The organism is Tindallia texcoconensis, from assembly GCF_055383815.1.
On the sequence record NZ_AP042431.1, the window covers coordinates 345,740 to 403,410 of the forward strand.

The 57,671-nt window shown below is 39.6% G+C and carries 43 protein-coding genes, 1 pseudogene and 2 other annotated features (2 of these 46 running past the window's edge); of the genes and pseudogenes, 8 read left to right on the plus strand and 36 right to left on the minus strand.

The window, feature by feature from the left end:
* Nucleotides 1–1,518: the 5' portion of a sensor domain-containing protein gene (locus ACZ47N_RS01725; protein WP_464887419.1), read on the minus strand. The gene continues 939 nt to the left of window position 1, outside the view; 1,518 of the gene's 2,457 nt are visible here — the first part of the coding sequence; it begins with the start codon at nucleotides 1,516–1,518; its stop codon lies beyond the left edge, outside the window.
* Nucleotides 1,519–1,638: 120 nt separating this feature from the next.
* A complete protein-coding gene (locus ACZ47N_RS01730; protein ID WP_464887420.1) occupies nucleotides 1,639–2,151 on the minus strand; it encodes a signal peptidase I in 513 nt (170 codons plus the stop codon).
* 348 nt (nucleotides 2,152–2,499) lie between these two features.
* Here ACZ47N_RS01730 and ACZ47N_RS01735 point away from each other — a divergent pair, with 348 nt between their 5' ends.
* The gene (locus tag ACZ47N_RS01735) at nucleotides 2,500–3,861 is read left to right on the plus strand and encodes an alanine/glycine:cation symporter family protein (protein ID WP_464887421.1); all 1,362 of its coding nucleotides are present in this window, start codon (nucleotides 2,500–2,502) and stop codon (nucleotides 3,859–3,861) included.
* Nucleotides 3,862–3,914: 53 nt separating this feature from the next.
* Here ACZ47N_RS01735 and ileS read toward each other — a convergent pair whose 3' ends face one another.
* The 9 genes from ileS to ACZ47N_RS01780 all read right to left on the minus strand — a co-directional run bounded on the left by ileS (nucleotide 3,915) and on the right by ACZ47N_RS01780 (nucleotide 15,891).
* Nucleotides 3,915–7,016, minus strand: coding sequence for an isoleucine--tRNA ligase (gene ileS, locus ACZ47N_RS01740; RefSeq protein WP_464887422.1), 3,102 nt, complete (start codon nucleotides 7,014–7,016; stop codon nucleotides 3,915–3,917).
* A gap of 65 nt (nucleotides 7,017–7,081) precedes the next feature.
* Nucleotides 7,082–7,293: a binding site (T-box leader), on the minus strand.
* Nucleotides 7,294–7,372: 79 nt separating this feature from the next.
* Nucleotides 7,373–8,518 carry a sensor histidine kinase gene (locus ACZ47N_RS01745; RefSeq protein ID WP_464887423.1) on the minus strand — a complete coding sequence of 382 codons (1,146 nt, stop codon included), beginning with the start codon at nucleotides 8,516–8,518 and terminating at the stop codon, nucleotides 7,373–7,375.
* A gap of 13 nt (nucleotides 8,519–8,531) precedes the next feature.
* The gene (locus ACZ47N_RS01750) at nucleotides 8,532–9,626 is read right to left on the minus strand and encodes an HD-GYP domain-containing protein (protein WP_464887424.1); all 1,095 of its coding nucleotides are present in this window, start codon (nucleotides 9,624–9,626) and stop codon (nucleotides 8,532–8,534) included.
* A gap of 36 nt (nucleotides 9,627–9,662) precedes the next feature.
* Nucleotides 9,663–10,361: a purine-nucleoside phosphorylase gene (gene deoD / locus ACZ47N_RS01755; protein WP_464887425.1), complete on the minus strand. Its 699-nt coding sequence runs from the start codon at nucleotides 10,359–10,361 to the stop codon at nucleotides 9,663–9,665.
* Nucleotides 10,362–10,597: 236 nt separating this feature from the next.
* Nucleotides 10,598–11,365 carry a hypothetical protein gene (locus ACZ47N_RS01760; RefSeq protein WP_464887426.1) on the minus strand — a complete coding sequence of 256 codons (768 nt, stop codon included), beginning with the start codon at nucleotides 11,363–11,365 and terminating at the stop codon, nucleotides 10,598–10,600.
* A gap of 209 nt (nucleotides 11,366–11,574) precedes the next feature.
* Nucleotides 11,575–11,796: a hypothetical protein gene (locus ACZ47N_RS01765; protein WP_464887427.1), complete on the minus strand. Its 222-nt coding sequence runs from the start codon at nucleotides 11,794–11,796 to the stop codon at nucleotides 11,575–11,577.
* Between the two features lie 58 nt (nucleotides 11,797–11,854).
* Nucleotides 11,855–13,213, minus strand: coding sequence for a magnesium transporter (mgtE, locus tag ACZ47N_RS01770; protein WP_464887428.1), 1,359 nt, complete (start codon nucleotides 13,211–13,213; stop codon nucleotides 11,855–11,857).
* Nucleotides 13,214–13,268: 55 nt separating this feature from the next.
* A complete protein-coding gene (locus ACZ47N_RS01775) occupies nucleotides 13,269–15,215 on the minus strand; it encodes a PAS domain-containing hybrid sensor histidine kinase/response regulator (RefSeq protein ID WP_464887429.1) in 1,947 nt (648 codons plus the stop codon).
* Between the two features lie 52 nt (nucleotides 15,216–15,267).
* A complete protein-coding gene (locus ACZ47N_RS01780; protein WP_464887430.1) occupies nucleotides 15,268–15,891 on the minus strand; it encodes a Maf family protein in 624 nt (207 codons plus the stop codon).
* Between the two features lie 122 nt (nucleotides 15,892–16,013).
* Here ACZ47N_RS01780 and ACZ47N_RS01785 point away from each other — a divergent pair, with 122 nt between their 5' ends.
* From ACZ47N_RS01785 to ACZ47N_RS01795, 3 genes are read left to right on the plus strand one after another with little or no spacing between them, the layout of a single operon-like run.
* A complete protein-coding gene (locus tag ACZ47N_RS01785; protein ID WP_464887431.1) occupies nucleotides 16,014–19,817 on the plus strand; it encodes a phosphoribosylformylglycinamidine synthase in 3,804 nt (1,267 codons plus the stop codon).
* Nucleotides 19,818–19,846: 29 nt separating this feature from the next.
* On the plus strand, nucleotides 19,847–20,686 hold the full coding sequence (gene speE, locus ACZ47N_RS01790; protein WP_464887432.1) for a polyamine aminopropyltransferase: 840 nt from the start codon (nucleotides 19,847–19,849) through the stop codon (nucleotides 20,684–20,686).
* A gap of 19 nt (nucleotides 20,687–20,705) precedes the next feature.
* Nucleotides 20,706–21,461, plus strand: a complete 756-nt coding sequence (locus ACZ47N_RS01795) for an NYN domain-containing protein (protein WP_464887433.1) — start codon at nucleotides 20,706–20,708, stop codon at nucleotides 21,459–21,461.
* 60 nt (nucleotides 21,462–21,521) lie between these two features.
* On the opposite strand, the gene trpA is transcribed toward ACZ47N_RS01795, so the two are convergent.
* The 10 genes from trpA to ACZ47N_RS01845 all read right to left on the minus strand — a co-directional run bounded on the left by trpA (nucleotide 21,522) and on the right by ACZ47N_RS01845 (nucleotide 32,114).
* Complete coding sequence (gene trpA / locus ACZ47N_RS01800; protein WP_464887434.1) at nucleotides 21,522–22,316, minus strand: tryptophan synthase subunit alpha; 795 nt, start codon at nucleotides 22,314–22,316, stop codon at nucleotides 21,522–21,524.
* Nucleotides 22,313–23,524, minus strand: a complete 1,212-nt coding sequence (trpB, locus tag ACZ47N_RS01805) for a tryptophan synthase subunit beta (RefSeq protein WP_464887435.1) — start codon at nucleotides 23,522–23,524, stop codon at nucleotides 22,313–22,315. The genes trpA and trpB overlap by 4 nt, the downstream gene beginning before the upstream one ends.
* Nucleotides 23,521–24,144: a phosphoribosylanthranilate isomerase gene (locus ACZ47N_RS01810; protein WP_464887436.1), complete on the minus strand. Its 624-nt coding sequence runs from the start codon at nucleotides 24,142–24,144 to the stop codon at nucleotides 23,521–23,523. Before ACZ47N_RS01810 ends, trpB begins: the two co-directional genes overlap by 4 nt.
* Complete coding sequence (gene trpC, locus ACZ47N_RS01815) at nucleotides 24,141–24,956, minus strand: indole-3-glycerol phosphate synthase TrpC (RefSeq protein ID WP_464887437.1); 816 nt, start codon at nucleotides 24,954–24,956, stop codon at nucleotides 24,141–24,143. Before trpC ends, ACZ47N_RS01810 begins: the two co-directional genes overlap by 4 nt.
* Nucleotides 24,950–25,984, minus strand: coding sequence for an anthranilate phosphoribosyltransferase (trpD, locus tag ACZ47N_RS01820; protein WP_464887438.1), 1,035 nt, complete (start codon nucleotides 25,982–25,984; stop codon nucleotides 24,950–24,952). The genes trpC and trpD overlap by 7 nt, the downstream gene beginning before the upstream one ends.
* Nucleotides 25,981–26,556: an anthranilate synthase component II gene (locus tag ACZ47N_RS01825; RefSeq protein ID WP_464887439.1), complete on the minus strand. Its 576-nt coding sequence runs from the start codon at nucleotides 26,554–26,556 to the stop codon at nucleotides 25,981–25,983. The genes trpD and ACZ47N_RS01825 overlap by 4 nt, the downstream gene beginning before the upstream one ends.
* A complete protein-coding gene (gene trpE / locus ACZ47N_RS01830; protein ID WP_464887440.1) occupies nucleotides 26,553–28,037 on the minus strand; it encodes an anthranilate synthase component I in 1,485 nt (494 codons plus the stop codon). The genes ACZ47N_RS01825 and trpE overlap by 4 nt, the downstream gene beginning before the upstream one ends.
* Before the next feature lie 152 nt (nucleotides 28,038–28,189).
* Nucleotides 28,190–28,446 (minus strand) — a binding site (T-box leader).
* Between the two features lie 78 nt (nucleotides 28,447–28,524).
* A complete protein-coding gene (locus ACZ47N_RS01835) occupies nucleotides 28,525–29,310 on the minus strand; it encodes a DUF1295 domain-containing protein (RefSeq protein ID WP_464887441.1) in 786 nt (261 codons plus the stop codon).
* Between the two features lie 3 nt (nucleotides 29,311–29,313).
* Nucleotides 29,314–31,113 carry a DAK2 domain-containing protein gene (locus ACZ47N_RS01840; RefSeq protein ID WP_464887442.1) on the minus strand — a complete coding sequence of 600 codons (1,800 nt, stop codon included), beginning with the start codon at nucleotides 31,111–31,113 and terminating at the stop codon, nucleotides 29,314–29,316.
* Nucleotides 31,114–31,244: 131 nt separating this feature from the next.
* Complete coding sequence (locus ACZ47N_RS01845; RefSeq protein ID WP_464887443.1) at nucleotides 31,245–32,114, minus strand: EamA family transporter; 870 nt, start codon at nucleotides 32,112–32,114, stop codon at nucleotides 31,245–31,247.
* 183 nt (nucleotides 32,115–32,297) lie between these two features.
* Here ACZ47N_RS01845 and ACZ47N_RS01850 point away from each other — a divergent pair, with 183 nt between their 5' ends.
* A complete protein-coding gene (locus ACZ47N_RS01850) occupies nucleotides 32,298–33,527 on the plus strand; it encodes an aminopeptidase (RefSeq protein ID WP_464887444.1) in 1,230 nt (409 codons plus the stop codon).
* A 24-nt stretch (nucleotides 33,528–33,551) separates the two neighbouring features.
* On the opposite strand, the gene ACZ47N_RS01855 is transcribed toward ACZ47N_RS01850, so the two are convergent.
* A complete protein-coding gene (locus tag ACZ47N_RS01855) occupies nucleotides 33,552–34,223 on the minus strand; it encodes a cyclase family protein (RefSeq protein ID WP_464887445.1) in 672 nt (223 codons plus the stop codon).
* A 25-nt stretch (nucleotides 34,224–34,248) separates the two neighbouring features.
* The gene (gene panD / locus ACZ47N_RS01860; protein ID WP_464887446.1) at nucleotides 34,249–34,629 is read right to left on the minus strand and encodes an aspartate 1-decarboxylase; all 381 of its coding nucleotides are present in this window, start codon (nucleotides 34,627–34,629) and stop codon (nucleotides 34,249–34,251) included.
* Nucleotides 34,630–34,886: 257 nt separating this feature from the next.
* Here panD and ACZ47N_RS01865 point away from each other — a divergent pair, with 257 nt between their 5' ends.
* Nucleotides 34,887–36,887, plus strand: a complete 2,001-nt coding sequence (locus ACZ47N_RS01865; protein ID WP_464887447.1) for a methyl-accepting chemotaxis protein — start codon at nucleotides 34,887–34,889, stop codon at nucleotides 36,885–36,887.
* 62 nt (nucleotides 36,888–36,949) lie between these two features.
* Here the strand turns inward: ACZ47N_RS01865 and ACZ47N_RS01870 are convergent, their stop codons facing one another.
* A complete protein-coding gene (locus ACZ47N_RS01870) occupies nucleotides 36,950–38,179 on the minus strand; it encodes a BaiN/RdsA family NAD(P)/FAD-dependent oxidoreductase (RefSeq protein WP_464887448.1) in 1,230 nt (409 codons plus the stop codon).
* Between the two features lie 153 nt (nucleotides 38,180–38,332).
* Nucleotides 38,333–39,736 (minus strand): annotated as a pseudogene (locus ACZ47N_RS01875) (DNA translocase FtsK); the annotation flags it as partial.
* A gap of 802 nt (nucleotides 39,737–40,538) precedes the next feature.
* On the opposite strand from ACZ47N_RS01875, the gene ACZ47N_RS01880 reads away from it, so the two are divergent.
* On the plus strand, nucleotides 40,539–43,562 hold the full coding sequence (locus ACZ47N_RS01880) for a ligand-binding sensor domain-containing protein (RefSeq protein WP_464887449.1): 3,024 nt from the start codon (nucleotides 40,539–40,541) through the stop codon (nucleotides 43,560–43,562).
* 59 nt (nucleotides 43,563–43,621) lie between these two features.
* Here ACZ47N_RS01880 and deoC read toward each other — a convergent pair whose 3' ends face one another.
* From deoC to ACZ47N_RS01900, 4 genes are all read right to left on the minus strand, one after another.
* Nucleotides 43,622–44,401, minus strand: coding sequence for a deoxyribose-phosphate aldolase (gene deoC / locus ACZ47N_RS01885; protein WP_464887450.1), 780 nt, complete (start codon nucleotides 44,399–44,401; stop codon nucleotides 43,622–43,624).
* 71 nt (nucleotides 44,402–44,472) lie between these two features.
* A complete protein-coding gene (locus tag ACZ47N_RS01890) occupies nucleotides 44,473–45,759 on the minus strand; it encodes a cysteine desulfurase-like protein (RefSeq protein WP_464887451.1) in 1,287 nt (428 codons plus the stop codon).
* Nucleotides 45,760–45,859: 100 nt separating this feature from the next.
* Entirely contained in the window at nucleotides 45,860–46,834 is a 975-nt protein-coding gene (locus ACZ47N_RS01895; RefSeq protein WP_464887452.1) for a YeiH family protein, read from the minus strand.
* Between the two features lie 21 nt (nucleotides 46,835–46,855).
* A complete protein-coding gene (locus ACZ47N_RS01900) occupies nucleotides 46,856–47,146 on the minus strand; it encodes a CC/Se motif family (seleno)protein (protein WP_464887453.1) in 291 nt (96 codons plus the stop codon).
* Between the two features lie 255 nt (nucleotides 47,147–47,401).
* Between ACZ47N_RS01900 and ACZ47N_RS01905 the strand changes: the two genes are divergently transcribed.
* Nucleotides 47,402–47,854, plus strand: a complete 453-nt coding sequence (locus ACZ47N_RS01905; RefSeq protein ID WP_464887454.1) for a PPC domain-containing DNA-binding protein — start codon at nucleotides 47,402–47,404, stop codon at nucleotides 47,852–47,854.
* Nucleotide 47,855: 1 nt separating this feature from the next.
* Here ACZ47N_RS01905 and ACZ47N_RS01910 read toward each other — a convergent pair whose 3' ends face one another.
* The 7 genes from ACZ47N_RS01910 to ACZ47N_RS01940 form a co-directional block, all read right to left on the minus strand.
* Nucleotides 47,856–48,290: a universal stress protein gene (locus tag ACZ47N_RS01910; RefSeq protein WP_464887455.1), complete on the minus strand. Its 435-nt coding sequence runs from the start codon at nucleotides 48,288–48,290 to the stop codon at nucleotides 47,856–47,858.
* Nucleotides 48,291–48,383: 93 nt separating this feature from the next.
* Nucleotides 48,384–49,871: a threonine synthase gene (gene thrC, locus ACZ47N_RS01915; RefSeq protein ID WP_464887456.1), complete on the minus strand. Its 1,488-nt coding sequence runs from the start codon at nucleotides 49,869–49,871 to the stop codon at nucleotides 48,384–48,386.
* Between the two features lie 42 nt (nucleotides 49,872–49,913).
* Nucleotides 49,914–51,596 carry a BCCT family transporter gene (locus ACZ47N_RS01920; RefSeq protein ID WP_464887457.1) on the minus strand — a complete coding sequence of 561 codons (1,683 nt, stop codon included), beginning with the start codon at nucleotides 51,594–51,596 and terminating at the stop codon, nucleotides 49,914–49,916.
* Between the two features lie 35 nt (nucleotides 51,597–51,631).
* Nucleotides 51,632–53,608, minus strand: coding sequence for a serine/threonine protein kinase (locus tag ACZ47N_RS01925; protein ID WP_464887458.1), 1,977 nt, complete (start codon nucleotides 53,606–53,608; stop codon nucleotides 51,632–51,634).
* Between the two features lie 345 nt (nucleotides 53,609–53,953).
* Nucleotides 53,954–56,089 (minus strand): glycogen debranching protein GlgX, encoded by a 2,136-nt coding sequence (gene glgX, locus ACZ47N_RS01930; protein ID WP_464887459.1) that lies wholly within the window; start codon nucleotides 56,087–56,089, stop codon nucleotides 53,954–53,956.
* A gap of 108 nt (nucleotides 56,090–56,197) precedes the next feature.
* Nucleotides 56,198–56,563, minus strand: coding sequence for a cytochrome b5 domain-containing protein (locus tag ACZ47N_RS01935; RefSeq protein ID WP_464887460.1), 366 nt, complete (start codon nucleotides 56,561–56,563; stop codon nucleotides 56,198–56,200).
* Between the two features lie 162 nt (nucleotides 56,564–56,725).
* Nucleotides 56,726–57,671, minus strand: the 3' portion of a protein-coding gene (locus tag ACZ47N_RS01940; protein ID WP_464887461.1) for an MFS transporter. The gene runs 200 nt beyond the window's last position; 946 of the gene's 1,146 nt are visible here — the last part of the coding sequence; its start codon lies off the right edge, out of view — the gene reads right to left on this strand; the stop codon is at nucleotides 56,726–56,728.

The window sequence follows — 57,671 nt, forward strand, 5'->3', positions numbered from 1 at the left end:
CCCGATACTCACCGTCATATAAATTTCTTGATTATTTATAAAAAAAGGCTCCTCTAGAGATTTTAGAATCTTTTCAGCAATAACCACAGCTGTATTAACATGATTAACAGGGTTCACCAAAATGGCAAACTCATCTCCTACCAAGCGAGAAATGGTATCTTCCTCACGCATGACATTTTGAAGGCGAGTTGCAAACATTCCAATCACACGATCTCCAGCCAAATGACCCAAGGTATCATTTATTCTACGAAATCGATCCACATCAATGAAAAATAGCGCAAAAGATATTCTATGAGATTGTGCCCCTGCCATGGCTACAGATATCCGGTCAGTAAGCAGAAATCGATTTGGTAAGGCAGTCAATGCATCATGGTATTTTTGATGCTCTAGTTTTTCTTCCGTTTTCACTCGCTCTGTCATATCATTAAAGATGGATACATAATGCACTGTTTCTTCATCCTGATTACGAATCGCCGCTATGGTAAGTAGTTCTGGATACACTTCTCCATTTTTCCTTCGATTCCAAATCTCGCCTTTCCAAAACCCATCTATTTGAATGCTTTTCCACATGTCCTCATAGAATTCACGGGAATGTCTATTGGACTTTAATATTCGTGGGTTCTTTCCAATGGCATCCCCTTCTGCATATCCGGTAATTTCAGTAAAAGCTGGATTTACCCATTCAATAATGCCTCTGTTATCTGTTACAACAACCCCTTCAATGGTGTTCTCTAAAATAGCTTCAGACATTTTGAGACGTCGTAACACATCCTCCGATCCAAGCAGATCTATGACCGTTCCAATAATGGCCTGTTGACCTTGAAAAGTCATTAAGCTAGCCATCATCTGTACATCTAATTGATACCCTTTTCTATGGAGACCTTTGAACAAATAAGGATCTAGTTTTTGGCCTTTAGTGGATTTCCTTAAGTATTCCAAAACTTTTTTCCGTTCTTGAGGTGCCGCTATTTTTTCCGCTGGCTCCCCCATTAATTGTTCTGGTGTATATCCAAACACGCTTGCAAACTGGTGGTTAACATACGCATACGCTTCCTCTACTACGATATAACTCCCTGCTAAACTGCTTCCAATTAACTCTTTAAAACTCTTCTCCCATTCCGCAGCTTTCAATTGCATAGATGCATCGTCAGTACGATCTATCAGGTACCCTTTTATCTGACTAGGTTTTCCCTTAGAATAAATAATACTCCCGTATTCTACTATATCTCTCTCAAACCCTTTTGGGGTTCTTAATTGATAGGCAACCGTATATCCATTTAAACCCTTGTGGATCCCTTCCTGAATTGTTGCTTCTACTCTATTGTGTTCTTCAATTTTTAAAAACGTATCCCCACCATGATTGTAATGAGTTAACTCATGAGAAGAGAATCCCAGTTGTTGTATGTTTTCTGAAACAAACAAAAAATGGTACTTTTTTTCAGTGGATCGCACAAAAAATATAATTGGACCATGCATCTCAGGACCAAATTGTAGATCTTTTCTCGTTACAGGCACCATGATCACTCCTCTTGCGTGCCAATATTCGTTTTAAAATGTATCTGAATTGTATCATAGACACAAGACGGCTGCAATCAAGGGTATACGCTCCTAGAAAAGAAACTTATTCTTCTTAAGAACCTAGTTTAATCTTTTGGTATATTCTCGGCGATCAATCCAGCGAAGGTATGCAATCAATAGGATAAGCCCCACTATTATCAACACTCTTTTTACCTCTATAAAAATATCAACTATAGAAGGAGTAAAAACATATTTTACTACTCCAACAACCTGCTTAGCCGGAACAGGAATCGGATCCTTTACCAAATTTCCATCTCCTTTGGTGATAAATTGGAGTTCTCCCTTTTTCAATTCTAGTATTCCAACAACCCGATGAGTGGTGCATGATTTGGGACCTCGATAACACCTATACGTAATAATATCATTTTTTTTAATCAATTCTGGATCTTTTTGCTTCACCAGCAGAATAGATCCGTTCAGAAGGGTCGGCTCCATACTGATCCCAGATACCCTAAAGAAGCGATATCCCACAAAACCAGGAGGGATATTTGTTTGAAAAACTACACTGGTCGCCATAATCAAAGTAATGAAAAGGATTAAACCCATACACTTTTGGTATATATTATTTTTCACTTTGACCCCTTCTTTCCAAAGCGTAACCATTTTGAAACATTTCATTTTATATTTCAGAATATTCTATCTATATATATATATTTATTTTCTCATAAATAGTACTCTTTTGCAACGGCAGATACTTTTCTTTGTTTTTATTTGCCATTTGTTTTAGGAATGACTTGAAAATTTTTGTGTATTTGATATGATAACAGTTGAAGATTGACTCAATCTTCTGAAATGGATCAAGATTCTCTTTATTAGTCTTTATTCTTAGCGAGGTGATGCTTATTCAATAATGTTTAGATTCTAAGAATTTGTATTTGTTCGTAAGCACTTTAGAAGGATACTTCAAAAGGAGGGAACAAAGTGGATTCAATCGTTCAACTAAGTGATTTTATCGGTGGTATTGTATGGGGACCTCCATTCCTCGTTTTACTTATTGGGACAGGACTTTATTTAACGATACGTTTAGGATTTTTTCAGTTTACTCATTTAGGCCATGCATGGAAGAATACTTTCGGTGGTATGTTCAGTAAGGATAAAGAAGAAGAGGAAGGCGGTGCCATCACCTCTTTTCAGTCTGTTAGTTCAGCTATGGCAGCCACCATCGGTGTTGGGAATATCGCCGGAGTCGCAACCGCTATTTATCTCGGTGGACCAGGAGCTGTTTTCTGGATGTGGCTCTCTGCTCTAGTAGGCATGGCCACTAAATTCGGAGAAGCTTCCCTAGGCGTTAAATTTCGAAATACAAATTCAGACGGCACCTACTCCGGAGGCGTAATGCAGTACATTGAAAATGGGTTAGGCTCCAAATGGAAATGGCTTGCTGTCTTATATGCCATCTTTGCTGGCCTAGCTGCCTTAGGAATTGGAAACATGGTTCAATCTAACACCGTAGCTACCGCCATGGTAGAGTTTGGTATTCCTCCTTGGATGAGCGGCATTGTCATTGTTATTCTTGTTGGACTTGTAACCCTTGGCGGGATCGAGCGAATTGCTCAAACTGCTGAAAAAGTAGTGCCCACTATGGCTGTTATTTACATCGTTGGATCCCTCATTATCCTGGTATTAAACATCACAGAAATCCCTGCTGCTCTGAGAGATATTTTTTATTATGCTTTTAATCCCTACGCTGCCGGTGCTGGTGGTGCTGGCGTTGCGGTCGCCTCCACTATTCGATTCGGAATCGCTCGTGGCGTATTTTCAAATGAAGCTGGCCTTGGTGGTGCTTCTATTGTTCATGCACAGGCAAAAAATTCTCCAAGCCGTCAGGGAATGTGGGGGATTTGGGAAGTATTCATCGATACTATTCTTGTATGTAGTATGACTGCTTTAGTTATCTTAACCACTGGTGCTTTAGGAACAGGCGAAACTGGTGCAGATCTTACGACGGCAGCTTTTAACAAAGGTCTCCCTGGACCAGGTGGATATATTATTCTGATCTCCATAGTATTCTTTGCCTATACAACTATGTTGACCTGGTGCTTCTATGGTGAAAAAAGTTGGGAATATATTCTTGGTCCAAAAGTAGTCGTTCCTTACCGAATTCTATTCCTTGCATTTCTTTTTGTAGGCGCGGTTGGTGGCTTAGAAGTAATTTGGGGCATTGCCGATACATTAAACGGATTGATGATCGCTCCTAACCTGATTGCATTGATCCTACTGGCTACAGTTTTAGCAAAAGAGAAAGATAAATATATGGATGAATATGATCTTAAAAATAAATAACCTTTCATCCTAACATTGAAAAATCCCGCTGATCTATTCAGCGGGATTTTTTATTAAAGCTTCACAAGCTTAATTCCAGTTTCGTAACCATTCAAATTCTGTATCTCCATGCCATCTTCTTCCACATATTCAATGGTTTGTGCTAAGGTCTCATCCATAATGTAGGTTTCCCATAGATGGACTGCTTTTTGAACCTTCTCTTCTCCCTGATAGCAAACGTGAATCTGATCCATCACTTCATAGCCATTATTCTTTCTCATCTGCTGTACTTTAGATACAAACTCTCTTGCTAACCCTTCATTTACCAATTCATCTGTGAGAGTTGTGTCTAAAATAACAAACCGATTGCTTTCCATTTCTACTGTGAAGCCTTCCTTTGCGGAAATACCAATCATAACATACTCTTTTGTGATTTCCTGCACGTCTCCATCCAAATCAATTTTTATACTTTCTCCCGCCTCTAGTTTTGGTGCTTCTAGGTTTGCATCTAATTTGCCTAGTGCTTGCCCCAAGGCTTTAATGCGTTTTCCAAAAACTGGTCCCGCTGCTTTAAAGTCAGGTTTTAAGCTGAAATCCATATATTCATTTAAGTCTTTTTCAAAAATAACTTCTTTTATATTAAGTTCTTCTTTTAATAGTGGCACCAGATGAGAAATATCTTGCTCATACTTCCCATCAATATGAATCTTTTGCAACGGTTGCCGTACTTTTAAACGTGTTTTTTCCCTTGCAGCCCTTCCTAATCTTACTAAATCTCGAACTAAATCCATTCGTTCTTCTATCTCTTTATTCATCCGTTCTTTGCTGGATACAGGAAAGTAAGAGGTATGGACAGATTCTTCTCCAGTCAGCTTTTGATAGATTTCATCTGTGATAAAGGGAGCAAAAGAAGCTGCTAGTTGTACAACGCCAACTAAAATTTCATAGGTTGTCTTATATACCGCTTTTTTATCGGCGGAAAGATCTGCAGCCCAAAATCTTCTTCTGGCTCTTCTAATATACCAATTTGATAAATCTTCATTGACAAAATCCTGAATCTTACGTACTGCTCTCGTCAAGTCATAAACATCCATTTCCTTACGAACATTTTCAATCAGGTGATGGTACTTGGAAGTAATCCATTGATCTAATTCTGGCCTCTGGCTTACAGGAATGTGGAAGCTTCGCGGATCAATTTCATCTGTATTGGCGTAAAGGGTAAAAAAGCTGTATACATTCTCCAAAGTAGAGAAAAATTTACTTTTCACTTCTTTTAAACCTTCAATATCAAATTTTGTAGGCGTCCAGGCTGGAGAAACATAAAGGAGATACCAACGAAGAACATCTGCTCCAAATTTATCAAACAACTCAAATGGATCAACTGTATTTCCTTTAGACTTGGACATCTTTTGTCCATCTTTATCTAGAATCAGATCGTTCACTAAAACATTCTTATATGGTGCAATGCCTTTCACAAAGCTAGAAATAGCTAAAAGGGAATAGAACCACCCTCGTGTCTGATCAATTCCTTCGCAAATAAAATCTGCAGGAAATAGTTCCTTATCAAAAATGTCACTGTTTTCAAAAGGATAATGTTGCTGGGCAAACGGCATAGATCCACTATCAAACCAGCAATCAATAACCTCAGGTACTCTTTTCATCGTGCTACTGCAAGCTGAACAACGTAGATAAATGTCGTCCACATGCGGGCGATGCAGTTCAATCGATTCATCAATTTGTTTAGTAGCTCTTTCTGCTAATTCTTTTCTGGACCCAATAGATGTTTTTTCGCCGCATTCACATACCCAAATATTTAAAGGGGTTCCCCAGTAACGATTTCTGGAAATTGCCCAGTCGTTAAGGTTCTCAAGCCAGTTTCCAAATCGTTTTTCACCCACAAAATCCGGATACCAATTCACCTTATTATTGTTTTGAATAAGTCTTTCTTTAATCTTTGTCATTTCAATGTACCAACTTGGCTTTCCGTAATAAAGGAGTGGCGTAGAGCATCGCCAACAGTGTGGATAATTATGTGCCAACTTTTCTTTCTGGAACAATTTCCCTTCTGCTCGCAACCACTTCACAATGTCTGGGTCCGCATCGATGACAAACTGACCTTTCCATGGTGTATCAGTGTATTTTCCTTCTTCATCCACTGGCTGCAAAACTGGTAATCCATATGCTCGCCCTGTATTATAATCATCTTCGCCAAAAGCTGGTGCCATATGAACAATACCCGTACCATCTTCCGTGGTAACGAAATCTCCTAAGGTGACAAAAAAAGCTTTTTTATCTGGCTGTACAAAAGGCATTAATTGTTCATATTCAACATATTCCAATTCTTTCCCTTTTAATTCTTCCAACACTTCAAACTCATCGCCAATAACCTTTTCTGCCAATTCCTTGGCTACATAATAAACCGTATCCTTTGCTTTTACTTTCAGGTAGTTCAACTCTGGATTTACACATAGGGCAATATTAGATGCAAGGGTCCACGGTGTCGTAGTCCATACCAAAAAATACTCTTCTTTGTCCTTTCGTTTAAAGGCCACCGTAACAGTTTCACTTTTTATCTCTTTGTATCCTAAAGATACCTCATGAGAAGCCAAACCAGTACCACATCTAGGACAATAGGGTAAAATTTTATGCCCATCGTAGATAAATCCTTCTTCGAAAAACTTGTTTAAAATCCACCATACAGATTCAATATAATTGTTATCTAGGGTAATGTATGGATTATCCATATCAATAGCATACCCCATCCTACGGGTCATTTCTCTCCATTGTTTTTCATAGGAAAATACCGACTCGCGGCATTTTTCATTAAATTCTTCGATTCCATACTCTTCTATTTCCTGCTTACTGCTAAGATTCAACTGTTTTTCAACTTCGATTTCAACAGGGAGACCATGGGTATCCCAACCTGCTTTTCTTCGCACCTGCTTCCCTAGCATCGTCTGATATCGACAAACAGAATCTTTAAGGGTTCTAGAAATAACATGGTGAATCCCTGGTTTTCCATTGGCCGTAGGAGGTCCTTCATAAAAAACATAGGAGGGTTTTCCTTCACGGCTTTCAATGCTCTTTTCCAAAATTTCCTTTTCAGCCCAATACTGATTCATCTGATTTTCTCTTTCAGCAACTGGCTTCTGAGAAAGGCCTTTAAATGCTTCCATTGATTTCATCCTTTCTTTAAATGCATAGGTTCAACTTTTACAACAAAAAATCCCTGAGCATTACGCTCAGGGACGATTCTAATCTCGCGGTACCACCCTGATTACAGTCAAACCAACTGTCTCTCCATGCCTATAACGCAGGCCTACGTAAGTTCCTACTTTCTTCAGAACTTCTGCTCCGAGATGATTCTTGCAAGGGTTTTGTATGAATCTTTCAGCCTTGGACTCATTCTCTGGTGACAAAATATCATTGCAACGCTCTCATCATAACATTTTCATGTATCTGACTTTTGTTGTTCAATTATACCCATATCTTGATCGTTCGTCAAGGGAAGAGCAGTAAAATAATGTTCTCTTTATTTTTTAGGCAAGCAAAAATAAAATTCCGATCCTTTTCCTGCTTTGCTATGAACCCCTATAGACCCCTGATGCCCTTCTACTATTCGTTTTGCAATGGCTAAACCCAACCCAGTGCTTTTTTCGTCACCTGTCGGCTTAGTGCTCAGCTTGCTAAATTCAGAAAATACCTGATGCACTTCATTTTCTGGAATCCCCTGCCCTTCATCAATAACCGACGTAAGGACATGATCTTTCTCATCTCTGACACGTATCATAATTTCCGTTTTAGAATGAGAAAATTTAATGGCATTGCTAATAAGATTATTAATTACCTGCGTCATCTTATTCCTATCAAAAGTTAACATTATTATATCCTCTGGCAATTCCATTTTCAGTTCAATTCCTTTTTTTACTGCCAAAGGCTTATTAATCGTTATGCTCTCTCGTAGCGTATGAATATAATCACTAAACCGAAGGTTCAGCTCTAGATTTCCGCTCTCAATTCGACTAAGATCCAAAAGGTCATCTACCAAACGACTCATATAATCACTTACTTCGTAGATATCCTTCAGAAACAACCGATGCTCTTCCGTCATATTTTCAGATTCGTCCATCAAAAACCAAGATACATTCTGGATGGCATTAATAGGGTTTCGTAAATCATGGGTCACAGTTCCAAGGAGTTTGTTTTTCAATACGATCACTTTTTCTAGTTCTTGTTTTTGTTCCTCAATTTCTGTAACATCATCTACGGCCACCATAATCATATTCTCATTTTGATAGATAATGTGTTGTGTCGTAAACACAAAGGTCTTGTCTACTTTTTGGTTTCCAACATATAAACTTCTGTGAACTGTTTGTTTAATAGTCGGTACTTTTTGGTTAATCACTTTGCCTAATCCTTCGCTAAAGGCACATAGACTACAGTGGGAAGTATGCTGGCATCGTTTTCTTTCTTCTACTGCATAACTACAGTTAATGGCATTCCCGAAAATTTGATTGGTAAGGTCTTTCACTTCCTTATCAAAAAATTTCTCCACCGCTCCATTAATACATTGGACTTGGAAATTTTTATCCAATATAAAAATAAGAGACGTAATATGATCTAAAAGTAGGTTTAGAAATTCATTTGACTCTTTGAGATGATCCAGCTCTATTTTCATCTGCTTCTCCCTTTTACATGGATTCAGGCTTTTGTTCTTGATGAATGATATCCTCTACCAGCAGCGTGTTCTCCTTTAAAAGGTCTCTTACCATACTTTTTTCAAGTATTTTCACTACCGGCCTTGTTGGATATCCATGGTGTAGTTTTATCACGATCCCTATTTCTCCGTTGTTCAACTTCACTTTCGTCCCCATAGGATACACGGCAATATTCCGAATAAATTGAGTAGTCAAGTCCTTGTCCAAATGACCATTCACAAGAGTCATCAAGTACTCCACTGCATCATGAGGCAACATAGCTTTTTTATAAACCCGCTCACCAGTAATAGCATCATAAATATCGCATATTGCAGCCATACGGGAGTACAGATGAACTTGGGTCCAATCCTTGTTTTCTGGATAACCTTGACAATCCTTCCGTTCATGATGTTCTCTGGCGACCCTTGCAATATCTTCTGGATAATGCATCTGATGCTTAAGAATTTCATACCCCTTAATGGTATGGTTTTTCATTGTCTTCATTTCAGTGTCTGTAAGTTTCGATGGTTTCAAAAGAATAGCATCATCGATTTCTGTTTTTCCAATATCATGCAACAATCCGGCTAAAGCAGCTTCTTCTAAGGTTTTCCGTTCCATTTTCAGGGATTTCCCCATAACAATCATAAAAATAGCTACATCCACAGAGTGTATATACGTATAAAAGTCTTTTCGTCGAATTCCTTCTAACCCCAAATAAACATGCTGATACTTCTCTATGCTAGCCACTAACTCCTTCGCCGTTTCTCGCATTACTTTTTTATCTAGATTACGATTACGCTTAAACCCTTCGAATTCACTGCTCAGCGTTGTAAAAGAATCATTATATACTTTTTTTACGGCTTCAATTTGTTGAATAACCGATTCTTCGAAATGTTCGTAATAATCTTCAATTCTTTCATAACCAGTAACCTCAACCAAAAAATACTCAATGCTATTTCGTAAGAGTTGCTGTCTTAATTTTGGTGTCATCACTCTTCCCTTTGGGACCAAAACAGCACCATGGGCGTTAAACAAATCCATTTGGATCGGAGAGCCATTTTCTATTTGAGCTAGATATACTTTTTTCATAAAGGCTCTCCTCCATCGTCTGCGAAGAACGAATTGTTATGCCAGCGATAAAGCAATTTCCATCATTTGGCGGAATGTCGTCTGTCTTTCCTCAGAAGTTGTTTGTTCACCCGTAACGATGTGATCGCTGACCGTTAGAATAGATAAAGCATTCACCCCATATTTTGATGCTAAGGAGTATAACTCAGAGGTCTCCATCTCCACTGCTAACACTCCATAAGCTGCCCACATTTTCCACTCATTTGTATCCTCATGGTAAAAGCTGTCTGATGTCAAAACAGACCCAATTTTTGGATCGATTCCTTTTTCACGGGCAGTTTGAACTGCTTTTTCTAACAAAGAATAGCTGGCCGTCGGCGCAAAAGATCGCTGAGGAAACCTTATATTATTTACATTAGAATCTGTACTGGCGCTCATGGCAATAATAATATCCCTAATAGCAGCCTCTTTTTGCAAGGAACCACAACTTCCGATTCGAATTAAATTTTTCACTTCGTACTCTCGAATCAATTCGTTTACATAAATCGAAATAGAAGGAATTCCCATTCCTGTACCACTAACAGAAACCCGCTTTCCCTGATAAGTTCCAGTAAACCCATACATTCCTCGAACTTCATTAAAACAAACTGGGTTTTCCAAGTAGTTTTCTGCAATAAACTTAGCCCTCAATGGATCTCCTGGCAATAGAATTGTTTCGGCTATTTCTCCTTTTTGTGCGGCAATATGAACACTCATTATCAACACGCTCCTATCAAATTATGTATGGTATTTTAAACAATACTAACAGCTGTTATCAATGCGGCAAAGGTGGAAAATATCATCATTACCGCAACGACAATAGCAATCATTTTCCTAGTTCTCTCAGTCAAAAGGCCTCACTCCTATTTAGCTTTTTACGATTAACCACCCTATCAACTCCTCATTTTATCACAATTTCCAACTATTTCAACCACCACTATGCATATATTTTATTAGGTTGAAATATGGTTTGAAGGCCTTCTATTCTGACATTTAATTCTTGTACACTCTTTATAATGCCTTGCAACAATCCCTTGTTGGGGTGTTTCTATTAATACCTTTATATTAGCTTGTTCAGGAAAATACATTATGGGCTCATTCTTTTTTCTTCCCATAGGAAGTACATGCTCAGCTTGATAGGCCACCATTAATCCAATCTTTTTTTCACTACGAAGGCGATAGTAGGATGCAAACTGATGCAAGGAAGAAGATTCATAAATCATGGTAGACCGATGTTCCATGGCTTTACTTCCATAAAGATAATTCAATAAATCCACAAAATAATAGACGTTATCCTGCTTGACATAATTAAATACATGACCTCCATTTTCATCGCTGTAGGCAACAAACCCAACTTCATGGTATTTCCCTTTTAAAAGATAATTAAACAAACTAGATACAGCGCCACAGTTGCCATGGTTCGAAATAATCGCTTCAGGTCCACTTAGGTTATAATGCCATGTTATTGGAGGTTGATGAATTCGAATATCTCCCATTTTAGGACGGAAAAAGGATGCTCGCACATACATAATAACTTCTCCAAGGGTGTGAATTTGTTGACGAAGCAGCTCCGGCTCTCTCTGAAACCGACGCATTTCCTCTATTTTGAATCGACTCTTACCCAAACAATCAGGAGAAACATAATAGACGCCTGGTGCTACTTTTGACAGCCACCGCACAAATTTTGCAGAAATACGTTTCTTTTGCTTGTCCACTTTCATCCTTGTTCACCCTCACAGACTTGGTTTGTTATTGCTTAATACAATCTATTGTATTTTTTAAAAATACCCATTTCACCTTCTATTATTCTTATGTTTCAAAAGCGATCTTTTTCCTTCTGTATTTCAGTTCAGTACCTCTAATTACTTCCTCTAACATCAAAAAATCAAAAGCTGCCTAAAGGCAGCTAGAAGACGGAAGCAAATATAATTTAATGAATCGTTTTATCTTTTTGTTCATGTTCACCAGGAAACTCTTCTTCCAACCATTCATCTAACATATACTGAACTTCTAAACTATAGATTGCTTGATGAGAAGCTTTTTTTACTTCTTCTTCCATAAGGTCTACAATTTTTTGAACATCCTGCTCCGACATATTTTCATTAATACCAAACACTTTCTCTTTCAGTTTATCTTTATAGTTTCGATCCATAACAAAGCCTCCTCTCTTCCTTCTCTCCAAATAACGATCTCCTCTGATTTTAAACCCATTATACCAAATGATGCATAAATCGAGTGGCTACTGTAAAATAAATGGTCAGGCCAACAATATCATTAACAGTAGTAATAAAAGGACCCGAAGCTACTGCTGGGTCTATTTTCATTTTTGTCATAATAAGCGGTACAATGGTTCCTGCTAAAGTAGCGACAAAAAGTGTAATGGAAAGCGAAAGTCCAATGACAAAACCTAGCATAAGGCTTCGCTGCCACAATGCAGCTATAATACTAATAAGCACTCCATTTACCAGTCCAATAATAAGTCCGACTACCGCTTCCCGTCGTAAGAGTTTCCAAACATTTTTACCAGTAAACTGCCCCATTGTCAAACCTCTAACCACAACTGCTAAAGATTGTGTCCCTGTGTTTCCTGCCATATCAGCAATCATAGGAATGAAGACAGCCAGTACCACCACTGCATCCAAGGTCTCTTCAAATCGATCAATTATATTCCCAGCCATTACTCCAACACCCAAAAGCAATACTAGCCATGGAATCCGATTCATAGAAGCTTTTACTGCCCCTACACTTAAATCTTGCATCCCATCTTCAGAACCAGATATACCACCAAATTTCATCATATCTTCTGATGCTTCTTCTTCCAAAACGTCAATAGCATCATCAACAGTGATTACCCCTACCATTACGTCACCCTTGACGACAGGTAGTGCTAGAAAGCTATACTTACCAATAGTTCTCGCTACTTCTTCTTGATCCATCTCAACTGGAACAGAAACCACTCTCTCCGACATAATTTCTTCGATCATCGTTTGTGGACTTGACGTAATCAATTCTCTTAAAGAAACTACACCAATCAATCGGTGTGCATCGTCAATAACAAACAAATAATATACATATTCTGCATCTGGTGCCAGATTCCTTAACCTTTCAATAGCTTTTTCCACGGTATCATGTTGGTACAGGACAAAAAAATCAGTGGTCATCAAACCACCTGCTGTGTTCTCGTGGTAAGCCAATAGTTGACGAATGTCACCAGCAGATTCTGGATCTAGTTTGGTCAAAATTTCTTCTTTTTCAGCTTCACACAACTCACCTAAATAGTCTGCCGCTTCATCTGGCGCCATTCGTTCAATGATCCTAACACCACGAATTGGACCCATAGTCTCTAGCAGCGCTTCCTGCTCTTCGTAATCCAATTCTTCCAATAGATCTGCCAGTTCTTCATCTGTCAGCTTTCCAAAAAGAACCCTTTCTTCTTCTTCTAACTCCAATAAAGCCTGGGCCATATCATAGGGATGAATTTCTTCCAGAATTTGTCTCAGCATGGCTGCATCTTCTTTTCGAATGGCCTCTGCTATTTCTTGATGCAAATTTTCATGAATATCTGGCATCCAATCCCTCCCTTCGAGAAAATTAAAGTAAATATAACACACTTGATGGGTTGGGTCAACGCATACGATGAGCTGGATTTATCCAATACACCACTGCTTCATAGATTTTTTCCAATTCTATCGGTTTCGTCAGTAGGTCATCAAACCCTTGGGCATGTAGTTTGTTCACGCTTTCATCTGTTCTATAACATAACAAAGCAATAATGGGCGTATATTGGCCAATTTCTCTTTCATATTCCCTAATCAATTGAACAGCATCAAATCCATCCATCATCGGCATCTGTATATCCATTAAAATTAAATCATAACGCTTATGTGTATAGTATTGTACTGCATCAAGGCCATCCTCTACAAAGTCCGCATCAATATTCAAGCTATGGAATACTTTCTTCATTAATACTCGAGTAGGTTTATCGTCATCTGCCAATAGCAGCTTCAATGAGCTCTCGAAAGGCTTGATTTTCCTTCCTCTTTTCAAATTTTTACCTAATTGCTCTAAAGCCCTTCGACTATCCTCTGTTATGTTCAAAGGAACCTCAAAATAGAAGGTGCTCCCTTCTCCTTTTGTACTGATAACATCCATATGACCACCCATCATCTCGATATACTGACGAGCCATAGGAAGACCTACCCCCACGCCTCCATATACCTTTTTGCTTCCATCGTCTACTTGATAAAAAGGATCAAATAGACTAGGAACATGGCCATAGGCTACACCTATCCCCGTGTCTTTTATTTCAATTCTAAAAACACCTACATCTTCTGTGTATTCTTTCAAGAAAGAAACAATTTCAACAGTTCCTTCTTTTGTAAATTTGATGGCATTTCTCAAGAGATGACAGATCGTTTTTACCAATTTATCTTGATCACCTATAACCATTACATTGCTCAAGTCTTCACCAGATACCCTAAAGTCGATTTGCTTCACTTCCAGCAACCTAAAAAAAGGATCTATGCTTGCGTTTATCATCTGCTGAAAATCAAAGACTACCTCTTTCAATACTTCTGTTCCATTATGTAGTTTCGATAACCTGAGTAAGTCATCTACTAAATCTAAAAGATGATTTGCTGAGTCATTGGTGTAAGCTAGAAGTTCCTTTTGCTCTTCCGATACCACCAATTCATCCATCATGGTTAACATCCCCAAAATACCATGTAGCGGAGTTCGCAATTCATGACTCATATTGGATAAAAAGGCATTTTTACTGGCATTGGCCTTTTCAGCTCTTTCTTTAGAAGCAATTAATTTATTTTCAACTGCTTTTCGATCTGAAATATCTCTTACAATTCCCACCGCATGAAATCCATCATCCTGCTTAAAAGCAGAAAGGGATAATTCAATAGGGAATACCGTGCCATTTCTTTTAATTCCCTGAAGCTCAACGGTTTTTCCAATGGCCATTCCTTTTCCAGTTTTTTGAAACTGGAAAAGATTTCTTTCGTATTGACTATGGTAGTGATTGGGGCAGAGTGTTGAATGCAAGTCCTTTCCCAATACTTCATCGGAATGATACCCAAAAATTCTCTCTGCACTTTTATTCCATCCAGAAATAGACCCATTTTCATCCATTAAAACAATAGCGTCTTGAGCTGCTTCCAACACATGTCGAAATCGAGTTTCTCCTTTAATAAGCTCTTGCTCAACCTGTACCTGCTTTGAAATATCTCTAGAAGTAACCAATCTCATAGGCTGATCGTAAGATTCAAGATTTTTCCCATTACCAGAGGATTCTAGCCAAGTATAGCCTCCACTTTTATGCTTCACACGATACCGCAAGGAAGTTGGCTTCTTTCCACTAAAGCCTTCATCCATTTTTTCATTCACAAATTTTTGATCCTCTTGATGCACTAGTTCAAAAATAGAGGTACCTTCCAGTGTTTCAGGAGCGTACCCCAAAATATCAAGACACGATGGAGAAGTATATCGAATCATCCCATCTCTATCAAGAATGGTGACCAGATCCGTTGTGTGAACTAATATTTCTTTTGGATTAATTTCCATCCTTAAAATCCCCTTTTAACCATCATAAAGACACAAGGATTTTATACCCTGTTCACGTTATCTTAATCGTTGGCTTCTGTTGAAAGTCCAAAAAGGAATAGCCAAAACGTTGAAACAGATCAAATAGTTCTGAAATCGGTAACCCTACTACGTTATAATAGCAACCATGAATAGACTCCACCAGCATTGCTCCTTCTTCCTGAATGGCGTAACCTCCAGCTTTATCCATATAATGAGCATGATTGACATACCAGTCTATTTCCTGTTCATTCAAATGCCTAAATGTAACTTCTGTGCACGCTATAATCGTTTCTCTCTGGGAAAGAAAGGGAACCACCATACTAACAGCAGTCAACACTTGATGGGTTTTACCAGACATAGTCTTAATCATTTCCAGCAGATGCATAGGATTGTGGGGTTTTCCAAAAATTTCCCCATCCATTACAACTACCGTATCCGCTCCCAAAACCATGTATTCCCCATCGGAATATCGCTTTGCCACTTCTTCAGCTTTGGATTGACTCAGAATTTTAACGCGTTCTTCTACAGTCTGATGTATCCATTGTTTCATAATTTCTTCTTCCTTTACATGGCTTTGTTCATGCCGAAAGGATATTCCTATTTTACGAAGTATTTCTTTACGCCTTGGCGATGCTGATGCTAGTATTAATTCCATTTTGCTCCCTCCTATATAGGACTACTTTTAGAACGGATTAACATGATTCGATAACTGTTTTTTTGTGCTATATCTGTTATAATTATAAAGATTGAAATCAAAGAAGTCAAAGGAGGATCTATATGCTATCCAGTGTCAGGCGAGTTTTTGTTGAAAAAAAACAGAATTTCCAAACAGAGTCTGAAAGCCTTCTTCAAAATTTACAAGAGAGCTTTTTCTTACCTTCTCTTACATATCTCCGAATTCTAAATCGTTATGATATCGAAGGAATATCAGCTGAAGCTTATGAAAAGGCAAAGTATACCATTTTTTCAGAAATCCCTGTTGATAATCTTTATGAAGATACTTTCCCTGTGGAGGAAGGAGCTGTTATAGTTGCTGTGGAATTGCTTCCAGGACAATATGACCAACGAGCAGATTCAACAGAACAGTGCATTGAACTTCTTTCTCAAGGTCCACGTCCAGTAGTAGCTACTGCTAAAGTCTATGTGTTCAACAGTTCTCTCTCTGATTCTGATTTAACCATTATCAAAAGTCATCTTATTAACCCAGTGGAATCAAGGGAAGCCTCTTTAGAAAAACCAAAGACCTTAAACAACCCGATGCCCAATCCAGAACCCGTTAAATTCCTCGAAGGATTTATAGATTGGGACAAAAAATTGATACAGCAGACCCGACACGAAATGGGTCTTGCCATGAGTCAAGATGACCTTCTATACTGCCAGAGCTATTTCCGAGACGAAGAAAAACGTGATCCTTCCATTACTGAAATTAAAATGATTGATACTTATTGGTCTGATCATTGCCGCCACACCACTTTTATGACAGAAATTAAAGATGTAGAAATTCAAGATAGCCTGTTAAATCAACCAGTAAAAGATACCTATCAGTTATATCTGGATACGAGAAAAAGCGTACATGGCCACCGTTTGGAAGAAAAGTATCCTTGTTTAATGGACCTGGCGGTTCTCTCCATGAAAGAACTTCGACAGCAGGGATTGTTAGACGATCTTGAGGTTTCCGAAGAAATCAATGCCTGTAGCATCAATGTTCCCGTAGAGATAGACAACACGATACAAGAGTGGTTGGTGATGTTTAAAAATGAAACTCATAACCATCCCACTGAAATAGAACCTTTTGGTGGAGCTGCTACCTGTTTGGGTGGGGCTATTCGAGACCCTTTATCTGGCAGGTCTTATGTGTACCAAGCTATGCGAATTAGCGGATGTGGAGATCCAAGAACCCCTCTTTCCGAAACAATTCCCGGAAAACTCCCACAACGAAAAATAACTCAAGAAGCAGCCAAGGGCTACAGCTCTTATGGCAACCAAATCGGATTGGCAACAGGCCATGTTCGAGAAATATATCATCCTGGTTATGTGGCCAAACGCATGGAATTAGGTGCTGTCATAGCAGCTGCTCCAAAAGATCAAGTAATCCGAAAAAGCCCACAGCTTGGTGATGTCATATTATTAGTGGGCGGTAAGACTGGTAGAGATGGATGCGGTGGTGCTACAGGTTCCTCCAAAGAACATGACGAACACTCCTTAGAAAGCTGTGGTGCTGAGGTACAAAAAGGGAATGCTCCGACAGAAAGAAAAATTCAGCGGCTTTTTAGAAAACCAGAAGTCAGTCGTTTAATAAAAAAATGTAATGATTTTGGTGCTGGAGGTGTTGCTGTTGCCATTGGAGAACTAGCAGATGGACTAGAGATCGATTTAAATAACGTACCAAAAAAATATGAAGGCTTAGACGGTACGGAGTTGGCCATTTCTGAGTCCCAAGAAAGAATGGCCATCGTATTAGAACCCACAGATGTAGATTTTTTTATCCAAGAATCCCACAAAGAAAACCTAGAGGCAACTCCGGTTGCCACCGTAACCAGTAACCGACGTTTACAAATAAGCTGGCGTAACCAAAGAATTGTAGATATTTCAAGAGATTTTCTGGACACAAATGGCGTGAAACAATCTGCACGTCTAAAAATCCTGGCGCCTAAAGATTCAAACAATCCATTTAACTCTCTACCAGAAGATATACGACCCTTTATTAAAAATGGACAGATTCAATGGAAAGAAGCCTGGAAAGCCAATCTTGAAAACTTAAATGCCTGCAGTCAAAAAGGCTTAGTAGAAACATTCGATCACAGCGTAGGTGCCGCCACTGTCACTATGCCCTTAGGCGGAAAAATGCAGTTAACTCCATCCCAAGGAATGGCCGCCAAAATCCCCGTTCTTCAAGGTAACACTACAACTGCAACCATCATGACAGCCGGCTATGATCCCATGATTGCTTCCTGGAGTCCCTATCATGGTGGATTTTACGCCGTCATCGAATCCCTTTCACGTTTAGCGGCTATGGGGGCTAATTATTCCAACGCTCGGTTGACACTGCAGGAATATTTCGAAAAATTAGGCGAAGATCCTGAAAAATGGGGTAAGCCAATGGCATCTCTTTTAGGTGCTTATGCAGTACAAAAGCACCTTTCCATCCCCGCTATCGGTGGAAAAGATAGTATGTCTGGTACTTTTAAAGAGATGGATGTTCCACCAACTTTAGTTTCCTTTGCAGTAGCTATCGAAAAAGCGGACAAGCTGATTTCACCAGAATTTAAAAAACCAGATAAACCAGTTATGATTACTCGAGTACCTAACAACGAATCATTTCTTCCATCCTTAAAGGAATTAAAGAAAATGTATGCAACTGTTTATCAAATGATTCAACAAGGTGAAATCTTATCGGCTAAAACCATCCATCACCGAGGTATTGCTGCTAGCATCAGTCACATGTGCTTTGGAAATGCCATTGGATTTACATTCTTTGACCCATTACCACTTGAAGCAGAGGCATTATGGTTACCCGATCCAGCTAACTTAATTTTAGAGATGAAAGATGAAGCCGCTGCCGAAAAACTATTTCATACGATTCCAAGCTACCATCTTGGGCATACTTCCGATACTCCTATGATAAAAATCAGTCATGAAATCATGAATCTAGAATCTCTGCAGGAAGTCTGGAGTAGTACTTTGGAGCCGATTTTTCCAACTAAAAAAGAAACAATTGGAAGCATTCATCAAGTCTCAAGCTTTCAACCCTCCTCTCGTTCCCTGCCAGCCATTAAAATAGCAAGGCCGAGAGTAGTAATTCCAACTTTCCCTGGAACCAACAGTGAATATGATACTGCCAGAGCCCTTGAAAAAGCTGGTGCAATTCCAGAAATAGTAGTCATTAGAAATCTTTCTTCCCAGGACATTGAAGACAGCGTTCATGAAATCACCAGCAAAATTGATCAAGCACAAATGGTTGTTATTCCTGGAGGATTCAGTGCTGGCGACGAACCCGATGGTTCTGGTAAATTTATTAATGTTTTTTTCAGAAACCCACGATTACAAGATTCTATTCATCATCTTTTGAAGCAACGAGATGGATTAATGCTAGGTATTTGCAATGGATTTCAAGCCTTAATCAAGCTGGGCCTAGTGCCTTTTGGTGAAATCAAGGAATTAAATGTGGATTCACCTACGTTAACCTACAATGCCATCGGACGTCATGTTTCCTGTATGATTAACACTCGTGTCCTATCTACCCTTTCCCCGTGGTTTTCCTTGATGAAACCTGGGGATATTCATACCATTCCAGTTTCTCATGGCGAAGGACGTTTTGTTGCCAATGAAACCGACTATATGAAATGGGCTAAAGCAGGTCAGATTGCAACTCAATATATCAATGATCAAGGCAATCCAACCATGGATATTCGATTTAATCCCAATGGCTCTTATCAAGCTGTCGAAGCCCTTAGCAGCCCTGATGGTCGTGTCTTGGGGAAAATGGGTCACTCTGAGAGGTATGGCGACTCTGTTGGAGTAAATATCCCTGGCCATAAAGAACAAAAGTTATTTGAATCAGGTGTCTATTATTTTAGTTAATTTGAATACTTTATTTCAGGAGGTATCACATGACAAAAAAATGGTTTTATGAACAACATAGCCCTTCTACGGTTTTCGGATACGAAATCAATCCAGTTTACGAGGAAAAAACAGAATTCCAACATTTACAAATTGCTGACAACGATCATTTTGGTCGCATGCTTATTTTAGACGATGTCGTTCAAACAACAGAAAAGGAAGAGTTTATCTACCATGAAATGATGAGCCATTTGCCAATTATGGCATTGGATCGTCCCATTCAGTCCATTTTGATTATTGGCGGTGGCGACGGTGGGATTCTTGAAGAATGCCTTAAGCATCAGAGTCTTCAACGTATTACTATGGTAGATATAGACAAACGAGTGATTGAGCTTAGCAAAGAAATGCTTTTTTTCACAGAAGCATTTAGTGATCCACGGTTTGAATTGATCATAGGGGATGGAGCTTCTTATGTGAATAGTCCTGAAGCACTCCAACGAAAATTCGATATCATTATCGTTGATTCTCCAGATCCTATAGGGCCCGCAAAAGTCCTCTTTGAAACTCCTTTTTATCAAAGCATCCGAAATTGCCTTAACCCAGACGGTATTATGGTTCGACAGGCTGGAGTTCCAGTTTTCCAAGCACCAGAATTAAAAGAAGCTGTGGAACGAGTTGGCCGTTGCTTCCCAAAAGTAGAGGTTTATCGCGGAGTTGTACCTGTATATGGTGGCGATATGGCTTTCGTCATCGCTTCCGCAAATGGTCGTAGCTGTCGCTATCCAAGAGCTCCTTTCACTGGAGATTACTATAATAAGGCTTTTCATTCTGCTGCCTTCTCACTCCCTACCTGGTGGTATAGCTTAACTGGACTTTCCATGGATGAATAAGCCAGAAAGGGGTAATCTCATGACAAAAAAAGATAATGGGAACAAAGATCAACGGATGGCCATGTTAATTGATGGTGATAATGCTCAACCTTCGCTACTTGCGAAAATGCTGACAGAAGCTGGAAAATATGGAGCTGTTACTATAAAGCGTATTTATGGAGATTGGACTACTCCAGAAATGAAAGGCTGGAAAGAATCTCTCAACAATCATGCTTTCCAGCCTATCCAACAATTCCGATATACCGTTGGAAAAAATTCAACAGATAGCGCTTTAATTATTGACGCTATGGATATTTTACATGGAAAACTAGTAGATGGATTTGCTATTGTTTCCAGTGATAGTGACTATACTCGCCTAGCAACTCGTATTCGAGAAAACGGAACTTTCGTCATGGGCATCGGAGAACAAAAAACCCCTAAAGCTTTCGTTAATGCCTGCGATATATTTATTTACACCGAGAACATTGCACCTCAAGAACCAAAGACGGTCAACAGGTCTACAGGTACTCGTAAAAAAGAAAAATCCAAACACACTTTGTTAATGGAGCTCCTTAAAGAAGCCTATGAAATGGTAGTCCAAGAAGATGGCTGGACTCATCTTGGATCTCTTGGTAAGGCACTACTACAGCTAGACCCTGGTTTTGATCCACGCACCTATGGATTTAGACAACTTTCTCAATTAATCGAAGCCTTTCCAAAGCATTTCCAACTTAAAAGAATGGATGATGTGGGTCCAAGCAGTGTATATGTCAAATTAATGGATCCATCAAATTAGTTATTCCACATAAAAACCTGGCTGCTATGGGCCAGGTTTTTAAATTAGACATACTATCCCTTATTGATCTAGTGCCTTTCTTAGATCGGCAACGAATTGTACTGCTTCTGATAAATCAGATTCATTTTCAATACCCTTCTCAATTTTTTCTACCAAGGCACTTCCCACAATAAATCCATCTGCCAAATCACGAATTTCCATCACCATTTCAGGCGACGAAATGCCAAACCCAAGAGCCGTTGGACAATTTGACTCCCGCCTCACTTGATTCATGAACTCTTTTAGATCTTCTGATAGAGTGTCTCTTGGACCTGTAACGCCTCTGGAAGCAATACAGTACAGAAAACCTTCGGCATCTCTTGCGATTTCTCTGATACGCTTACCAGATGTTGGTGCCACTAGTCGGATTTCTACTATTGGCAACGGTGAAAGAGGATGCCCTTGAAAAAATCTTGCTTCCTTTGGAAGATCTGGAATAATCACAGCATCCAGCCCTGTTTCTTCTGCACGTTTTCCAAAAAGATCCCACCCATATTGAAACAAGCTATTCACATAGGCCAAACTAACCAATGGCAATTCCGTTTTTTCTCTGATTTGTGCTACCATATCCAAGTAACGATCTGTATCCATGCCTTTTTCAAGCGAACGACTAGCAGCTCGTTGAAGAACCGGTCCATCTGCCAAGGGATCCGAGTAAGGAAGTCCAAGTTCAATGATATCTGCTCCGGCTTTTTCCAGCTCTAATACTAATTTTATGGTTGTTTCTATATCTGGATCGCCTGCAGTTATAAAGGGAATGAGTGCCTTTTGACCCTTTTCTTTTAATGTTTGTAATCGCTTTTGGAGCCGCATCATTTGTTTTCCTCCATTTCCATAATCCTATGAATATCTTTATCGCCTCTTCCAGAAAGATTCATAATAATAATTTTATCTGGATCCATCAATGGAGCTATTTTTAACACCTGTGCCAATGCATGTGCACTTTCAAGGGCTGGAATAATACCTTCATATTGAGTCAACACATAAAAAGCCTCTACTGCTTCCTGATCCGTAACCCCTTCATAAGTCACTCTTTTAGAATCATGTAGATAGGCATGTTCTGGCCCAATCCCTGGATAATCAAGGCCAGCTGATATAGAGTGGACTGGTTCAATACCTCCATGCTTGTTCTGCATCAAATACGTCAGCATTCCATGAATAACACCGACACTACCACGATTAAGCGCAGCAGCATGCTGGCCACTATCAAGCCCTAACCCAGCAGCTTCCACCCCTACAATACGAACCTGATGATTGTCAATAAATGGATGAAAAAGGCCAATGGCATTGCTTCCACCTCCAACACAGGCGACCAATACATCTGGTAATCTACCTTCTAGCTCCATAATCTGTTTTTTTGTCTCCACTCCTATCACTCTTTGGAAGTTTCGAACCATAACCGGATAGGGATGCGGCCCCACAACCGATCCAATAATGTAGTGAGTATCCTCTACCCTAGAAATCCAGTCTCTGATGGCCTCATTAGTGGCATCTTTCAGGGTTCCTGTTCCTGAATCCACAGCATGAACCTGAGCCCCTAAAATTTTCATTTTATACACATTCTGGGCCTGTCTCTTAATATCTTCTGCACCCATGAAAACATCGCATTCCAGTCCCATTTTCGCACTAATCGTTGCTGTTGCAACACCATGCTGCCCCGCTCCAGTTTCTGCAATCACACGCTTTTTACCCATTCTTTTCGCCAATAGTGCCTGACCTATGACATTATTAATCTTATGAGAACCCGTATGATTTAAATCTTCTCTCTTAAAGTAAACTTTTGCACCGCCTAGATATTCTGTTAAATTTTCAGCGAAATAGAGAGGGGTTTCTCGACCCGCATACTGCTTTAATAACCCTTCCAGTTCTTGAACAAAAGACGGATCTGCATATGCTTTTTTTAGCTCATCCTCCAACTCCATCAACGCACTCATCAATGTCTCTGGAGCATACTGACCCCCAAAAATACCAAATCGGTCTTCCAAGGTCAACTCTTCAATTGCTTTTTCCATGGTTGCTATCATTTTCCCACACTCCTATTTCTTGATTTGTAAATTAATTCAATTATTTTTTTCTCGGATTTTATTCCGTTCACTTCAACACCAGTACTAATATCCACTATATCTGGATTCACTGTTTCGATAGCTTGTTTAATATTACTAGCATTTAGACCACCGGCTAACACAAGTTTTCCTTCTACGGAAATATTGCGGACCATCTCCCAAGGAAAGACTACCCCATTTCCACCAGGAAGAGGGCCTGGTGCATCCAATAAATATCCATCTACTTGATACTCTCTCATATGACTAAGATCCTCTGTTTCACGGATCGTAAAACTTTTCCAAACTTGATACCCTTTTCTTTTCACTCGACGGCAATAGGCTGGACTTTCGTCACCATGAAGCTGAATGACATCTAGCCTCGCCTTATGAACTGTTGCTAGTAGTTCCGTTTCATCCTGATTAACAAAAACTCCAACACGTTGAATAGAAGTATCCAGATCCTTTGTCAGATTCACAGCCTGTTCCAATGTCACTTGCCTTTTGCTAGGTGCAAAAACAAAACCAATATAATCCGGCAATCCGTTATGAATCCCCCTCAATTCTTCCTGTCTACTGATACCACATATTTTCACTTGAGTCATGACACTACTCCTCTCAATGACCTCAACCTATCGCCTGGATTTCCATGAGTCAAAAGAGTCTCTCCCACTAATACCCCAGATGCACCATGATTTTTGACTTGAATACAGTCCAAATTGTTTCGTATGCCACTTTCGCTAATCATACAGATCTCTCTTGGTAGGTAACCACTTAACTTTTCCGTCCTTTGAATGTCTACCTTCATTGTTTTTAAATCTCGATTGTTAATCCCAATAAAGTCATTTTTTGAAGTCAGATTTAAAGCTTTAACCCGATCCAATTCTTCTCTGTCGTGAACCTCCAACAAACATTGTAAATCTAATTGATGTGCTACTTGATGAAAAGATTTTAACTCCTGATCCGTTAACGCCGCTATTATTAGTAAAATGATATCCGCCTTCATTTTTTTACTCTGATAAATTTGATATGGGCTAATAATAAAATCTTTTCTTAAAACAGGAAGGGAAACCATATTTTTTACTTCTGTGAAATCTTGAAAACTTCCATGAAAGTAATTAGCTTCCGTTAAAACAGAGATAGCCGCTGCACCAGCATCCTGATAGGATTTCGCCAGATTTCCAGGATGTTTTATGTCACACAGCTTTCCTTTTGAGGGAGACGCTCTTTTTATTTCTGCAATAACCGCAGGTGCCTCTTTTTCCTCTCTCTTTTTTAAAAGATTCGGATGCAGAGATAGGGAGGGTCTATTGTCTAATCCCTGGTTTTCCAGATTATCTCGCAATACTTTCATAGGAAGTAATTTTTGCTGAAGCAATAAATGTTCTCGCGTCTTTTCAAGAATTTTTTTCAGCATGCCATCCCTCCCTCTTTCTGCTTTTCCTTTTGAAGGAGTTTGTGCAAAGCTACTGCCCTTCCATCATCTATAATTTCAGCAGATTTGATCACACCTTCTTGTAGATTTCTAACAATACCAGATATATAAAGAACGGCTCCTGCATTGAGAAGCACAATCGAACGATTTCCGTCCCGTTTTCCTTCCAACACCCATCGAATCTTTTCTGCATTTTCTTCTGGTCCAGCTCCTTCTAATTCTTTTAAATTTACTAATTCCAAACCTAATTCCTCTGGTTTAATAACATACTCCATAATTTCTTCGCAATTAATTTCACAAACATAGGAGTCTCCAGTAACGGTCAATTCATCCATTCCATCAGTTCCATGCACAACCATCCCACGTTTTACTCCCATTTTTATTAGTGCTTCTGCCATGGGTCTTGTCAAAGAGGCATCGTAAACTCCCACAACTTGTTGCTCAAGGTTCCCAGGATTAGCCAAAGGACCTAGCAGGTTAAATACATTTCTGAAACCAAGAACTTTTCGTACTTTCGCCGCATGTCTCATGCTAGCATGGTAATCTGGGGCGAACAAAAATCCCATCCCATACCGGTGTAGATTCCCCATGGCCCTAGCTGGCTCCTGATGAATGGCAATGCCCATGGCTTCTAGCACATCTGCACTGCCTGAGTTGCTTGAAACACTTCGATTTCCATGCTTTAACACTTTTGCTCCCCCAGCCGCCGCTACCAATGCTGCTGCAGTAGAAACGTTGAATGTTTTTCCTCCATCTCCGCCGGTTCCACAGGTATCTACCGCTTCTGGACAAGCGTAAGGCATTGGCTTTGCACGACTGCGCATAACCTTGGCTGCTGCTACCAATTCTTCTACTGTCTCTCCTTTGTGACGAAGAGCCGTCAGAAAGGAAGCCAGATGTATTTCTTGGACTTTTCCATCCATAATAGCATTCATGGTTTCTGTCATTTCTACCCCTGTTAAGGGATCATTTTCCATAAGTTTTTCAATCACGTTCCTTAAACTGATCATGCGACGATCTCCTTTCTCAAAAAGTTGTTCAGAATTTCTTTTCCATAATCCGTAGCAAGAGATTCTGGATGAAACTGTAATCCATAAATAGGGTAGTGTTTATGTTCCATGGCCATTATTTCCTTTTGATCTGTTAAGGCGGTAACTTTCAAGTCTAGTGGTAGTGCTTCTGGGCTAACCACCAGAGAGTGGTACCGTGTTGCATGAAAGACTTCAGGAATCCCCTTTAAAATTCCGCTATTTTCATGATATATTTTATCTGTCTTCCCGTGAACACGTCTTGTTGCATGAACAACTTTTCCACCAAAAGCCTCTCCCATAGCCTGATGTCCCAAACATATTCCAAGAGTTGGAATACGAGGGCCTAATTGTTGAATCGCTTCAATAGAAATGCCGGCATCTATGGGAAACCCTGGTCCAGGTGAAATCACTACATGAGAAGGTGCCATCTGCTTCAGTTCTTCAATGGTCACTTCATTGTTCCGAATTACTTTTACTTCTGGGTTAATTTCTCCGATGTACTGAAATAAATTATACGTAAAGGAATCATAATTATCTAAAATAATAATCATTTTTCTTTTTCCTCTCTTTCTCTCTCCTCTATAAGAACTTGCAACAGCCCTTGGGCTTTCCGATAGGTTTCCAGATATTCTGCTTCTGGCTTAGAATCTTCTACAATTCCTGCCCCTGCTTGAACATAAGCTTTATCCTTCTGAAACAAAACGCTGCGAATGGTAATACACGTATCCATATGGCCGTTATAACTAAAATATCCAACCGCCCCCCCGTAAGGCCCTCTTTTCACAGGTTCCAATTCATCAATTATATTCATAGCACGTATTTTCGGAGCACCAGATAAGGTTCCCGCTGGCAGACATGAAGCTAAAGCATCAAAAGCATCTGTCTCATTTCTAAGTTCTCCCTGAACTTCTGTTACCAGATGCATCACATGAGAGTATTTTTTAACGACCATGAAGGGATCTACAACAACACTTCCAAATGCCGATACTTTCCCAACATCATTTCTGGCTAGATCCACCAACATTAAGTGTTCTGCCTTTTCTTTTTCATCAGAAGCCATTTCTTCAGCCAACGCTTCATCTTCCTCTGGTGTTTTTCCACGCGGCCTTGTCCCTGCAATGGGACAGGTCTCCATAGATCCCTTGGTGCATTTTACTAGCATTTCCGGCGATGCTCCCATCAACTGATAATCATCAAAATCAAAATAAAATAAATAGGGTGACGGATTTAAGTTTCTAAGTTTTCGATAAGCCTCAAAAGGCGGAGGTGAAGGGTGAACGCAGTACCTCTGGGATAACACAACTTGAAAAATATCACCATTTTGAATATATTTTTTGGCTTTTAGTACTTTTTCCTTAAAGCTGTCCTCCGTCTCCGTACTAATTGTTCTTGTGCTTTCCTGTGGATTTAACTTATTATTCTCTCCCTCTACCAAAGGTTGATGGATCTTTTCAGCCAATTCCTCTAATTGTTCTACGGTTTTTCTATAATTTTGCAATAAAGAACCATTGGATTCTGCCACAACTATTAGTAAAATTCCTTGCCTTGCATGATCATATGCAACCAGTTGATTTACGATCAAAAATTCAGATTCTGGTAATTTCCGATCATCCCTACCCGCTTCTCCCAATTTTTCATATTGACGAACTAAGTCGTATCCCATGGTACCAACAGCACCACCGATCAGATCTGGTCCTTCTTCAAAAGGGGAAGGAATTGCTTGTCCCAATATTTCTTTAAGACATTCCATGACCTTTCCTTCTCCTTCATGTATATCACCATCCTTGTACTGAATCTTCCATTTTCTTCCATAAGATGTTAATCGTTTTTCCGGTTGACTTCCAATATAAGAATATCTACCACGTTCTACACCATCCTCTACACTTTCCAGTAGGAATGATCCTCCTGGCTGTTTCAGTTTTTGATATAAGGTAATAGGTGTTTCTGTATCTCCTGGTAATTCGGCCGTCACACAAACTCGCTTATTTTTGTTGGCTTTTTCTTCATAGATTTCGTAGGGCATGATTTTCATATGGCATCCTCCTAGTTTTAAATACAAAAAAAAACACATCGATCCCTTCATAGGGACGATGTGTTTTTCACACTCGCGGTGCCACCCAGTTTAGACAATAATCTTCTAACAACAAAGCTTACACTTTATAACAAAAACGCACCCCATCCTCAATTCAGGACGAAATGCGTTGATTCCGTGTTGCCACCTATGTTAGACGATTTAACGTCTCACTCTTTACAGATACGGAAGAAAAATTCCTCGATACCCTGTCTTATTAACGGTAGACTTCCGGCCAACACTACTCCATTTTGTTTGGTGCGGCTTCTCCTGGAACCATTCAGCAACCTGACTATCACCGGGCTTCCACCATTCCCAGCTCGCTTTAGACTTACAGATGTCGCTTACTATCTCCATTCATTGAATTTTTATTGTTAATTTTTATCAATGATACACGCTTTAATGAACTTTGTCAAGCTAATTCGGTCATTTAAAATATTCTAAAATTTCATTTTGATCTACTAATATCCTTAGGAGGCCCAGGAAAAAATGCATTGGTTCGTTGTGCATAAGCTTCAAATTCTAGATTGCCTTGATATTTCTTCTCTAGCATAGGCACTCCTGAGACAAAAAGTAATAACCAGGTAATAACCAACGGACTTATCATGCCTGACCACCCCCATTCAACAGGAATAGACATAATCCATAACCCCCACCACATAGTAGCTTCACCAAAATAATTGGGGTGACGGGTCCATCGCCACAATCCATGCTGAATAATTTTCCCTTTATTTTGAGGGTCTTTTTTAAAGTCTCTGAGTTGTTGATCCCCAACGAATTCAAAGTAAAAACCAATCATCCAAACAATGAGTCCTATTATCTCAAGAAATCCAAATCCTTTTTGGGTAGATGCTTGTATCAACAATATTGGATACACCACCACCAGCATGAAAAATCCTTGCAATAGAAACACTTGAAAAAAAGCTCTGAGTACCACCCATTTACCCCATTCTTCCCGCCATTTCGCATAACGAAAATCTTCCGGTTTACCCATATTGCGATGAATAATGTGATAGGTCAGCCGGCAACCCCAAATGATTACCAGAACCATAGCCATGGTTCCTCTTGCCGTAAAGGTGTCCGAGGCCAACCAAGCATAAATCGTTACTAGGACAAAGCCTGCCCCCCAACCCATGTCGACAATCGAATTATTTTTAAGGATCTGGGCTGCCACAAAAAACAGCATGAAATATATTAAAATAACGATCGCCGAAGAGAATAGCACTTTTTCCATGGATTATGTCTCCTCTCCACCTTGCACCAATGACACGGCTACCGCTTCCTTCCCGGAACTTAAAGCGACAATTGGTGATATGCCTGTGATGTACATAGGTTCTTTTCCAAGGATTTTCACTAGTTTTTCTCTGAATTCTTCTGCCTTCTCTAATGCATCTCCATGAACAATACAGTACTCTTGCACCGGTTTTTCATGGTGAATCCTGCTGACAATCTCCATGATTTTGCGTGTATTGGCTTTCCGACTAAAGGCTTTTGCAAAGGCTATTCCTTTTCCCTTGTTATCCAAAGATACAATTGGCTTTAAGTTCAACCATTTAGCCAGTTTTCCTTTTATTGGACTAACCCTTCCACCTCGAACCATATATTCAAAGGTTGCTACACTGACAAATATATGGGTTTGAGGGATCAGCTTATGCACCAAAGATTTAACTTCTTCAAATGATTTTCCATTTTGAATGGCCTCCGCCGCTTTTACTACCAGCAAACCCTGTGCTCCAGAGTTCTTCAATGTATCAATTACAGCAACCTTTTCTTCTTTTATATTGTACTTTTCTGCTTCACGAAGAATTCCTTGATACGTTCCACTAATCTTTCCAGAAACCGTTAACACCAACACTTTTTCATAATGAGTAACCAAAAATTCTAGGGTTTCACGAATCCTCTTGACGCTTGGTTGAGATGAAGTTGGATACGTTTTGAGCTGGTCCAGAAACGAAAATATTTGTTCTGGCAATACGGTAACTCGATCTAAAAATGGAGTTTCCTCCACCAACAATTGTAGCGGTAATAGATGAATGCGATAGTGATCCATTATGGATTTTGGAATATCTGCTATAGAATCTGTTAGCAAAGCGATCAGAGGCTTCTCATCTTCCATTGCTTCCAACTGCCGCTTCATATCATCCACTTTTTGCTGTTTAACCACCCCATGCTGCCCCATATGTTGGAATATTTCCTCTGGATAATCTGTATGAAGATGAAAACGAACTCGTTGTGGATTTCCTGCTAAAATGACGGAGTCTCCTCTTTGTATTAAATTCTTTTTAATGTTTTCCAATGGCATCTTTGCACCAACAAGGTAGCCTTCTGTACAGTACCGATAATTAATTTCCGATTTTAAATGTCCTTTTTTTGACATATCCATCCTTTCCGTTGGTAACTTTCCCCGAATCAATGCTTTTACATTTTTAGGATTCAGTGATTCAGCAATACCTTCTAAAAAATGAACAAACCCTTGGGCACCCGAATCTACTACAGAAGCTTTTTTTAGTACTTCTAGCTTATCTGGTGTCTTTTTCAATGATTCTCTGGCTCTTTCTAAGGATTTTGATAACACTTCGCCAAAATCATTACTGTTTTTGCCTAACTCATAAAAAGCTTCTGCCCATTCTTTTAGCACGGTCAGCATCGTTCCTTCCACAGGATTTGCCATAGATTCATATGCGTAGGGAACCGAACGAATTAAGGATTCACCAAAAACTCCAGTAGAAATTTCTTTGTGCGGTTTCATCTCTTCTGCCAATCCATGTAAAAATTGAGCCAAAATAACACCTGAATTTCCTCTGGCACCAGTTAATGAAGCAGCTGCCATAGATTCAAACGTTTGATTCACTGCTGTCTGTGGTTTTACTTCTTCCAAAATATGATTTAAGGTCAACGAAAGGTTATTGCCTGTATCGCCATCTGCCACTGGAAATACATTTATTTGATTTAAATGATGTCTTTGGAGGGATACCTTTCTTGCTCCTGCCATCAATGCATAATAAACACGCTTTCCATTCAGATAGTAAATTTTCATAGAGGTTCCTCCTAAAGTAAAGAGATTCTTGCTTAAAAAATATCTACCCCTAAAGCAGCTTGTCTACGCATCCATAGCTAATCAAACTCGATCCCTCTCCAAATAATTTCCATGCTTATGTAACACTGGCTTTACCCCTTATCTGTTGGCATACTGCCTCTCTTACCCACACAGGATACACTTGCTAATCCTAGCATAATGAGGACTATGCCAATCCAAGCATGCCATGTAAGGGTTTCTCCAACAAAAAAGACACCTAAAAGCGCTGCCGTCATTGGCTCTGCCAAAGTAACAGTCACAGCAGTAGAAGCCGTTGTACTCTTAAGTCCACTGGCAAAAAAGAGATATGCTCCCGCTGTGGCAACCACTCCTAAGTAAACAGAAACAGCAAATCCTTTTGGCTCAATAATCCATGAAGCATCCCCCATTATCAATAATGGCAATAAGAGCATTGCACTGATAGAAAAAATTATGGCTACAACTGTTTCAGAATCATTATAAAGCAGTAGTTCTTTGCTGAAAATGATATACATTGCGAATCCAAATCCAGCCACTAGGGCTAATAGGATCCCCTTAGGATCTACACTTATTTCTGTCTCATTGGCAATAAACAACAAGAAGCAACCTGTAATCGCCATGAAAGTGGAGATCCACCATTCTTTGACCGGTGCTTTTTTCCACAGAGTCCATTCCATCACCCCAGCCATTACTGGAGCACTTCCTAAAGCTACGACGGTTCCAACAGCCACTCCGGTAATAGCAACCGAAGAGAAGAAAACTGGCTGAAAGATCGAAATGCTAACTGCTGAAATTAGCGTGTATTTTATTGGCATATACCGAACCTGTAGTTTTCCGCGCAACAGCGCCAACAAGAAAAGAGAGAACCCACCCATCACCATCCTTACGGCTCCAAGGGTCAGCGGAGTGGCCGTTTCAGGCGCAATTGTTTGCATCGTCCCCGTAGTGCCCCATAAAATTGCTGCAATTAAAATATAACCCATTCCCCTACCTCCACTATGACTTATTCTACTCCCATTGTATGTCTCTAAACCCACTTATGCAATGGGAAAAAACAGTGCTTTTTCCATCTGGTTTCAGCCTATCCTCTCTTTCTTTTTTCGAAAATCTGCGGTATGCTTAGGTTCAGGTTTAGAATTTCACACCATTTTGAAAGGAGTTTATCTATGAAACCCGAACAATTACGTAAATATGCTGAAACCGTTATTAAAATTGGCGTTAACTTACAGCCTGGTCAAAAGCTAGTCATTAAATCTCCCATCGAAACCTCTGAGTTTGCTAGAACTCTGTCTTCCATTGCATTTGATGCAGGAGCTGGGGATGTATTTATCGACTGGAAAGACGAACTGCATTCAAAAATCAGGTATCAAAAAGCACCAGAAAAAGCTTTCGAAGTATTTCCAAATTGGCAGAAAGATTTCCATATGGAGTTGGCAGAGGAAGGTGCGGCTTTTATCAGTATCGCCGCCAATGATCCTGAGTTAATGAAAGAAGTGGATCCAGAAATCTTAATGAAGCACCAAAAGACCATTAACACTGCTCTCAAAGAATATCGAAATCGATTGATGGGAAATCAAAACGCTTGGAATGTGATTGCATACCCTACCATCTCTTGGGCAAAAAAAGTTTTTCCAGATCTGTCAGAAGAAAAAGCCGTCGAAAAACTAGGAGAAGCGATTATCACTTCTGTAAGAGCTGATCTCCCTGACCCCATCGACGCTTGGGAAAGTCATAAAAAAAGTCTGAAAAACCGAATGGATTTTTTAAATCATCAGCAATTTGAAACACTTCATTTTAAAAATAATTTAGGAACGGATTTAACCATTCACCTTCCAGAAAACCATTTATGGACAGCTGGTGCTGAAGTAACCCAGGAAGGAGTGGACTTTATTGCCAATATGCCAACAGAAGAAGTGTTTACGCTTCCCCATAAAGATGGGGTCCATGGAAAGGTTGTTAGCTCTAAACCCCTTCCCTATAATGGAAATCTCATAGACGATTTTTCTCTTACTTTCCATAATGGAAAAATCGTAGATTTCTCTGCATCTAAAGGCTATGAAACTCTAAAAGGACTAATCGAAACAGATGAAGGTTCACTTCGATTGGGAGAAGTCGCTTTGGTTCCTTACGACTCACCAATTTCCAATTCTGGTATCCTATTCTTCAATACGCTTTTCGATGAGAACGCTTCCTGCCACTTAGCCCTTGGAAAAGCATATCCAGTTTGCCTGAAAAACGGCAACAAAATGACACCGGAAGAGTTGTCCTCCGCCGGTGTTAATGAATCGCTAGTACATGAAGACTTTATGATCGGAACCTCTGATCTTAGTATTATTGGCATCACAAAAGATGGAAAGAAGATACCTATCTTCTATAATGGTAATTTTGTAGATTAACATTCAATGCCTAAAAATCCGCTGCTATTCATTGCCAGCGGATTTTTTAAAAGGACATTGGTTTCCCAGATACACAGCTCTAATGGGTGAACCATCGCCACCATGAATTTTGAGGGGAAGGAAAGAAAACCAACCTCTGGTTTCTTTCACTTGATCAAGATTGCAAAGATTTTCAACAATCAAGACTTCCTGCGGCATCAAAATAGAATGTGCTTTAAAGCTTCCCTTTGTTGTTGGATCAATACTTAAAGCATCGATTCCTACTAGAGAAACGCCCAGTTCAAGAATAGCAGAAGTCAATCCTTCTGAAAAATATGGATGATGTAAATACGCTTCTTTTCCAAAGTACTTATCCCAACCAGTCTGAAAAACAAGAAACTCACCTGGGTTTATCAGTGGAAGTATGGGTTCAATGTCTTTCTTCTCTATCCTCTCTCCAGCCATCTTATGCTGTAGTTTTACAATAGTCCCGCATCCAATAAACCGTTCCAGTGGCAATTCATCAATACAACTACCATGACGACTAAAATGCCGAGGCGCATCTATATGGGTTCCGGAATGACTACCCAAATGAAGTCGATCCACTTGACAGCCACTAGTCTTGTGGGTATCCCAGGATTCTATCCGGACATCCGGATCTCCCGGATAGGTTTGCATAGAATTTTTCAACGGGTGACTCAGATCAATACTCTGCACATTTATTCTCCATTCCCAAAATCTTCTATTTTATATGTCCGTGACTTTCAGCCTCTGCTACTTCTATAGGTCTGTTTTTATCATCCACAAAAACAATTTTAGGTTTAAATTCATGTGCCTGCTCCTGGCTCAACCAGCAATAAGCAATAATGATACACGTGTCTCCAGGTTGAACTAGCCTGGCCGCAGCTCCATTAAGGCATATTACACCGCTATTTCTCTCTCCTTCAATCACGTAGGTTTCCAATCGACTCCCGTTGTTATTGTTAACGATTTGAACTTTTTCTCCAGAAAGAATTCCTGCCTGCTCCATCAACTCTTTATCAATAGTAATGCTTCCTACGTAGTTCAAATTCGCTTCTGTAATAGTCGCCCTATGAATTTTTCCTTTAAACATATTTAACATCAATATCTCTCACCAACCTAACTAAAGTAATACATTTATCATATAATAGACCACCAATAAATGCACGATTTTTTTCATTATTTACCTAATATATAGAAGCTAGCATTTAACCTCCTGAATCCCGCTATATCCTAAATGAGTTCCTTGATTTTTCAGAATTCATTGTCTAATATTCCCTATTCATGGTATACTAAATAAAAATATATCCGTTCATAACTTGTTTTTTCATTAGTTTACTTAAGAGAGGAGTTTTTCTATTGAACCTATCTAAAAAAATTATTCTCTATATAAGCATACTCGTTATTTTGGTTGCCATGGGGTTGGGCATCAGTGCTGTATATTTTAGCAGTCAAGTCATCACCTCTCAGGCAGAAGAAAGTTTATTTAATCAAGCTAGAGATGGAGCAAGGTTAATCAGTGACACCTCCGCTCTAAGACTTCAGGTCATTCAAGAAATGACAGAACGTGATGCCGTTCAATCCATGGATTGGCTAGCACAACGTATCAGTTTACAATCCGACATCCAACGTTTAGGATATCGGGATCTTGCCATCATAAATCCACAGGGGTATGCTCAATATGTTCAGGATTCCGACGGTGTTGCCAACTATTCTAATATGCCTTTTGCTCAACAGGCACTTTCTGGCAACGTATATATATCGGATGTATCCATAGACCCTCGAACAAAAGATGCCTATATTACCTACTCTGTCCCTATTATCCGAAACAACCAGGTCTTGGGTGCCCTTATTGCCCAGCAGGATGTACATATTCTTCTTGATACTATCAGTACCATGGGTTTTGGCGATTCAGGATATTCCTATATCATCAATAATGAAGGAAGAGTTGTAATTCATGAAAACTGGGAGTTTGTGACTAATGAGTTTATGCCTATGGATGAAGTAGAAGAAGATGTTTCTCTGCAACCATTGGCATCCGCATTTGAACAAATTCTATCTAACGAATCTGGGGTTGGTAGCTATACCTTTAATGGAAACGATCTGTATCAGGGATATTATCCCATTGAGGGAACAAATTGGTATCTGGTAACCATTGCCCATCAGGATGAAGTGTTGGCTGGTCTTAGCAATCTTCAAAGCATGATGTTCCTCATTACCATAGGGTTTTTAGGGATAGGAGTTATCTTTGCCATTAAAGTCAGTGGAAGCATCTCTACACCCATTAAAAATTTATCGAATATTATTATAAAAATTTCTGAATACGATTTAACCTTTGACGAAAATAGTCCTGCCCTTCAATATATGAAACGTAAAGACGAAATAGGAACCATTACCAAGGCTTTGGCTACTATGCAAAAAAGCTTCATTGACTTAATTCAGCAGATTAGTGATAGCGCCCAAAATCTTGCTTCCTCTTCACAACAGCTAACAGCAACTAGCCAGCAATCTGCCACTGCCTCTAACGAAGTATCCAAAACCATTGAAGATATTGCACGTGGTGCTTCTGATCAAGCAAAAGATACTGAAAGTGGTGCCAGTCATGTGAATGAACTGGATCAGATCATCCAAGGAAACCAACAATACATGAAGACACTCAACAAATCCTCCTTAGTCACTGATCGAATGAAAAACGAGGGCCGAGAAGTCCTAAAGGGAGTCGTCCTTAAAACAGAGGCCAGCGGTAAAGCTGCTCTGGAAGTACATCAGGTTATTCAAGAAACCAATGATAGTGCCCATCAGATACAAAATGCCAGTGCCATGATTAAAAGCATCGCAAAAAAAACCAACCTTTTAGCCCTTAATGCAGCCATCGAATCTGCAAGAGCTGGAGAAGCTGGTCGAGGTTTTGCAGTTGTGGCAGATGAAATACGCAAACTAGCGGAACAGTCTAATCAGTTTACAGAAGAAATCGAGTCGATTATTAAAGAGTTGACGAATAAAACCAGTAGCGCCGTAACAACTATGCAAGAAGTCAGTGAAATAGCAGAATCTCAAACCAAAGAAATTTATGAAACCAATGAAAAATTTGATGGAATACATGAAGCAGTAAACCATATGCTTCAAGTCATTGAAGACCTCAACCAGTCTGGTCGAGAAATGGATCATAAAAAAGGGGAGATTATTTCTGTCATTGAAAACCTCTCTGCCATTTCCCAAGAAAATGCAGCAGGTACAGAGGAAGCGTCAGCCTCTGTTGAAGAACAAACTGCCGCTATGGACCAAATAGCCAGTACTAGCGAAGATCTATCTCGATTAGCGCAGGATATGCAGGCAGCTGTTTCTATCTTTAAATTGTAGCAATTCATTGAAAAAGTCCAAAAAACAACCACCTGGAGCCAATGCTGTGCTCCAGGTGGTTTCTAATGAATAGCCATAGCCGCGGCAAATCCAGAGGAAAAAGCAAATTGGAGATTATAACCACCAGTCATCCCATCCACATCCAATACTTCCCCAACAAAATAAAGCCCTTCTACAAGCCTAGATTCTAAGGTGAGTCCATTTACTTCTTCTGTTGCTATCCCTCCAGCCGTTGCCATGGCAGCATCAAAACCCATTACTGTTTCTATTTCCATTGAAAACCCAGTCATTAAACTTGTTATTTTTTTCCGTTGCAATTTTGACATGGTGGCACAGGTCTGATCTTCTTTTATTTCTGCTAATTGGAGAACTCGATCTAACAAACGCTTAGGTATCTCTTCTTTAGATAAAATACTCTTCACTTGTTTTTTTCCAGCTTGCCCTGCCAATCGTAACAGCTCTTTCCCAAAAGTGTCTTCTTTTAGAGGTGCTACCAAGTTTAATATCAATGCATCCCCATCTCTAAAATATCTTGAATAGTTTAATATTACGGGTCCACTAAGCCCCTCATGAGTAAACAGCAAATCTCCAACATAGTCACCAATTTTTTTTCCCTTCCTCCATTGTTCCAATAGTGCATTTTGTATAACAATGCCTGACAAACTTCTTAATTTATGCTCTTTAATTTTAACCGCTGCCAGTGCAGGACGAGATTCAACCATTTTATGACCTAAAGCAACCCCTATTTCATACCCATCTCCTGACGTACCAAGTGCTGAATAAGATTTTCCTCCCGTAGCAATAATCATATTTCTCCCTCGGTAAACATGTTTCTTTGTCTCCACTAGAAAAAGTCCTCCTGACTTTTCTATCCGATCCACCGATTCACTTAATTTCATTATCACCCTATATTTTTCAATTTGTGTTCTTAATGCTTCTAACACCTTGGCTGCATCTCCAGAAGCAGGGAAAACTTTCCCATCTTCTCTAGTTTTCATAGGAAGACCAATTTCTAGAAACCATTTAATTAGAAACTCTGGAGAGTATCTTCGAAGACTTTTCCCAACAAATTTTTCTTTGCCATGATAGTGTTTTAAAAATTGACCAAGGGGCTGCCTATTGGTGATATTGCATTGACCACCACCAGATGCCAGCAGCTTTTTACCAGGACGATCATTTTTTTCCAACAATAACGTATGATACCCTCTTTTTGCTGATTCAATAGCAGCAGTCATACCACCAAGTCCTGCACCCACAATTATAACATCATACAACTTTCTATCTTTTTTCATTCTTATGTCTCTCCTACCTTTGAACAAGAATTCTATTTTTTAATTCAAAATTTTTTAGTCAAAATATACGGCACTATTCTATTAACAATATCAATGGTTTCTAAGCAGTCTGTCCTTGTTCAATAGGCTAGGACAGATACTCAAAAAGAGTTTCTATTCTTCTTGCGAAGGGATGGATCTTGAAATAACTTTTCTAGGTTTTGTCCCTTCACTTGGCCCTACGTATCCTCTTTCTTCCATTTCATCAATGATGCGCGCTGCCCTATTAAAGCCCATACGTAACTTACGCTGGAGCATAGAGATAGATATCTGCTGTTGCTCAAAGGCTATTCGGAGGGCTTCCTGAAATACATCTTCTGATTCACCTAACTCATCCTCTTCCATTCGTTCTTCATTCTTGTGGATTTCTGCTTCTAGGGCAGCACCAATTTGATTATTGGATCGAAACTGCTGTAGGTAATCTACTGTTTTTTGCACTTCATCATCTGATAAAAATGCACCCTGTATACGTACCGGCTTATTGGCACCCACTGGATGAAAGAGCATATCTCCACGTCCTAATAATTTCTCTGCACCAGCCATATCCAAAATAGTTCGAGAATCCACTTGAGATGCAACCGAAAAGGCTATTCTGGATGGAACATTGGCTTTAATTAACCCTGTTATCACATCCACCGATGGTCTCTGCGTCGCAAGTACCAAGTGAATTCCAGCCGCTCTGGCTTTTTGAGCCAAACGACAGATAGCGTCTTCCACTTCTTTTGCCGCTACCATCATGAGGTCAGCCAACTCATCAATGATAATAACCATATAGGGCATAGATGCTGAAGGATTCTGACGCCTATACCCTTCTAAATCTCTCACGCCGGCATTTGCAAAAGTTTGATACCGTTCTTCCATCTCTTGCACAGCCCATTTCAGAGAAGCCGTCGCCTTCTTGGGATCCGTTATTACTGGCGTAATCAAGTGAGGAATCCCGTTATATCGACTTAATTCAACTACTTTAGGATCTATTAAAAGTAATTTAACTTCATTTGGATGAGCGCTGTAAAGCAAACTGAGAATCAGTGTGTTGATGCATACACTTTTTCCCGACCCAGTAGCACCTGCTATCAATAAGTGAGGAGCTCTAGTGAGATCAAATATAACAGAATCACCAGCTATACTCTTCCCCATAGCAAAAGGCAACAGGGAATCACTCTCTCGATAAACCGAGGTCTCAATCAATTCTCGAAAGGCAACCATGGATGTTTCTCCATTTGGAATTTCAATACCTACTGCTGCTTTACCTGGTATAGGGGCCTCGATTCGAATAGACCTAGCTGCCATATTCAGCGCAATATCATCACTTAGATTTGTAACTTTGCTAACCTTAACTCCTCTTTCTGGCTGCAATTCATACCTGGTAATAGCAGGTCCTTGGGTAACATTTAAAACTTTTGCCTTCACTCCAAAACTTTCTAGTGTTTCTTCCAACAACATCGCTCGTTGATTTAAAGTATCTTGGTCTTCCTGTGCTTTTTTTCTAACAGGAAGATTTAATAAAGAAACTGAAGGCTTTCCAAAGGATTCCTTCGCGGATAAAGCAACCGCCTCATCTCTTTTTTTTTCAATCGACACTTCTTTCTCTGGCACTTTCACTACTGGAGGTAAGACCATTTTCTCTTTTGTCATCATTTTTTCATTAGGAAGCGTGGATCTACCATTTTCCAAAATCGAAGTTTTTACTTTTTCTGGTTCTGGTTCTGGTTCAACTTTAATTTGATAGGATTTAGCCTCTTCTTCTAGTTTTTCATGTTTTTCCATCACATGCTTTTTTTGACTTTCCTCAATCAGATTTTTGACCCGTTGACGATGACTCTGCCAATCACTCTCATTCTTTCCTTTATACTCATGGTTCATTTTTTCCTCTTTTTCATCCTTATTTCGGCCTATTTTGGGTTCATATTCCAAATAGTTAGTCGGTTTTATTAAAGGAGAAATAGGACGATGATCATATTCCCTTCGTCTATTAGCAGCTGATTGTCTCGTCCTATCTTTTCTACAATTCTTTCGACGAAGTAGTTTCCCAATAACATAAGTGTATAACATAATAATCAACACCGACACTATAAAGGATGACCAAAAATTTTCCATCCAAGAAAAAATCATCCACATTATAATGCTGTACATAATTCCCTGTATGATAATAAATCCTTTTAGTTTTCTTTTCTGACCCTTTTTCATCCCATAACCCTCCTGATTTTCTCCTTGTCTATCATACCATTTTAGATGTTTTTTTTCCATGACCTTCATTCTTCTTCTTTTGATTATGGTATAATAAGTAGCATCCAGATAGAAGGAGTAGAGGTGATTTGGAATGAGGCGAAAACAAACATTTTTTTTACCTGCAGTCCTTTTAGGGCTTACTTTTTTAGGCGTATTACTCACCAACTCAAGCTTTTTTTCTCACGCAGCACTTCCTGCAAACAATACACCAATCCTCCAAGAGGGTTTTACTCCAACCTTTGAACATCTTGACCGAGATTCAGGACTTTCAAACCTCTCTGTATCTTCCATGCTTCAAGATCGATACGGATTTTTATGGTTTGCCACCCAAGGCGGCCTTAATTTGTATAATGGTCGCGAAATAAACGTTTTCCGACATAACCCCTTTGACGATGAAGGTCTTGTTCATAACCTGATTCAAACCATGTACTACGATGAAGATACTCACCACCTGTGGATCGGAACTTACCAAGGTATTTCAAATATGTCGATTCACGAACGTCAGTTCACCAATTATACCGTAGATTCCCATGGCCTTTCCAATCCGGTTGTCATTGCCATCACCAGAGGGCCAGATGAAAAAATCTGGGCTGGCACTATGGACGGCTTAAATCAAATCGATGAAACAAATGGAAAAATAACTGTTTACGACGTGCCTGGTGATGTTATCCGAGACCTATTCGTAGATTCAAAAGGTCGATTGCTGGTGGGAACTTATGAAGGTCTCCATTATTTTGATTTTGAAAAAGAATTACTTCTACCACTAAACCTTGATCTCCCTTCTCCTTTTGTCATGGTGATTAAAGAATTTCAGCCTGGCACCCTGACCTTAGGGTTATGGGATGGCGGTGTCGTACATGTTAATATGACTGACCATTCATTTCTTCATCGCCAATATGATCACAACGATGTATATACCCTATATCAAACCCATGACCAAACACTTTGGGTTGGCACTTGGGGCGGCGGATTGTTTGCTGAAATGCCAGACGGAACTCTGCATCATTTTCCTGGAGAAGGTGAAAACAAAGCATTAGAACATCCTGTTGTTTATTCATTGCTTCAGGATCATTCCGATATTTTTTGGATTGGAACAAACGGTGGTGGCCTACACAAACTAAATCCTCGACAAAATAATTTCGTGATCTTTGAACATGATCCTGAAATTCCAGGAAGCTTAAGCTCTGGAAAAATCAATGCTATAACTCGAGATCCACAGAACCAGTTATGGATTTCTATATACAACAACGGGTTAAATCGATACGATCCTATTGAAGATACCATGATTCATTATCGTCATGATGCTAAAAATCCAACCTCTATTCCATCAGACAACATTACAGCTATGTATGTAGACCAGTCTGGCCAATTACTCTTAGGTAGTAATGCAGGGCTATTTGCCTACGATCCTACCATGGATGGTTTTCATTCTCTAAATTATTTTGACGAAGACATACTGATATACGCTATTGCAGAAAATGATGATTTTCTATGGATCGGAACCTATAGCCACGGCGCTTACCGCTATCATCGAAAAACAGGAGAAATGGACCAATTTTATTTTGGTCCTAGCTTTGGTGCCATTATTTCCGATAACCTAGTATATGACATACTGGTGGATTCACAAGATCGAGTATGGATTGGCACCAATAACGGTTTAAATCTCTTGCGCCCCGGGGATAATCGCTTTACTATGTATCATCGCGACCCAGAAAAAGACCATCAACTAGCAGCAAATACCATCCGCTCTATCTTTGAAGATTCCAAAGGTCGTATCTGGATTGGTTTGGTAGGCGGTGGACTTGCCCTGTACCAGGAGGATACAAATACCTTTAAAACCTTCTTGGAGGATGACGGTCTTTCCAGCAACACGATCACTGGTATTCTCGAAGACCATGCGGGCCGAATTTGGGCTGCCACTCATGATGGCATTTCTATCCTAGATCCCGACAAAAAAGATATTATTACCTTAACCCCTCAAGACGGAATTGGTGGCTGGGAATTTAATGCTGGTCATTATAAAGATACAGACGGTACCCTTCTCTTTGGTGGTGTCCATGGTATTGCTGCCATCCCTGGAGATCTTACAGCTTCAGGCGCTCAAGCCCCTATCACTTATATCACCAGTGTAGAATTATTTCAAAACCCAGTTACCCTTAATCAAATGTTTTTCAACGATCAACATCTCCATTTTAATGCCCAGGAAAACTTCCTAGGATTCCAATTTTCTGCCCTTGACTATGATGCACCAGATAAAACGCGTTTTAGTTATTTTTTGGAAGGCTTTGACTCTGAGTGGATTCATGCAGGAAAAAGAGATTATGCTTATTACTCCAACTTGCCTCCTGGAGATTATCAGCTTCAAGTAGTAGCAGAAAATGTCCACGGAATTGAATCCGACCCTGTCTTTTTTTCTTTTACCATTGCAACCCCGTGGTATATGTCTAGTCTTGCCATGTTTTTGTATGTCTGCCTCTTTCTTCTCTTACTCATGGGCATCTTCAGAATCAGAGAAGATCGCTTAGTTCGTCAACGAAACTCAGTTCTTGCTTCCTTAAATCAGCAACTAGAAGAAGCTAATTACAATCTAGAAAAACTATCGACAGTGGATCCTTTAACAGGTCTCTTTAATCGAAGGTACTTTGATATGGTATTTGAGGACCAATTCCAACTTTCGAAAAGGAGTCACATTTCCATTTCACTTCTTATGTTTGATATTGACCACTTCAAGAGCATTAATGATACCTTTGGTCATGTGCTGGGAGATGAGGTGCTAAAAGCCATAGGAAAAGCAGCCGAAGAGGCACTCCCAAGAAATACAGATTTTCTCGCTCGTTATGGGGGAGATGAGTTTATTTCTGTTTTATACGATACCGAAGAAAGTGGGGCTTTAAAAGTAGCTCAACGAATTCAGGAAAACACAAGTTGTTTATCCTTTGAAGAAATGACAGCTCAACACCCAGCTATCACCATTAGCATTGGTATTTGCTCTATGATTCCTAATGGAAAAACCCAGCCAACGGATATGGTGCACACCGCCGACCAGGCATTGTATCAGTCTAAAATAGAGGGACGTAATCGAATCACTGTTTTAACAACTATCTCTTTCGATTAGAGAATATTTTCATACTGATTCGATCTACAAACTCTTTTATCCTTTCATCCATAAGCCATCTAATAAGCGTGAACCGATGGCTCTTTTTTTGTGCCCGATACAATGGCTACAGAACTGCTAACACCCAAACGAGTAGCACCAGCCCGAAGCATTTCAATTGCTGTTTCTTGATCTTTAATTCCACCAGAGGCTTTCACTCCCATGTTTTTTCCAGCTATGGATTTCAGCAATCGCACATCTTCAATTGTGGCTCCTCCAGATGCAAATCCGGTAGAAGTCTTCAAAAAATCAGCTCCAGCTGCTTTTGCAATCCAACCAGCTGCATATTTTTCTATTTCATCCAACAGTGCTGTTTCAAGAATTACTTTTAGCAGGATATTTTCTCCTACCATGCTTTTAATCTCTTTAATTTCATTAAACACATAAGCATATTCCTTGGATTTAAGCGCGGATAGATTTAAAACCATGTCAATTTCATCTGCACCATGGAATACCCCCTCCTTCGCTTCTATTCCTTTGATTTTTCCACATTGGTATCCCAAAGGAAATCCCACCACCGTACATAGGTGAACCGAAGTTTCCTTTAGCTTTTTGTAAGCCAGTTCAACCCGGTTAGGAGGAACGCATACAGAGTAAAAGCCATGGTGCACTGCTTCCTCACACAAAGTTCTATATTGTTCTTCTTTCGCTTCTGGTTTTAATAGCGTATGATCTATCTTTTTTGCCAGTTGTTGAGGTTCCATAGCTATTCTTTCAACAGACTCCTTCATTAATTCAGGAAGTTGTATCCTTAATTTAGTTTCTAAATGCTCTTTAAGTTCCAATACTTCCTTTTTCATAAAACATCACCCATTTCTTGATATAATTAAAGCCCCACAACACCGATGATCAAAAATAACTTTCTGTTCTTTTACGTTACCGCAGAAGCAATTTTTCTTATCACTTCAATGGTTCTTTCTATTTCTTCTTCTGTATTGTAAGGAGCAATCCCAATTCGAACAAGACCACCGACAGACTTAAGATCCAGCACCTCATTAATAAGTTCTTTAGCATAATAATGGCCTGACCAAACAAAAATGCCTTCTTCTCCCATGGCTTTTGCTACCTCGCCAGCACGTAATCCTTCAATCGTAAAAGAAACCGTAGAAGTTTTAGGTTTTCCTTCTGGAGGTCCAAACACTCTCACTTTATCCATTTTTCCAAGTGCATTTTCAAGTTTTCGGGCTAAAGGCCCTTCATATTCCTCAATAGCCAACATCCCAGCAACTATATACCAACGTCTTCCTTTAACTCCTTCTAATTCTTCTGCATGCTCTTTCACTGCCCACGCTTCACAATCATGCCCTATGTCTGCAATAAACTCAACGGCTTCAGCACTCCCACAGATGGTTTCAAACTGAGGGGTTCCTGTTTCAAGTTTTTCTGGGGACTGGGTATTTCCTTCTACTAGCACTCGATAAGTTTCTAGTTTTTTTATTTCTTCTGCTTTTCCATAAAGAACACCCATATGCGGGCCAAAAAATTTGTATGGTGAACACAGCAGAAAATCTATATCAAAGGCTTTGACATCTATTGGTCGATGAGGCGCATAATGTACAGCATCAATAATTGTTACTGCTCCTTTGGCATGAGCCTTCTCAATAAAAAATTTAATATCTGTTATGGTACCTACTCCATTAGAAGCCCAGTTCAACGCAACTACTTTGGTTTTATCTGTTAATTTCTTCTGAAAATCATCATAATCCAATTGACAAGTTATGGGATCAACCTTCACACTCTTAATAACAAATCCTCTTTCCTCCAGATGAATCCAAGGTGACCGGTTCGATTCATGATCCAAATCTGTTATGATAACTTCATCGCCTGCTTTCATGCCACGTGCTAGAGCTAAAGCAAGTTTCAAATTATTCGTTGTACTGCTGTCACCAAAAACAATTTCTTCTGGTATACAATTTAAAAAACAAGCCATGGTTTCTCGTGCTGCTTCATGCAATGCATCGCTTTCTCGAGAAGTAGGAAAGTGACCATGTGCATTGGCATTGTGATGAAGAAGGTAATTTGTTATTTTCTCCGTCACTCGTTTGGGCACTTGCGTCCCCCCGGGCCCATCTAGATAGATAGCCGTTTTGCCATTCACCTTTCTTTCAAGGGCTGGAAATTGATTCCTGATTTTCTCTACATCGTAAAACAATTCCATGATTGAGTCGCCTCCTTTTATCATAAATAGATTGCTATTTAAATCACTCTTTTTAAAAAACACAGCCTCCATTTAACTGAAATTTTATGTCATACACCTTTTATAATATTTTCAGCAATAAAAATGAAACAAGTGCCACTGCAATCCAACTTCCAAGACCCATCAAAATTGGTTTAAGACCGTTTGTAAACAATTTAGTAAGATTCGTATTAAGTCCTATGGCAGCCATTGCCATGATAATAAAAAACCGACCACCTTGAGATACATTTTTCCCAAAATCTAAGGGAATTAAGCCACTAGATGTCATCATGGATGCCGCCAAAAAAAACAAGATAAACCAAGGAAAAATAGTTACCATCTTTACTTTTGATTTATTTTCTTTAGTATATTTAAGGGCTAACACTAGGGCCACTGGAATAATCATAAGAGTTCGAACCAGTTTTACAACCGTAGCCGTTTGAAGTGCTTCTTGGCTCCAAATTTGTCCTGCTGCTACCACTGATGATGTATCGTTAATGGCAGTTCCTGCCCACATTCCAAAAGACATATCTGTCATCCCCATTATTCTTCCTAAAGCTGGAAAAACAAGGACAGCCACAATATTAAAAAGAAAAATAGTAGAAATAGACATGGCCACCTCTTCGTCTTTAGCTTGAATAACTGGAGCCGTAGCCGCAATGGCTGAACCACCACATATTGCCGTTCCTACCCCAATAAGAATCCTCGGATTTTGCTCTACTTTTAATATTGTGCCTAGCCCTTTTGACATTATTAATGCGGTCATAATCACGCTAAGGACTAAGAACACAGAGCTCCAACCAACGACAAGAATATGATTTAAATTCATTCCAAATCCAATCAAGACAATAGACAGTTGCAGGATTTTTTTCGACGTAAAGTCAATACCTTTTTTGCATGCATAAGGTGTTATCCCTACCTGAGAAATCAGTATTCCAATTAAAATCGCAAACACTGGTCCACCAATTAATGGCATCTTATTGCCAAGAATCCATGCTGGCATGGCAATAGTGAAGGCCAGAACCAATCCTGGCCAAATCTTTTTGCTTTCTTCCATCTTGTTTTACCCTCTTTATCTTTAGATTAATTTCAAGGTTGGTAATTCAATATCCTTCATCAACATTTTTTTAGTCAGTTTCAACTCTACAATATCGTCTTTAAAATCCATCACTTGATCAACATACAATTCCACATCTCCATACCTTAGTTTCCTAAACTTAGATGCCTTTTTTTCTGGAGGCTCATTAAAAATTAGATTGGGGATCATAGTGCCACCACAACAACCTGTTGGAATCATTAAATCTATGGAAATTTTCCCTCCTTTTTTCATTAGATATACGTAGGTTGCATCATCCATCTTGACTTCCATTTTGATTGTCTCCTCTCTATATGTACTTAGAACCTATACCATAATCGTATCCTTCAGTTTCTAATGTAAACCTCCAGTTTTCCTTCATTAAAAATCCAGCCCGTCACGGTTCTTCTTTTATGCTAAGAACAAGCACCTCTTCCTCCGTACATAATTCTATCAAGTCTTTTTCCACAGAAGAAACAGAATCTTCCTTTTCCCATCTTTAAATTCGTGATATAGTGATACAAAAGAGCCTATGAAAGGAGTTTAGCGATGAAATATACTGAAGCAACCCAAGGTCGTATTTTTATCTTACGCCTTGAAGAAGGTGATTCTCTTCCGGATACCATAGAATCCTTTGCGGCAGAAAAAGGAATTTCTTCGGCCTTAGTCCATTTGTTAGGTGGTGCTAACAGTGACAGCACCATTGTATCTGGCCCTAGAGATGCAGATTCACCACGCCAACCCCTAGAAGTATATGAACAGCAATTAAATGACGTTCATGAATCTTTTGGGATGGGCACATTGTTTCTCGATGAGTCCCTTCAACCCAAACTTCATTTACATGCTGCCTTTGGCAGAAGTAAACATGCATTAGTTGGTTGTACTCGACCTGGGGTTAGTGTGTGGATTTATATGGAAGTAGCCATTGTAGAACTCCTCAACTGCAAGGCACAAAGAAAAGTGAACCCAGATAACGGATTCACTCTACTGGAGTTAGACTAGTTTATTCATCGTTTCGAACAACTAACATATCGCATTTCACATGGTGCAATACCTTTGTTGATACACTCCCCAGCATTACTCTACTAAACCCTCCCAGACCTCTGCTTCCCATAATGAGCATGTCTGGTTTTTCACTTTCTTCCAAAAGCAGGATTACCTCTGCTGGCTCACCATAATCCAAAATAGTTTCAAAGGTTCCCTTGTAACCACTAAATATTTCTTGAGCTTTTTCTAAGGTCTCTTTTGCGCTAGCTTCAATCTGCTGATCCATTTGTTCGTTTAATTCACCGCCAGTGTAATAATTGGTTACCCTTAATTTCTTAACCACCGTCATCACAAGAATTTCAGATTCAAACTTTTCCGCAATCTGCCTAGCCCTAGAGAGCACTTTTAGCGACATTTCCGACCCATCAACAGCAACCAGAATCTTTTTCACAAGATCGCCCCTTTCAAAAACCCATCACAATTAACCTTTCTTTATTTAAATACCCCAATAAACCAGGAATATGCCATTCTTTAAGAATCATGCCTATTCAGTTAAAGTATTTAGAATTATATCCTCTATTTCAGCTTTCTCTATTACTTTTTGATGCCTGATAGGTTTCTCTTCCAGAGTTTTGAGATCTAATGGCACGGAAACACCCGTATGCCCACAAAGCGATTGGATAGAAGCAAATCCATCTTTTTCAGGCGGGAGTTCTAAAGCCTCCGCCACCGTATCCGCAAATTTATACGCACTAGCAGTTGCCACCAAAACTGTTGGCCGTTCATCACCACTCTCTTGGCGGTAATCCTTATACACCTTATATGCTACAGCCGTATGTGGATCCATTAAGTAACCATGCTGTCGATACATTTCCCTTATGGCTACCTCTGTATCTTTTTCCGAAGCATAACTAGCATAAAAATCCTTTAGTCCATTTTTTATTTTAGAATCAGCCTCATAGTATTTTTTTTCATCTAATTGTTTCATCAATATTTTTATTTGTTCTCCGTTGCCACCAGAAAGATGATACAGAAGCCTCTCCAAATTGCTGGAGATTAAAATATCCATCGATGGCGAACTTGTGACATGAAAATCTCGATCTATATCGTATATGCCCGTATTGATAAAATCCGTCAGCACTTTATTGCGATTAGAAGCACAAATCAACTTATGGATTGGGATCCCCATTTCTCTTGCATAATAAGCCGCTAGGATATTCCCAAAGTTGCCGGTCGGTACAACAACATTTATCGATTCCCCATATTCGATTTTTCCTATTTTCACCATTTGCAGATAGGCCCATACATAATATGCTACCTGGGGAACCAGTCGACCAATATTAATTGAATTCGCAGATGAAAACTTATATCCTTGCTCCGCTATTCTTTGGGCTATTTTATCATTGATGAAAATTTTCTTTACAGCGGTCTGTGCATCATCAAAGTTTCCTTTAATCCCAAAAACGTGAGTATTATTCCCTTCCTGAGTTGTCATTTGACGTTCTTGCACTTGACTTACACCTATATGCGGATAAAATACAATAACATCGGTGCCTTCTACATTTGAAAAACCTTCTAAAGCTGCTTTTCCAGTATCTCCCGAAGTAGCCGCTAGAATCGCAATTTTTTTATCCTCTTTTTCTTTCTTCACAGCTGTTGTTAATAAATGAGGTAGGATCGACAAAGCCATGTCTTTAAAAGCAGCGGTTTTTCCATGAAATAACTCAAGAAACAAAACCTCTCCAGCAGGAATCAATGGAACGATTTCTTTTGCTTCGAATTTGCTATCATAAGCACTTTCAACGCATTTTTTCAACTCATCTTTAGAATAATCTGTTAAAAATTTCGAAAGAATAAAATGAGCTATTTCAGGATAATTCATTTTTATTAGTGTTTCTGGCTTCTCTTCTAATTTAGGAAGCTGTGTTGGCACAAACAGTCCTCTATCCTCTGCAATCCCTTTTATGATAGCCTGAGTCGATGTTATGCCTTTATTATCATTGTTGCTGGATCTGGTGCTGACGTATTTCATTTGATCCTCCTCCATCCCTTTTCCAATAAATGATTTGTTTTATCAGTGGGGTTCTTTTTTCTTCATACTCAGTTTCTTAAATTTTCTAGTATCTAAAATTGTTTTTTGGTTTTCGTGAGTTTCCCTTATTCCCTTCACTAAAGAAACACTCATCAATAGTAAAATAACCGCCATAGGCAATCCAGCGCTGATTACAGCAGTTTGCAGAGCCATAAGTGCCATTTCTCCGCCAATTAACAATAGCGTTGCAGCCAAAAGGCCTTCTAATAGTGCCCAAAAGAGTCGTTGATGCCTTGGAGAGTTCATTACCCCTCCAGAAGTCAGCTTATCCACTACCAAGGAACCAGAATCCGAAGAAGTCACAAAATAAGAAACCACTAAAGCAGTTACTAAAATAAACATTCCAATTCTCATAGATTCAGCCAAGAAAGGCATCTGAATAAGATCAATTAATTCAAAAAGGGCAACGGGATAGTTGGCCTGTACTGTCTCAAACAAAGTTCCTCCAGCCTCTTGATTAAGCACCATGGCACTTCCGCCAAATACTGTTAACCAACAAAATGAAAGCAAAGAAGGAATTAACAAGACACCCAAAATAAACTCACGAACCGTTCTTCCCTTAGAGATCCGAGCAATAAACATCCCCACAAAAGGCGACCAAGAAATCCACCATGCCAAATAAAAAATAGTCCAATCTCCCTGCCATGATATCTCATCTCCCACGACAACATGGGAAGCATACTGGATAACATTGCTAAAGTAAACCCCTACAGAACTAGAAAACAATCGCAACAAATATCCCGTTGGCCCCAGCAGAAATATTAATACCATAAACACAGCGGCTAGACCGATATTGAGCTGCGATAACCGTCTTACTCCTTTATCAATACCAGCCATAACAGATACAGCCGCAAATACGGTGATAATTAGAATAAGAATCACTTGCATCTCTACGCTGAATCCAATTCCCAGAAGATAATCAAGGCCGCTGTTAATCTGTTGTGTTCCTAATCCTAAGGAGGTAGCTAATCCAAACATAGTTGCCAGCACTGCAAAGGTATCCACCAAATCTCCTGGCCATCCATAGATTTTCTCACCCAGAAACGGATAAAATACAGAACGTAACGATAAGGGTAGTTGTTGACTATAGGCAAAGTAAGACAGACCAAGTGCCAATAATGCATAAATGCCCCATGGATGAAGTCCCCAATGAAAAAAAGTAGTGGCCATGGCTGAAACCGCTGGATCTGAACCTTTAAAAATCGGTGGAGATTCCACAAAATGAGTTAATGGTTCACCAACAGCCCAAAACATTAAGCCAATCCCCATGCCAGCAGATATCAGCATCGAATACCAGGCAAAATTTGAAAACTCTGGTTTACTATCCACTCCTCCTATACGGACATTCCCCAGTTTTGAAAGAGCTAAATACAAGCACACCAATACAAAAAAATTGCTAGCCATGATAAAAAGCCAGTCAAAATGAGTCACTATGGCTTCGTTGAGCCATAGTAGCATTCGATTGGCTTTTTCTAGGTTTAAAAGAGCAAATCCAGAAAAAAGAAGAATAAATAACCCACTAGCCATAGAAACCCCTGGATTGGAATTTAGTCCAAATTTTGTAAAATTTCGTTCTTCCAGCTTCTTGTCTCGTTTTCTCGCTGCTTCTCGTTTCTTTTCCTGTTCTCTGGTTTCCGTATCCAGAGCTTTCTGGTCCGGACCCATTATAACGCCTCCTTTTAATGCAATTTCGTATACTTTTAATAGAGAATCCATCCATATACTTTATTGCCATTTTCATCAATCAATTCTAATTGTATCCATAAATTAAAGTCAAGGTCTACCTCATAATTAGTGACATAAAAGTCTCTATCTCCAGTTATCTCTCCCAGTGTAGAAGAGTGATAATTAGGCTCTGCCCATACCATTGTGCCCACTTGTACCAGCACCCATTTTTGCCAAAGTTCCTCGCCCAAATCATAAAGATTCGACAACGCTTGATCATATTCATTGTAATCACTGTCAAATCCTAGATCAACATCCTCATAGTCATACTCTAAATACATCGAGTGTATCGTTATCAAATCCACCTTTCTTTCTGTAAACCCCTCAAATACTACGGCATATTGTTGATGTACATCATAATGCAACAAATGAGAATTGTTCGAAGACCCTATACCATCCCACTCTGGTGCACCATAAGAGCGTTTTACTTCATCAAAGGAAGCATTGACAGACACTCCTGGTAACTCTCTCAATCCTATGACAACCACCATTCTATCACGCGTATATTCATCCACCATGGCATAAAAATCTTGATACTCGTAAAACAAACCACCTTCCCAATAAAAGGTATCAAATGGCTGCCCGTACATATTAAATAACGTCTCTTCACTGATCCCTAAGAGATCCGTATGTCCAGAATCACGTACGGCTTGATTCAAATCATATCCCACTATCAGCCCATCTACTTGACTCTCAGACGTCTCTACAGAGATATTCTCCTCGGCAGTATCTCCAGTGTTTTCGTGATATCCTTGGCTCTCTTCGATCTGTGCTATTGCCTGATGATTATCACTCTCCTCTAAGGGGTCAGCATCCATGAACCACCAAAATACCAAGAGAAGAAACACAAATCCGACCACCAATATACCAGCCCCCATTATTATTTTCCGACTACCAAGTGAGCTCACTTCTCTCTCTGTGTATGGGGCAGTTTGCAATTCCAAGGGTTCGAAAACTTCTGATTCTTCCGATGATTCCTCCGTCATTCCTACCACTAAAGCATGCTGAAATTCCTCAGCAGATTGAAAGCGATCTTTTCCCATGACTGCCATTGACTTCAGCAAAGATTTTTCTATTAATGGATCTATCGACACGCCCAAAGACGTAGGCGGTATCAAATCATCGTCTACAAGCCTATCCAGAGACTCCGGCGGCATCTGCCCTGAAATGCTTCGATATATGGTGGCACCTAGCGCATAAAGATCTGTCCAAGGTCCCTGCTGGCCTTTAGAGCGATACTGTTCTTCCGGTGTGAAACCTGGCTTCATCATAATAGACATGCTCCTGCCTTTGTCTTTTATTGCCTGACGCGCTGCACCAAAATCGATAAGGATGATCCGACCCTTTGCGGTCATGAAAATATTATCCGGGCTAATATCTCGATGTAGTATATTGTACTTATGCACTTCTTTTAAGGCCTCTAAGACTGGCATCATAATATTAATTGCTTGATCTACAGGAATCTTGCCGCCTTTTTCTTTTATATATTCTTTAAACGTTATTCCTTCAATATAACTCATAACAAAATACGCTGTTTCATTGGCTTTAAAAAAATCTCTCACTGAAACGATATTAGGGTGTCCTTCAAACCGTGCCAGGGTTTTTGCTTCCTGAAGAAATTTTTCTAGCCCTTCATAGTAATGACTATTTAAAGCCCCGGAGTGTACTGCTATATCTGTGTTCCCCTGACTTCTAGCAGCCAGATCTTGGGGCAAATACTCCTTAATAGCTAACTTAACATCTAAATTCAAATCTAAAGCCAAATACGTAACACCAAAACCACCCTGTCCCAGTGCTCTTCCAATCAGGTATTTCCCCTGTAAGATTGTACCAGGCTTTAAATGCATATGCGAAACAGGACCTGATTCATGCTCCCATCCACATAAAAGACATGCTTCATCCTTTGTTCTCTCAGACAAACACCCAAAACAAACATGATTCCCTGTAATCATCTAGCATCATCCTCTCCAAGGGCCATGGATGCTCAATACTATCTCTATATTATATGTTGTTTTTGATTTTTTCACAATATAAAGTACTTGCAGTATCCAGATGTCCCCAAACCTCTAAAGGATATCAACCTACTTATGAACATAGGTGAATTGCTTTATATCACAGACCCTATCCACCCCAGAGAACCAGTCTAATGAAACCCACTCTCTCGCTCTATGAATTAAATCAATGACAAAAACCCTTGCTTTTGATGCAATGCCTCCGTAAAGAAACAGTCTTTTTAACCAAGACTATATCTAATTAGCATATACACAATAAATATCGCTAACAGCGATAAACTTATTTTAGGATTTCAAAGCACGATAGTACCCTCCTTTCAGCAACATCACAGATCTAGGCATAAGAATGATTTCACCGCCAACATCTGGCATTTTTTCTGACGTCCACAATACCTGTTCCGTTACATTTCCGGATGTATCTGCTATACACCTCCATTCCATCCCTGGTGGCAACTCAGGAAGCACCACTCTTTGTTGCTCCCAGTGAGTATTCACAGCTACAAAGATGATTTCGTCTTTCGTATCGGTTTGATTTCGCCCAGCATACATCATGCAGACTACAGGAGTCTCTCCCGATGGCTCCAAATACCAAGGTTCGACTCCATGTTTGCTGGTAATTGGTAATCCGCAATGAGCTGGCTTTGTACAGCCACGAAGCACTGGATGATTTTTTCTTAATTGAATTAACTTTTTCACGTACTCAAATAACCCATGGTTTTCCACTAGCTGATTCCAGTTTAACCAAGATATTTCATTATCTTGACAATAGGCATTGTTGTTTCCAAACTGTGTATTTGCAAACTCGTCTCCGGCTCGAAGCATTGGTGTACCATGACTAGTAAGTAATACCACCAATGCATTTTTCATCATTTTTATCCTCAGATTTTCAACAGACTGATCATCTGTTTCTCCTTCTATTCCGCAATTCCAGCTGTGGTTTTGTTCTTCTCCATCTGTGTTGTCCCATCCATTTTCTTGATTATACTTATTATTATACGAATACAGATCATAAAGTGTAAATCCGTCATGACAAGTGATAAAGTTTACAGATGCATTGGAACTACAGTCTTCTTCCCCATATAAATCTTGAGATCCACTCATTCGATTCGCAGCGACTTGAGCCAGTCCAGGATCTCCTTTTAAAAACTGCCGCATATCATCCCGGTATTTTCCATTCCATTCTGACCAACGGTTCCAAGATGGAAAACTGCCCACCTGGTAAAGTCCCGCTGCATCCCAAGCTTCTGCGATAAGTTTTACTTTCGCTAAAATTGGATCAAAGGCCAAGTTTTGTAGTAAGGGTGGGTTGGACATCGGGGAACCATCCTCATTCCGTCCTAAAATAGATGCTAAGTCAAAGCGAAACCCATCCACTCTATATTCAATCACCCAATATCGAAGACAATCTAAAATCATTCGCTGAACAATAGGATGATTGCAATTCAATGTGTTTCCACATCCACTAAAATTATAATACTTTCCATCAGGGGTCAACATATAATAAATCTGGTTATCCAACCCTTTAAAAGAGATATAAGGACCTTCTTCATTTCCCTCAGCTGTATGGTTGAAAACAACATCCAAAAATACCTCTATTCCATTCTCATTCAGTTTTTTTATCAGAGTTTTCAACTCTTTTCCTTCCCGATTATACTCGATATTGGCCGTATACGCTGTGTTCGGTGCAAAAAAACACAGAGGATTGTAGCCCCAATAATCGTAAAGCGTTTTCCCTTCCACCTCCCGTTGATCAATCATTTCATCAAATTCAAATATGGGCATTAGCTCTACAGCGTTGACTCCAAGTTCAAGTAAATAGGGGATTTTTTCCATCAAGCCTAAAAAAGTTCCTTTGTGCTTTATACCTGAAGATTCGTCTTTCGTAAATCCTCTTACATGAAGCTCATAAATAATTAACTCTTCCATCGGAATGTAAGGCTGTTTTGAACTTCCCCAGTCAAAGTCACTCGTCACGACTCTGGCTCTGTACTGCTGGCCATAGGAAGGTTTTTTGCCCCAAGCACTCTGTCCCGTTACAGCCCTAGCATAAGGATCGAGTAGATATTTATCCTTGTCGAAAATCAGCCCATTTGGGGGATCCCAAGGTCCATCGGCCCGATAGGCATACTCAAACGCTTCAATGTCAAGATCAAACACAATCATCGAGTATACATTCCCTATCCGATACGTTTCTGGAAATGGAATCACAGCATAGGGTTCTTCGGCTTCACGCTTAAATAACACTAACTCCATAGACGTTGCTTCTTGGGATAGAATCGTAAAACTAACTCCTCCAGGAATCACAACGGTTCCATTCTCATCATAAAGTCCAGGCCGCACATCAAAACCCCTAATTCGATCAATGGGCTTCATATGTTTTTCTGCTAAATCTTGACGCATTATCTTTCCATTGCCTTCCATCTTTTCACCTCCCATTATTAATCAAAGACGCCTAGGCGTCTTTGATATTAGAGCGTTAATCTATTGGAAAATAGGAAGAAATACACATCATTATATCCTTTCATTCCTTTATTCTGCAATTTGTCCAACTACTTCCATTCGATCAAGCACTCCAGTTCCATGAGGAGATTCTTCCATAATTTCATCCGTTAAATCCTGTCCTGCTTGATGTTGTCCCTGATGTAGACCATCACTCCACATTCTGGATTCCGTCACATCGTACACGAGGCCCTCTACCACAATATAGGCTGGCTTTCCGTCTCGACCGTCAAAATCCTTTATTTCCTCCATAGTAAATATAGGTAGTTCTTCTGAAGTCGGTGCCTCTTCTGGTTCTTCTACGCCGCCTCCGCAACCAGCAAGTCCTATAATGGCAATCATTAAGACCACTAAGAATATTCTAATTTTGGTTTTTCTAAGACGTCTCGTTTTCATATCAAAACTCCTTTTCAAAATATTTTTTTCCACATTACCTGCCTTGTATAAGTACCACTTCAGAAATCGATTTAATCAACAACTTGCCAGTGATTGAATTTTATAGGATTTCAATCTTTTAAAATATAACTATAAAAACAATCCATAATGTATAGACATACTTTAAAGTACATGCCTCTGTTTTCCTTCTCGGTGTAGTAGTAAAAGAACTGTCATTAACAATACAGAGGAGCCAAGGAAAACCATTGGCAAAATATGAATTCCAAATACCTCTGCCATTTCTCCAACCAACTTCTGCGATACCATGCCACCAATTGATAAAAAGAAAAAAAACCACGAGGTTATTGTTCCAATATGTCTAGGAAAAAATTCGCCCGCCTGCATCAAAAATATTGGAAACATTCCGGCCAATGTAAAACCTATGCCTACTAGACATAAGAGGATAACCCAAGGATGATCCATCAATACCCACAAGGTAGATACCCCCATAAATAAGCCCGTTGTATAAAACATAAATGTCATTGCTCCAATGCGATCAGCAATTTTTCCTGTCACTAGTCTACCTAAAGTAAAAGAAACCCAAAAAAAAGCCGTCACTACGCTATAGGGCATCCTCTTAGTATCGCCCAGCACACTCCAATATTCGCTGGTCCAAGAACCCGCTGTAAACTCTGTCATAGGATATATCAGAACAAATAACCCCACCAAAATAAAAGTGAATCCAAAAGGAAAGGGCCCTTGATCCCCTTTTGTTTCTTCAAAAACTGGCATAAATCGAATATTAAACAAAACCATTATCACTCCACCAATCAGCAAGAGGATTGGGAGATACCCTATTCTCCAATTTCCAAATGCTAAGGCCAAACTCCCGACAACTGGTGCCGCTACGGATCCAATCCCAAAAAAAGCATTCATAAGAGAAATGCGCTTTCCCTTGTGGCAATCACTGGCTATTACCACATAAGCAGCAAATAGATTTTGAAAAGTTCCGTAGGCAAAGCCACTTAGGCTAACCCCTGCATATAGAAAATATTTTGCTGTAGACAATGTAATGCACCCAACACCTGATAACCAAATAACAGAAGCAAGCAGTAGCAATTTCCGCATT

Excerpts from the sequence above, each read along its gene's own strand:
- trpE (WP_464887440.1), bottom strand. The coding sequence starts at position 28,037 with ATGAAAATCATGCCCTACGAAATCTATGAAGAAAAAGCCAACAAAAAT.
- ACZ47N_RS01890 (WP_464887451.1), bottom strand. The coding sequence starts at position 45,759 with ATGGAATTGTTTTACGATGTAGAGAAAATCAGGAATCAATTTCCAGCC.
- deoC (WP_464887450.1), bottom strand. The coding sequence starts at position 44,401 with ATGAAAAAGGAAGTATTGGAACTTAAAGAGCATTTAGAAACTAAATTA.
- ACZ47N_RS01810 (WP_464887436.1), bottom strand. The coding sequence starts at position 24,144 with ATGACTCAAGTGAAAATATGTGGTATCAGTAGACAGGAAGAATTGAGG.
- deoD (WP_464887425.1), bottom strand. The coding sequence starts at position 10,361 with ATGAGTGTTCATATTGCCGCACAAAAAGGAGAAATAGCCGAAACAATT.
- ACZ47N_RS01760 (WP_464887426.1), bottom strand. The coding sequence starts at position 11,365 with ATGAAAGTGGACAAGCAAAAGAAACGTATTTCTGCAAAATTTGTGCGG.
- ACZ47N_RS01750 (WP_464887424.1), bottom strand. The coding sequence starts at position 9,626 with ATGAAAAAAGTATATCTAGCTCAAATAGAAAATGGCTCTCCGATCCAA.
- ACZ47N_RS01825 (WP_464887439.1), bottom strand. The coding sequence starts at position 26,556 with ATGATTATTATTTTAGATAATTATGATTCCTTTACGTATAATTTATTT.
- ACZ47N_RS01780 (WP_464887430.1), bottom strand. The coding sequence starts at position 15,891 with ATGGAATTAATACTAGCATCAGCATCGCCAAGGCGTAAAGAAATACTT.
- speE (WP_464887432.1), top strand. The coding sequence starts at position 19,847 with ATGACAAAAAAATGGTTTTATGAACAACATAGCCCTTCTACGGTTTTC.
- ACZ47N_RS01785 (WP_464887431.1), top strand. The coding sequence starts at position 16,014 with ATGCTATCCAGTGTCAGGCGAGTTTTTGTTGAAAAAAAACAGAATTTC.
- ACZ47N_RS01850 (WP_464887444.1), top strand. The coding sequence starts at position 32,298 with ATGAAACCCGAACAATTACGTAAATATGCTGAAACCGTTATTAAAATT.
- thrC (WP_464887456.1), bottom strand. The coding sequence starts at position 49,871 with ATGAAATACGTCAGCACCAGATCCAGCAACAATGATAATAAAGGCATA.
- trpB (WP_464887435.1), bottom strand. The coding sequence starts at position 23,524 with ATGATAGCAACCATGGAAAAAGCAATTGAAGAGTTGACCTTGGAAGAC.
- ACZ47N_RS01880 (WP_464887449.1), top strand. The coding sequence starts at position 40,539 with ATGAGGCGAAAACAAACATTTTTTTTACCTGCAGTCCTTTTAGGGCTT.
- ACZ47N_RS01905 (WP_464887454.1), top strand. The coding sequence starts at position 47,402 with ATGAAATATACTGAAGCAACCCAAGGTCGTATTTTTATCTTACGCCTT.
- ACZ47N_RS01920 (WP_464887457.1), bottom strand. The coding sequence starts at position 51,596 with ATGGGTCCGGACCAGAAAGCTCTGGATACGGAAACCAGAGAACAGGAA.
- ACZ47N_RS01900 (WP_464887453.1), bottom strand. The coding sequence starts at position 47,146 with ATGGAAGTCAAGATGGATGATGCAACCTACGTATATCTAATGAAAAAA.
- ACZ47N_RS01775 (WP_464887429.1), bottom strand. The coding sequence starts at position 15,215 with ATGGAAATTAATCCAAAAGAAATATTAGTTCACACAACGGATCTGGTC.
- ACZ47N_RS01765 (WP_464887427.1), bottom strand. The coding sequence starts at position 11,796 with ATGGATCGAAACTATAAAGATAAACTGAAAGAGAAAGTGTTTGGTATT.
- mgtE (WP_464887428.1), bottom strand. The coding sequence starts at position 13,213 with ATGCCAGATATTCATGAAAATTTGCATCAAGAAATAGCAGAGGCCATT.
- trpA (WP_464887434.1), bottom strand. The coding sequence starts at position 22,316 with ATGATGCGGCTCCAAAAGCGATTACAAACATTAAAAGAAAAGGGTCAA.
- ACZ47N_RS01795 (WP_464887433.1), top strand. The coding sequence starts at position 20,706 with ATGACAAAAAAAGATAATGGGAACAAAGATCAACGGATGGCCATGTTA.
- ACZ47N_RS01845 (WP_464887443.1), bottom strand. The coding sequence starts at position 32,114 with ATGGGTTATATTTTAATTGCAGCAATTTTATGGGGCACTACGGGGACG.
- trpD (WP_464887438.1), bottom strand. The coding sequence starts at position 25,984 with ATGATCAGTTTAAGGAACGTGATTGAAAAACTTATGGAAAATGATCCC.
- ACZ47N_RS01840 (WP_464887442.1), bottom strand. The coding sequence starts at position 31,113 with ATGAAAATTTACTATCTGAATGGAAAGCGTGTTTATTATGCATTGATG.
- ACZ47N_RS01895 (WP_464887452.1), bottom strand. The coding sequence starts at position 46,834 with ATGGAAGAAAGCAAAAAGATTTGGCCAGGATTGGTTCTGGCCTTCACT.
- ACZ47N_RS01745 (WP_464887423.1), bottom strand. The coding sequence starts at position 8,518 with ATGAAAATAGAGCTGGATCATCTCAAAGAGTCAAATGAATTTCTAAAC.
- ACZ47N_RS01935 (WP_464887460.1), bottom strand. The coding sequence starts at position 56,563 with ATGAAAACGAGACGTCTTAGAAAAACCAAAATTAGAATATTCTTAGTG.
- trpC (WP_464887437.1), bottom strand. The coding sequence starts at position 24,956 with ATGCTGAAAAAAATTCTTGAAAAGACGCGAGAACATTTATTGCTTCAG.
- ileS (WP_464887422.1), bottom strand. The coding sequence starts at position 7,016 with ATGGAAGCATTTAAAGGCCTTTCTCAGAAGCCAGTTGCTGAAAGAGAA.
- ACZ47N_RS01870 (WP_464887448.1), bottom strand. The coding sequence starts at position 38,179 with ATGAAAAAAGATAGAAAGTTGTATGATGTTATAATTGTGGGTGCAGGA.
- panD (WP_464887446.1), bottom strand. The coding sequence starts at position 34,629 with ATGTTAAATATGTTTAAAGGAAAAATTCATAGGGCGACTATTACAGAA.
- glgX (WP_464887459.1), bottom strand. The coding sequence starts at position 56,089 with ATGGAAGGCAATGGAAAGATAATGCGTCAAGATTTAGCAGAAAAACAT.
- ACZ47N_RS01925 (WP_464887458.1), bottom strand. The coding sequence starts at position 53,608 with ATGATTACAGGGAATCATGTTTGTTTTGGGTGTTTGTCTGAGAGAACA.
- ACZ47N_RS01835 (WP_464887441.1), bottom strand. The coding sequence starts at position 29,310 with ATGGAAAAAGTGCTATTCTCTTCGGCGATCGTTATTTTAATATATTTC.